Consider the following 57,671-nt stretch of genomic DNA (forward strand, 5'->3'; position numbering starts at 1 on the left):
CGCAGGATGTTCAGGTGGCCGATGTGGAACATGTCGTACACCCCGGGCGCGTAGCCGACGATCGTCATGCCCGCACCCCCAGGACGGCCATCTCGCGGTACCACTTCCCGACCGCGGCGGCCAGGAACAGCAGGTTCAGGACGAGCAGCGCGCCGTACAGGACGACGAACACCGATGGCGCGCCGAACGCGAGGAAGACCAGGCAGAGTACGCCGTAGTCGGTCGGTGCGATGAGCAACGACTTGACCACGGAATCCCCACGCTCGTTGGGTTTCGTGGCCGCGCCGTGCCGCCGGCGCAGCTGGTCGATCAGGATCAGCCCGAAGAACAGCACCGACGACATACACACGTACGCCAGCGGCACCAGCAGCACGAGATGATTGCTGAAGGCATCGAAGCGGTAGAACGAGATCAGTACGGCGCTGTGCAGCAGCACGATCTTCACCGCGTCGATCATGTGGTCGAGCCACTCCCCCAGCGGCGAGCCGCCGCCACGCAACCTGGCCAGCTGCCCGTCGGCGGAGTCGAGGCCGTACCCGAGCACGAGCAGCGCGGTCACCAGCAGGGCCAGCCACCAGGAGGGCCGGACGGTTGCCACCAGCACGATCCCGATCAGCGAGCAGAACCCGGACGCCAGGCTGACCTGGTTCGGCGTCCGCCCCGCGAGGAAGGCCGCGGCCGCGAACACCCGGCCGATCCGGCGGTTCACGAACCGCGAGTACGCCGGAGTACCTGCGGACGGCTTCTGCGCCTGGGAAAGTCGCGCGACAGTGTCCCGCAGCCCGCTCATGCGACCGAGCTGCGTGACTGCCGCTGGTCGATCGCGGCGCGCAGGATCGGGCTGCGGGAGCTCCGGCCGGCCGGCAGGACCGTGACCAGCCCGGCCGGGACCCCGGCCAGCTCGTCCACGCCCAGCACGCCGTCCGTGCCGCCGGCAGCGAACACGGTCTGTACCCCCAGTACGCCGGTCAGCCAGCCGGACCGTACGTCGTCGACGGCTACGACCTCGTCGACACAGCGCAGGTGCTCGACGATCTGCGCCCGCTCGAGCAACGGTACGAACGGGCGCCCGCCCCACGCCTCGAGCGCCCACTCGTCGGACAGCACCGCCACCACCAGCCGGTCACAGAACTGGCGGGCCCGCTCGAGCACGTCGAGGTGCCCGACGTGGAACAGGTCGAAGACCCCGGCGACGCATCCGCTGCGTAGCAAACTGCTCTCCCCCAACACGAACTCCTGCACTTCCTCTTGCCGGACGCTGCCCCCCGCGTCCAGCGCGACTCTATCCGCGGCGGGCACGACCCGCCCAACGTCCCGTGAGCGACCGGCCGCGGGCGGCGTGCCGGGCGATCGCATCGGTGTAGATCCTTTCCGTGGCCACCACGTCACGCTCCGGAGTGAAGCGTTCCAGGTAGACCTCACGGGCTCGTTCGCCGCAGGCTATCGAAGTCACGGGATCAGCCACCAACCCGATCGCCTTCCGCAGCGATTCCGGATCGCCCGGCTCGGTCAGTGCCCCGGTCTCCCCGTCGTCGACGAGCTCCGCCAGCGCGCCGAGCCGGGATGCGACCACCGGTACGCCGTGCGCGAAAGCCTCTACCACCACGAGTCCGAAGGTCTCATACGAACGAGCCGGTACGACGGCGACGCGCGCGGATCTCAGCACATCCATACAGTCCGCCCACGGTAGTTGACCGAGCACCTGAATCGACAGGTCTTTGCGGGCCTGTTCCTCGGCCGCCGCGCGCAACGGACCGTCGCCGACGACAATCAGTCGCCCGAGCGAGGAATCCCATGCCTGCAGGAGATCCGCGAACCCCTTGTCCTCGCTCAGCCGCCCGAGGAACACCACCGCGTCGCCGGCACCTTCGCGAGTCGGGCCTTCGTGCGGTACGGCGTGCGGCTTCACCACGAACCGCTCCGCGTCGAAGCCGGCCGCCACATACCGGTCCCGGACGAACCCGGACGGTACGACGAACGTTTCGACGTACCGCTGCCAGGTGTGCAAGGTGTTGTGGACGCCGATGCTCGTCGCCAGCGGCAACGTCTGGACACGCGACTCCCGGTAGCAGCCGTGCCGTACCGCGGCCAGCGGCAGCTTGCCGATACAGGACTCGCACGGCCGGCCGTCGCGCTGCAGGACCGCGTTCGCACACAGCAGGCGGAAGTTGTGCAGTGTCGCCACGACCGGGAGATCCAGGCGGTACGCCGCGCGCAGCACGGACGCGCTGAACAGCGGGAACGTGTTGTGGACGTGCACCACATCGGGCCGCCGCGCTTGCAATAGCTGTGTTAAATCGCGTTCCGCCGAAAATGACCAGACGGAGCGAAACGGTAACAGCGCGCGATCTTTCCGGCCGAGATCGGCGATGTCGTCGCTGTTTCGGGCGTACAACTCGACTTCATGTCCTGAGTTATCCAATAAATCAACCGTTTGCGAGACAACGGTGTTCTCACCACTGGGTTGACCGGTCCGGTAACGGTTGTGCAGCATTGCGACCCGCATAGCACTACCTTAAGTCCCACAGTAACTACGCCTGGTCTCGCCCGCTCCCAGGAGAGTGCATTGAGGAAGTTGTGGTCGGCGGCGCTCGTTGCCGGAGCGCTGACCGTCGTCGCGGTCGCGGTGCCCGTGATCGCCAACGAGAACAAGGCAACGACGACGGCGAAGTTCCAGGAGTCGGAGCAGGCAGCGGGCCGGGTGCTGCCCTCCCACCGGCCGGGCAAGGCAGGTTCCACACCGGCTCCGCGCGGGTCCAAGCCGACCGCGAAGCCTAGTGGTACTTCGACCGGTAGCTCGTCGCCGAAGCCACATCCGACGGGCAAGCCCACCCCGACCTCCACCACCACGACACCCACGAAGCCGGTCGTGCCGCCGAAGCCGCCAGTTGTGACCTCGGGCGAGGCCGGTCCGGCCGTCGCGGGTCCCTGCAGCGGCGTGGTGATCAAGCCCGGCCAGGACGCGGCATCGATCGTCAGCTCCAAGCCGGCCGGTACAACGTTCTGCTTCGCCGCCGGGGTGCACCGGATCAGCTCGACGATCCGCCCGAAGGCGAACCAGGTCCTCGCGAGCGCGCAGCGCGCCGTGCTCACCGGGTCCGTTCCGTTGAGCGGCTGGGTCCGCTCGGGGTCGGCGTGGGTGATCCGCGGGGCGCTGCCGGCGGCGTACGGCAAGAGCGGCGAATGCGAGGACAACAAGGCGAACATCTGCTATCTGCGGGAGCAGTTGTTCCTCGACGGCACGCATCTGACGCGGGTCGCGAGCGCCGCGGCGGTGAAGGCAGGGACGTTCTTCGCCGACTACGCGGCGAACGCGATCTACCTCGGCAGCAACCCCACCGGGCGGGACGTCGAGATGTCGAAGACCGCGACCGCGATCGAGTCGAACGCCCGCGGCGTGGTTGTCCGCGGGTTGACGATCGAGCACTTCGCCAGCGCACCGCAGGCCGGGGCGCTCGTCTCCGGGCCCGGTTGGAAGGTGACCGCGAACGACGTGTCGTGGAACCACGCGGTCGGCGTCATGCTCGTCGACGCGGACAAGGCGACGGTCGACCGGAACCTGATCCACCACAACGGGCAGCTCGGCCTCGGGCAGTACAGCTCGGCGGCGGCCGCCGTCACCCGGAACGTGATCAGCGCGAACAACACCGACGGCTTCTGGATCGCCGACTGGGAGTCCGGCGGAATCAAGTCCACCCGCTCGTCGGGGACCGTGAGCGGCAATGTGATCAAGTCCAACAAGGGCATCGGGATGTGGGCCGACGTCGCCGACGACGGCCGGGTGATCGCCGGCAACCAGATCGTGAACAACGCCGCGGACGGGATCCGGTACGAGATCAGCCGGAACGGCACCATCGAGGGCAACACCGTCACCGGCAACGGCTTCGGTACCGGCCGCGGCTCGGGTACGTCGTTGTGGGACGGCGGCGGGATCAACGTCAACACCTCGACCGGCGTCACGATCAAGGGCAACCGGGTCTCCGGCAACGTCAACGGCGTCACGATCCAGTCGCGGACGCGCGGCACCGGGCCGTGGGGTACGTACCTGCTGCGCGACGTCCAGGTGAGCGGGAACGTCATCGAGATGACCTCCGGTACGCAGGCGACCGGCATGGTCCAGAACTCGGGCGCCGAGATACCAGCCGGCGAGGTCGTGTTCAGCGGCAACAAGTACGTGCTGGACAGCCTCGGCACCCAGCGGTTCGCGCGGTTCGGCACCAAACTGACCGCCGCCGGCTGGCGTCAGGCCGGGCTCGACAAGGTCGGCAGCTTCCTCGCGAACTGACCCGATCCCGGTGTCGTTCGGTTGCCTTTCGCAACACATTTGTGCGCTACGTATTGCCATGACTACGTGACGTAGGGGTAACCTGCGTAGCGAAGCCGCGCCATGGGGGGTGCGCTCAGGGCTACCTGTGCCACCGGAGGCTCCGCTATGAAAACAGCATTTCTGGCAGTCGTTGTCGTCGGCACCAGTCTGGTTGCCGTCGGCCCCCTGCCTGCGAACAGCGCACCGCCGCCACGGGACGGGACGTTCCGGACCGGCCCCGCGCTCGCGCCCGCCTGCACCGGCGTCCCGATCGGCACCACCGACGACGCGGCCGCGATCGTCGACGAAGCTCCGGCCGGTACGACGTTCTGCTTCAGCGCCGGACTGCACCGGATCAGCGCGCCGATCCACCCGAAGGCGAACCAGGTCCTGGCCAGCGACCGAGGCGCCGTACTCACCGGCTCGGTCCGCCTGACCCGCTGGTCCCCGTCGAACAGCACCGGGCTCAGCCGTGCCTGGGTGACCACTGGGGCGTTGCCGCCGGCGTACCCGCAGACCGGGCAGTGCGAGGACAACCAGGCGAACATCTGCTACCTCCGCGAGCAGGTCTTCCGCGACGGCGATCACCTGACCCGGGTGGCGTCCCGGGACAAGGTTGCCTCCGGCACCTTCTATGCGGACTACGCGGCGAACGCGGTCTACCTCGGCGATTCGCCGTACGGGCACACGATCGAGATGTCGAGTACGCCGACCGCGATCGAGCCCGGCGGCAACAACGTGATCGTCCGCGGGCTGACGATCGAGCACTTCGCCACTCCCCCGCAGGGCGGCGCGATCGTCCTCGGGCTCGGCTGGCACGTGTACGCGAACGACATCCGCTGGAACCACGCCGTCGGCGCGATGCTGATCAACGCCGACAACGCCGTCCTCGAGCAGAACCGGATCCACGACAACGGGCAGCTCGGCGTCGGGCAGTACAGCACGCTGAAGGGCACGATCAGCGCCAACGACGTGAGCGGCAACAACACCGACGGTTTCTGGATCGCCGACTGGGAGTCGGGCGGGATCAAGACCACCTGGTCGAGCGGCGGCTCGGTGAGCGGCAACCTGATCGCGGACAACCTCGGCATCGGGCTGTGGAGCGATGCGTACGACGACAGCCGGACGTTCGCCGACAACCAGATCGTGGACAACGCGGCGGACGGGATCCGCTACGAGATCGGCCGCAACGGCGTGATCGAGGACAACGTGGTCAGCGGCAACGGGTTCGGCACCGGCCGGGGTTCCGGTACGTCGCTGTGGGACGGCGGCGGGATCAACGTGAACACGTCGTCGAACGTGCAGGTCCGCGACAACGTCGTGGCGAACAACGTGAACGGGATCGCGATCCAGTCCCGGACCCGCGGCTCCGGCCCGTGGGGGCCGAACGTCCTCCGCGACATCGTTGTCTCCGGCAACCAGGTGACGATGCGCGGCGGCACCGCGGCGACCGGCATGGTGCAGAACTCGGGCGCCGCGATCCCGGCCGGCGAGGTCACCATGAACGACAACTCCTACATCCTCGACAGCCTCAGCGCCGAACGGTTCCAGAAGGCCGGCCAGTGGTACACCGCCAAGCAATGGCAGTCCACCGGCCAGGACACGTCCAGCCTCTTCACCCTCGGCAAAGCAGTCCTCGACCCCACCGGCATCCTCACCATCCTTCCGGAGAGCTAGCGGGTGAGGGCGGTTACGTGGTTGATGAGAAGCGCGCGGAAGGGCTCGGAGTTGCGGAGGTCTGGGGTGAAGACGGTCTCTACGGATAGCAGGGCGTCCACCAGTTTGGTCGGGTCGGTGATGTTGGCGACGGCGGTTTGGAGGCGGGCGGCTTGCGGGTCGTCCAGGTCGGGGGTGCGGAGGACGTAGACCATCCAGGCCGCGACGGCGAGCGAGATCAGGTTGGGTTCGGCGCCGGTGGCCAGGCGGTCGCGAACCGTGCCGAGCATGCGGACCGGGAGTTTGACGGAGCCGTCCATGGCCACCTGGCGGGTGCGGTGTTTGAGGGCCGGGTTCTCGAAGCGTTCGAGGACGGTGGCGCCGTACGCCGCCAGGTCGAGACCGTCGGGCGGGGTCAGGGTCGGGATGACGTCCTCGGTCATCAACTGTCGCGCGAGGCCGCCCAGTTCCTCGTCGCGGACCGCCTCCGCGATCGTCTCGTAGCCGCGCAGCGCGCCGAGGTAGGCGAGCATCGAGTGGGTGGCGTTGAGCATCCGCAGCTTCGCCTGTTCCCACGGCGCGACGTCGGACGTGAGCACCGCACCGCCGCGCTCCCACGCGGGCCGCGCGCCGGCGAACTCGTCCTCGATCACCCACTGCAGGAACGGTTCCGCGACCACCACGGCCTCGTCGCGTACGCCGAGCATCCGGGCGGCGTCGTCGCGGTCCGCGTCGGTCGTCGCGGGGACGATCCGGTCGACCATACTGGCCGGGAACCGAGTGCCCTCGAACGCGGGCGGGACCTTGCCGAGCGCCTCGAGGTAGTCGGTCACGAGTTTGCGCAGGAACGGGCCGTTGGCAACCAAGTTGTCGCAGGACAGGATCGTCAGCGGTTCGTCCCGGCGGGTGATCGCGGCCGCCAACTGGCCCACGACCGTACGCGGCGGCCGGCCGGCCAGGTCGGCCCGGATCTCGGGGTCGTCCAGGTCGAGCCCGTCGCCCGCGGCCCGGTACCCCTTCTCGGTCACGGTCAGCGTCACCACCGACACCGCCGGGTCCGCGATCCGCGCGACCACGGCCTCCGGGTCCTCGGGTGCGGTGAGTACGTCGCGAATGCTGCCGATCACCTGGATCGACGGATCGCCGAGACCGCGTTCGAGCACGGAGTACAGGCCGTCCTGGGGCGCGAGCTGGTCGCGGACCGTGGTGGAGCGCTGGCTCACCCCGGTGATCCCCCAGCGGGTCTCGCCGGTTTCGACCGCCGCGCGTTCGGTGACGACGGCCTGGTGGGCGCGGTGGAACGCACCGATCCCGAGGTGCACGATGCCGACCGACAGCGCCTTCGGGTCGACCGCGGGGGCGACGGGCAGGTTGGTGAAGCTCAGCCTGGTCAAGCGCGAACACCTTTCGCTGGTTGTGGTGCGGGTCCGGTCGAGTCCCGGACGATCAGTTCCCCGTGCAGGTCCCCGTGTGGTCGCAGTGCGGCCTCCGGGTCCTCGAGCATCGCCAGCAGCAGCTGGACGGCGAGCCGCCCGGCCTCCTGCTTCGGCAGCCGGACCGTGGTCAGCGCGGGCCGGGCCATCCGCGACATCGCGATGTCGTCGACCCCGACCACGCTCAGGTCAGCGGGCACCGAGAGGCCGCGGCTGTCCAGCCGGGCGAGCAGGCCGATCGCGACCAGGTCGTTGTACGCGACCACCGCGGTCGCGCCAGTCGCGACCACCTGGTCCGCGGCCGCCATACCGCCTTCGTACGTCGGGGCGAAGTTGCCGACCGGTGCCAGCTGGGCGCCGAGCGCCTCGGTCGCGTTCCGGAGCCCGGCGCCGCGGTGCTGGGTCGACCAGGAGGACGCGGGTCCGCCGACCCAGGCGATCCGTCGGTGGCCGAGGGCAACGAGATGGGCGACGGCCTGCCGCATGCCGTCCTCGTTGTCGTAGTTGATCCCGGGCAGGCCCTCGGCGGCGCGGTTGACCAGTACGACAGTCGTGTCCTGGGCGATCGCGGCGAGCTCGGCGTCGGTCGCGCGCGGCGAGCACAGTACGACGCCGTCGACTTGCTTGGACAGCGCCCGGACCAGGCCGGCCTCGGCGGCCGGGTCCTCGTCGGTGTCCGCGACGAAGACCGCGACGTCGTGGCGGCGGGCGCGGGCCTGCACGCCTTTGGCGAGGCCGGCGAAGAACGGGTTGGCCAGATCCGGCACGACCAGTCCGATGGTCCCGGTCCGGCCGGTGATCAGGCCGCGGGCGGCCCGGTTCGGCTCGTACCCGAGCTGCTCGACGGCGGCCGCGACCCGGGCGCGGGTACCGGCGTTCACCATCCCGGGCAACGACAACGCCCGCGACACGGTCGAGGCCGACACCCCGGCCAACCGAGCCACATCCCGAATCGTCGCCGCCACACACATCTCCTCTGCCGGTGGGCAGGATTCTGCAATCGGTTGCAGCCTGTGTCAAGAACCCGGCTATTGTGGCGCCAAGACATGACTGCAATCCTTTGCAGTGCCTGTTTCAGAGATCGCTCACTCGGAGGACAGATGCCGAAGGCCTTGCAGCCCCACCCGGACCGTGCCCTACCGGCCGGCCCGGCCCGCGACGTCGCGCGCCGGATCCACGCCTCGACGAAGGACCTGCCGCTGCTCTGCCTGCACGGGCACGTCGACATCGGGCTGTTCGCCACCGACGCGCCGTTCGGCAACCCGGCCGAGCTGCTGGTCGTCCCGGACCACTACGTGACCCGGATGCTGATCTCCCAGGGCGTCTCCCCCGGCAAGCTCGGCCTCCCCCGCCGCGACGGCAAGCACACAGCCCAAGAGATCGCACAGCCGCGTGACATCTGGCGCGAGTTCTGCGCCAACTGGCACCTCTTCCTCGGTACGCCGAGCAGGTACTGGCTGGAGCACGAGTTCGCCGAGGTCCTCGGCCTGGACGTCCACCCGTCCGCGGAAACGGCCGACCATCTGTACGACCAGATCATGGCCCGGATCGCCGAGCCGGAGTTCCGCCCGCGCGCGCTGCTCGACCGGTTCAACATCGAGCTGATCTCCACCACCGACGCGGCCACCGACGACCTCGCGCAGCACGTGAGCCTGGACAAGGACCTGCCCGGCCGGGTGATCCCGACGTTCCGCCCGGACGCCGTGGCGCACGTCGACCGCGACGGCTGGCCCGGCCTGATCGCGCAGCTCGGCAAGCTGGCCGACGTCGACACCACCACGTACGACGGTTTCCTGGCAGCGCTGCGCCAGCGCCGCCAGAGGTTCATCGAAGCGGGCGCGCGGGCCACCGATCACGGTCATCTGAGCGCGGCCGCCACACCGCTGACGGACGCCGAGGCGGCGCGGATCTACGCGGGCGCGTTGAAGGGTGACGTGACGGCGGAGGACGCCGCGGCGTTCGCGGGGCACATGCTGTACCAGTTCGCGGTGATGTCGGCCGAGGACGGGCTGGCGATGCAGCTGCACCCCGGCGTACTGCGGGACCACGATCCGGCGATCTTCGCGACGTACGGGCCGGACCAGGGTCACGACATCCCGGTCGCGACCGAGTTCACCCGCTCGCTGCGGCCGCTGCTCGAGCGGTTCGGGCACGTCGACGGGTTCCGGCTGGTGCTGTTCACCGTCGACGAGACGGTCTACTCCCGTGAGCTCGCGCCGCTCGCCGGTGTCTACCCGGCCGTACGGCTCGGAGCGCCGTGGTGGTTCCTGGACAGTCCGGACGGCATGAGGCGTTTCCGCGAGCTCGTCACCGAGACGGCCGGCTTCTACAACACCTCAGGCTTTGTCGACGACACCCGCGCGTACCTGTCGATCCCCGCCCGCCACGACCTGGCCCGCCGGATCGACGCCGGCTTCCTCGCGAACCTCGTCGTCCAACACCGCCTCGACGAGGACGACGCACTACAGGTCGCAAAAGCCCTCGCCTACGACCTGGCCAAGGACACGTACCTGTCCAGCAGGTAGTCTCACGCAATCTTGTGGAGAGGATTGCGATGAGGCGTGGGGCCGTCGCGGCTGCTGGAGCCGCGGTGTTGCTGGTGGCGGGCTGTTCGTCGAACTCGGGCAAAGGTCCCGCGCCCACACCCGTGGTAACCGTCACCGTCCCCACTGCTCCCCCGGCTGCGGCTGTCGCCGTGCTTGGGCCGACCGGGCCGAGTACGGCGAAACCGTGCACAGGTACGGCGATACCGGTTGGCACGGATCCGCAGCCGGTGATCGACGCTGCGGCCGAAGGTACGACGTTCTGTTTCGCCACGGGGGTGCATCGGCTGACGCGTGCGGTTCAGCCCAAAGCGGGCGACACGCTCGGTGGCGCACCGGGTGCGGTGTTGAGTGGGGCAGTCAGGCTCAGCGGCTGGAAGCATGCGGGTACGAGTTGGTCGGTGCGCGGCGTGCTGCCGGCGGCGTACAAGCTCAAAGGGCAGTGCGAGGACAGCAAGACTAACCCGTGCCAGCTCGGTGAGCAGCTGTTCCTCGACGGCAAGCACCTCACCCGGGTGATGAGCCTCGCCCAGGTCAAGGCCGGCACGTTCTACGGCGACTACACGACGAACACCGTCTACATCGGAGACGATCCGGCAGGCCATGTGACAGAGCTGTCGCGTACGCAGACCGCGATCGACAAGTCGGCCGACAACGTGACCGTGACCGGGTTGACGATCGAACACTTCGCCAGCCGCCCGCAGGCCGGCGCGCTGCAGGCCGGTCCTGGCTGGAAGGTCCTGTCGAACGAGGTCCGCTGGAACCACGCCGTCGGAATCATGGTGATCGAGGGCGATCACGCCGAGGTGTCCCGCAACACAGTCGCGGACAACGGTCAGCTCGGCATCGGCCAGTACCGGTCGGCGGACGTCCGGATCAGCGCGAACCTGGTCACCCGGAACAACACCGACGGGTTCTGGATCGCGGACTGGGAGTCCGGCGGGATCAAGTCGACCCGGTCGTCCGGCGAGGTGAGCGGCAACGACATCGTCGCGAACCGCGGCATCGGGATGTGGAGCGACATCGCCGAGTACGACCGGCGGATCACCGGGAACCGGATCCGGGACAACGCCGCCGACGGCATCCGGTACGAGATCAGCTACGCCGGCGTGATCGACCAGAACGTTGTCGAGCACAACGGCTTCGGTACCGGCCGCGGCTCCGGCGGCACGCTCTGGGACGGCGGCGGCATCAACGTCAACACGTCGTCCGACGTCCAGGTCCGGGGCAACCTGATCAAGGACAACCGGAACGCGTTGTCGATCCAGTCGCGGACCCGGGGCGAGGGCCCGCGCGGTACGTACGTCCTCAGCAACGTGCTGGTCGAGGGCAACCTGTTCGTGATGACGGACCCGGCGGCGTCGCTGGGCGTGGTGGAGAACAAGAAGTCGCCGACGCAGCCTGGTGCGATCACCTTCCGCCGGAACAGCTACCAGGGCGCCGACAAGTTCGCGTACCGGGGCAGGACGCTGACGTGGTCGCAGTGGCAGCAGTCCGGGTTCGACCAGGACTCAGTGAGCAGCTAACGCGCGTCTTCGATGCCGCAGCCGGTCGGCGTCGCAGATCGCGGCGGCGACCAGCAGGTGCACGGTCATCGAGGACAGGTCGGACAAGCCGCTCTCGTTCAGCGAGGCGGCCGTCACGTACCCGAGCAGCAGCGCGCCACAGGCCCGGACGTACGGCGTGGGCGCGCGGAGCACGGACACCCACGCCAGGATCAGCGCGAGCCCGACGATCGCGACCGCGAGCAGCCCGGTCTCCCAATAGAGACTGAGCCAGCTGTTGTCGATCGCCATCACGTCGACGTCGCCCTCGCCGCGGGTGAGCAGGATCCGCTTGTTGCCGAGGCCGTGGCCGATGATCGCGGTCTGCGTCGACACCTTCTCGTCAACGACCGCGTGCCAGCTCGTCGTCCGGCCGCTCAGCGAGGTGATCTGGCGCGTGCCCTGGCCGCGCAGCAGCCAGGTGTGCAGCGAACCGATGGTCAGGAACGCGAGCCCGAGGAGCCCCGGTACGGCGAGGCAGGCGAAGCGGCCGAGCCAGGTCTTGCGGGTGATGATCAGCGCGATCACCAGCCCGAACGCGACCGCGGCGGCCGACGTCCGGGTCCGGCTGGCCGCGATCAGTACGCCGCCGAGGCCGATCAGCGCGAACGCGGGCAGCGCGGACAGCTTGCGGCAGAGCAGCCCGATCAGCGCGAGCCCGAGCATGATCGCGCCGACCTCGCCGACCCGCGGCGGCAGCATCGGGATGATGACACCCTGCAGCCGGGACCCGGTGCCGAGCGAGCTGAGCGGCCGCCACGCCTGCGACGGCGCGTACGCCAGACTCAGCACGACGGTTGCCCCGAGCAACAGGTGGGCCCACAGGTGGGCCCGGACCAGCCGCTCCGGTACCTGGATCAACGGCCGCCAGAGCAGGAAGACGAAGACCAGCCCGATCATGAACCGCGCCAGCCGGGTCAGCGGCCCCATCGGCTCGGCCAGCAGGAACGCCGTCGCGCACGCGAACAGCACGTACATGACGTAGAGCATGCTGGCCGGGCTCACCCGGGTGCGGAAACCGGGTTTGGTCGCGGCGAATGCAACCAGGAAGACCGCGCCGAGCAGGAGGCCCTTGGCCATGCTGTTCGTGGACCCGGTCGTGCCCTGCGGCGCGGCGACCCGCGACGACCACGGCTGTACGCCGAGGACGAACAGGCACCACAGCAGCAACCAGAACCAGGCCGGTCGCTCGTCGGTGTTCTCGACCGTGCCCGGAACAGGTGCTGCCAATGTCCCGAGTGACACAGACATCAGTCCAGCGGTTTGTAGTTCAGCGGGATGCCGAGTGTCTCGTCCTGCGACGCCGTACCGATCAGCACGACACCGAGCACCGGGGCGCCGGCGAACTGCAGTGCGCCGGTCAGCCGGGCGACGTCCATCTCCTTGTCGAGGCCGACCTGGACGACCAGCACCGACGCGTCGACGGCGGCAGCGAGCGGGCTGATCCCGTGCCGTCCGACCGAGGCCGGGCCGTGGACGACAACCGAGTACCCCGGGGGGAGGTCCGCGACGATCCCTGGGACCAGCGACGGGCCGACGGCTTCGGCCGTCTCCTCGTGGTTCAGGCCGGGCGGCAGTACGTACAGATCGGCGACCGTGCCCGGACGGAACAGCTTGCGGGCGCGGATCGCGCGGGTCGCGGCCGGCTCGTTGACCAGGTCGGTGAGCCCCTCGTGGCCGGTGAGGTGCGGGAGGACCGGCGTCCCTTCGATGTCGGCCAGTACCAGCAGGGTCTCGCGGCCGTCGCGGGCGTTCGCCTCGGCCATCGCCAGCGCGATACCGGCGGAGTTCGGGGTCGGGGACGCGGACACGACCAGCAGCGCGCCGGGGCTGCCGCCCGCGATCGCGCGCGGGTTCAGCTCGCGCCGGGCCAGCGCGCCGCTCGCCTCGGCGCCGAGGGCGGTGATCTCGTACTGCGGGAGCTCCGGGGCGGACCGCTGCCAGAACCGGCGGCGATGCCCCTCGGAGGCGGCCATCACCGGGGCGCTGGCGGCCCGCGCCGCTTGGTCCCGGGTCAGGATGTACGGCGTCAGGTGCGACCGGAGCAGCGCGAGACCGAAGCCGAGCACCAGGCCGAGGATGCCGCCGACCAGGATGTCGCGGGCAACGATCGGCGACGAGGTGGCGGTGTCGGTGGTGGCCGGCGTCACCAGCTCGCTGCCGGCGCCGACCGTGGACAGCGCCTTCAGCATCGCGGCGGCGTCGTCCGCGGCCTGCCGAGCCTCGGTCGCGAGCGTGACCCGCTGGTCCCGCAGCGCGGCCGCGGTCTGGTTGTCGCCCCGGCCGACGGCCTCGTCGATCTGGCTGGCCAGACCGCGCGACTGCTGGGTCGCGGTCTTCGACCGGCCCTGGGCCTGCTCGGCCAGGTTCGTCAGGAGCGCCTTGGCCTCGCTGTTGCGCTGGGCGAGGTAGATCGTGGCGATCGCGTTCGCCCGGTCGACCGCCTTCTGCGCGGTCGGGCCGTCGGTGGTGACCAGGTACGCGTTGTCGGTGACCGCCTTCACCCGGGTGACCGCGGCCAGGTCCTGGATGGTCTGGTCGTTGTTCGGCATGCCGAGCGACTTCACCACAGCGGCCAGCAGGGTCGGGCTGGCCATCACCCGGGCCTGGGTCTCGGCCGGCAGGTCCATCCCGAGCGGGCCGGTCTTGTCCGCGCCGGTGGACAGCTTCCCGACCAGCGCGGGCGGTACGGCCGGGCCGATCACCAGCTGGCTGGACGCGGTCCAGCGGATCGTCTGGGAGAGCGCGAACACCGACGCGCCGAGCAGTCCGAGCAGGACACAGCCCAGGATGAGCCATTTCTGCCGCAACAGTGACTGAGCGGTCTCCCGCCAGACCACAGTGCCCGGTTCCATTCGTACCTCGATCCGATCGACGCCAGCGACCCAGGATATCCACAGGTCCGGGCGCCCTGCGCACACGATCTCGCTCTCGTGCCCTACTCTCTGTTCCAGGGGAGCTTCAACTGAAGAACTGGGGTACGGCGCCGCGCGGCGGCGCCGGATTGTGTCCTAGGGGGGACATTGACGAAACGACGGCTGTTCACGCGGCTGGGGATCGCCGGGACCGTACTGGCAATCGCAGGAACGCTGCTCATCGCACCACCCGCGCAGAGCGTGGAGACAGGGCTCTCGGCGGTCAACAGCTCGACCTGGCAGACCAACGCCAGCGTGCAGGGGCTGGCGGTTGCAGGAGGCAAGGCGTACGCCGGCGGCCGCTTCACCAGCGTCCGCCCGCCGGGCGCCGCGGCCGGCACCGGCGAGGTCGGCCAGGCATACCTGGCGGCCTTCGACCAGACGACCGGCGAACTGGTCAGCACGTTCAACCCGGTGCTGAACGGCCAGGTCTACGCGGTCGCCGCCTCGCCGGACGGGTCCCGGATCTTCGTCGGCGGTGACTTCACCACCGTCGACGGCCAGACCCGGAACCGGATCGCCGCCTTCGACACGGCCACCGGCGACCTGGTGGCGAACTGGAAGCCCTCGGTGTCGTACCGGGTGAAGACCATCGCGGTCTCCGGGACGACGGTGTACTTCGGCGGTTCGTTCGGCCTGGTGAACGGCCTGACCCGCAACCGGCTCGCCGCGGTCACCACCGACACCGGCACGCTGCTGCCGTGGGCACCCGACGTGAACGGCGACGTGTACGCGGTCGACGCGGCCGACGACGCGTCGAAGGTGTACGCCGGCGGCCAGTTCAGTACGGTCAACGGCACCAACCAGAACACGGTGACCAGCCTCGACCCGGTGACCGGCGCCGTGCTGCCCTTCCCGGGCGCCTCCGCCGTGCCGCCGCCGAACGGCTCCTGCACGACCCGCGTGAAGACGATCGACGCCAGCGGCGACACCGTGTACTTCGGCAACGGTGGCGACGGCGGCGGCTGCTTCGACGGCACCTGGGCGGTCGACATCGCCACCAACACGCTCAAGTGGAAGAACCAGTGCCTGGGCGCGACCGAAGCGGTCAAGGTCGTCAACGGCTGGCTGTACAAGGGCTCCCATGCGCACGACTGCGCCAACCAGGGCGCGGGCGGCTTCCCGCAGGGCTTCGGTTACCACTTCCTGCTGACCGAGAAGCTGACCGACGGCACGCTCGGGCCCTGGTTCCCGAACACCGACGCCGACCCGAACAGCGTCACCAACGTCGGTCCGCTGGCGTTCGCGACCGGCGGCAGCGACCTGTGGGCCGGCGGCGACTTCCTGCACGTCAACGGCGTCGCGCAACAGGGCCTGACCCACTTCACCAACGCCGGACCAGGTGCGGCACCGGCCAAGCCCGCCAAGCTGCTGCCGTACAGCGTGCAGCCCGGCGTCGTGCAGATCCACTTCCCCACCGTCGTCGACAACGACGACAGCACGCTGACGTACCGGCTGCTCAAGGGATTCAGCAACACGACGATCGCGACCTGGACCGCCAAGTCCACGCCGTGGAGCCAGCCGTGGCTCAGCTACACCGACACGTCCTCGGCGCCGGGCGACGTGACGAACTACCGCGTCGAGGTCACCGACGGCAGTACGACGGTCCGCGGCAACTACTCGGACCCGGTCACGGTCGCCTCGACCGCGTCCACGGCGTACGACCAGCTCGTCAAGGCGGACGGCCCACAGGCGTACTGGCGGCTCGGCGAGCCGGCCGGCACGACCACGTCGGTCGACTCCTCCGGACAGAGCAACAACGGCACCTTCACCGGTGTCACGCTCGGTGGTGCGGGTGCGATCGCGGGCGACACCGCGATGACCACCAGCACCACCACCGGCCGCATGGTCGGCGAGAAGGCGTACAGCATGCCGCAGCAGTTCACGGTCGAAGCCTGGGTCAAGCAGAGCGGATTCGGTCGCGGCGGCCGGATCATCGGCTTCGGCAACTCCAAGACCGCGAACAGCGGAAGTGGCGGCGACCGGATGCTGTACATGCGGACGAACGGCTCGATCGTGTTCGGCGTCGACGACGGCGCGCAGCAGACGCTGACCAGTCCGTCGGGCAACAACGACGGCAACTGGCACCACGTCGTCGGTACGTACGACTCCACGACCGGCACTGGCGCGATGAAGCTGTACGTCGACGGCGTGCTCAGCGGCAGTGCGCTGGTGGGTCCGGCGTCGGTCTACTACGGATGGTGGCGGGTCGGTTACGACCTGGGATACACGTGGCCGGGGGCCGGAGCGACCCAGACCGGTATGGGCATCGACGAGGCGGCGGTCTACCCGTACGCGCTCTCGCCGTTGCAGGTGCAGTCTCACTACGCGGCCAGGTGAAAAGGGCTCTCTGGCACAAAGTCATAACGCGTACAGGAGGTCCGCTTCCGGTGGGCCTCCTGCAGCGCTAGTGTCCGACGCTGGCGCGTGATGAGGCATGCGCTTGTGAGGCCCCGCCTGTGTTAGGACATAAATGAAGAAGTTAGTGCTGGCCCTTGTCACCGCAGCGGCCGTTCTCGCCGCGGCGCTGATCCCCTCGGGACCGCCTGTGCAGGCGGCCACCCCGGGATTCGCAACGGCGGTGTCAGCGATCAAGCAGCCGTCGTGGCAGACGAACAACAGCGTGAACGCGCTGGCGATCTCCGGGAACACCGTGTTCGCGGGCGGTCTGTTCACCAGACTCCGCCAGCCCGGCAAGGCGTCCGGACAGGCGCCGGAGACGCAGCGTTCGTACGTCGCCGCGTTCAACCGGACGACCGGCGCGCCGACCGCGTTCGCACCGGTACTGAACGGTCCGGTGTACGCGATCGCCACCAGCCCGGACGGCAAGTGGGTCGTGATCGGCGGCGACTTCACCATGGTCAACGGGGTCCGGCGAAGCAAGATCGCGATGTTCTCGGTCGCCACCGGCAAGCTCGTCGCCGCCTGGGACCCGGTCGTCGCGGCCCGGGTGAAGGCGCTGGCCATCTACGGCAACAGCGTGTTCATCGGCGGCGCGTTCGGCAAGATCGACGGCGTGGTCCGCAACCGGCTCGGCGCGGTCCGGCTGATCCAGGGCGACCTGCTGCCGTGGAACCCGAACGCCAACTCGGACGTGTACGCGGTCGACGTGTCCGACAACGGCACCCGCGTCTTCGTCGGCGGACCGTTCAGCACGATCGGCGGCAAGGACCACTACTCGCTGGCGATGCTGAACAACACCACCGGCGCGGCCTTCGACTTCCCGGCCGCCGCGGCGATCCCGAAGCCGACGGCGACCTGCACCACCCGGGTCAAGGACATCGACACCCTCGGCGACAACGTGTACGTGTCCAACGGCGGTGACGGTTCCGGCTGCTACGACGGCGTACTGGCCGCCTCGGTGTCGACCGGCAAACTGCTGTGGCAGAACAAGTGCCTGGGCGCGACCGAGGCGATCAAGGCGATCGGCAACTGGCTGTACAAGGGCTCGCACGCGCACGACTGCACCTCGACCCCGAACGGCTTCGGCAACGGCACCGGCACGCACTACCTGCTGGTCGAGAGCACGGTCAACGGCTACCTCGGGTCCTGGTTCCCGAACACCGACGCGAACCCGAAGAGCACCACGAAGGTCGGCCCGCTGGCGATGGCCGGCACCGACACCGACCTGTGGGTCGGCGGCGACTTCTTGCACGTGAACGGCCAGCTCCAGGTCGGCATCACCCGGTTCACGAACACGCCCGGCGGCGCGGCTCCGGCCGTACCGAAGGCTCCGACGCTGTCCGCCACGTCGGCCGGCCGGGTGTACGTGACGTACGGCGACTCGTACGACCTGGACAACCTGACGCTGACGTACAACGTTTTCCGGGGCTCGCTGAACGTCGGCTCGCAGAAGCTGACGACGTACTTCTGGCAGCCGCGCAAGACCTACCAGGTGGTGGATCGCGGCCTCAAGCGCGGTTCGACGTACTCGTACCACGTCGAGGTGCACGACGGGCGGAACATCATGAAGGGCGCTTCCGCCAGCATCAAGATCCCGTAACTGGCTCTTCCCGATCGGCACCCCCAGTCGTAGCTTGGTGACTGGGGGTGTCGATCATGGGGAAACGACTCTTTGTTGCGTTGGGCATCGGTGGTCTGGTACTGGGGGTGCTGGCAGTACTGCCGGCGCAGCCCGCGTCGAGCACCGGTGCCGGGCTGACCGCCGTCGCCGCCTCGAGCTGGCAGACCGATGCCAGCGTGCTCGGGCTGGCCGTTGCCAAGGGCAAGGTGTACGTCGGCGGCCGGTTCACCACGGTTCGTCCGCCGGGTGCGCCGGCCGGCACGCGCGAAGTGACCAGGACCTATCTGGCCGCGTTCAACGAGAGCACCGGTGCTCTCGACGCCGCGATGAACCATGTCCTGAACGGGTTCGTCTGGGCGATCGTTGCCTCACCCGACGGTTCCAGGGTGTACGTCGGCGGCGACTTCACCCGCGTCGACGGTCTGGTCCGGAATCGGATCGCCGCCTTCGACACAGCGACCGGCAGGCTGGTCGCGAACATCGCTCCGCAGGTTTCGTACCGGGTGAAGGCGCTCGCGATCGGCCGGTACAGCCTGTACTTCGGCGGCTCCTTCGGGCTGGTGAACGGCGTGACCCGGAACCGGGTGGCCGCGATCAGCACGGTCACCGGCGCACTGTTGCCGTGGGACCCGGACGCGGACGACGACGTCTACGCGATCGACGTTGCCGACGACAACTCGCGGGTCTACCTGGGTGGGACGTTCGGCACCGTCCGCGGCGCGAACCACTGGGCGGTTGCCAGCGTCAACACCTCGACCGGTGCGGTGCTGCCGTTCCCCGCAGCGTCCGCCGTACCGCTGCCGAACAGTTCATGCACCTCGCGGGTGAAGGACATCGAGACGTCCGGGAGCCGGGTGTTCTTCGCCGACGCCGGTGACGGCTGGGGCTGCTTCGACGGGACCTGGGCCGCGGACGTTGCCACCGGCAAGCTCCTCTGGAAGAGCAACTGCCTGGGCGCGACCGAGGCGCTGGCGATGGTGAATGGCTGGCTGTTCAAGGGCTCGCACGCACACAGCTGTCCCGGTACGTTCGCCGACGGCAGCGGCACACATTTCCTGCTGCTGCAGAATCCGGCGACCGGCACGCTGGGGCCGTGGTTCCCGGACACGAACGGCGGGCCGCCGACGCTGGTCGGCCCGCTCGTGGCGACCAGCGGCGGGAGCGACCTGTGGGTCGGCGGCGACTTCACCACGGTCAACGGCGCGGGGCAGCAGGGCCTGACCCGGTTCACCAACCTCGGGCCCGGCGCCGCACCGCTCCGTCCGGCGGCACCGACGTTGTCCAGTACGGCGGCGCACCGGGTCAACGCCACGGTCCGTACGTCGCTCGACAAGGACGACGTACGGCTCACCTACTTCCTGCTCCGCGGTACGGCGAACACGGTCGTCGCCAGCACCAGAGCCAGCTCCGCGTTCTGGTACCGCCCGACCATCGTCCTCACGGACGCGGCCGCGCCGTCGGGCACCACCCAGGCCTACCGGATCGAGGTCTACGACGGGCATCACGTCGTACGCGGCAGCTACGCCACCATCAAGGTGCGCTGAGCCGGCGGTGCGCGGCGATGGCTCGGTGGGCTTCGTTCCACCAGAGGAGCAGTGTGGTGAACGACGCTCCGGCCAGCCCCCACGCCGCGCCCTTCGGGCCCCACAGGTACGCGCCGGTGATCCCGCAGGTGATCAGTACGACCGACGAGATCAGCCGGACGCGCAGGCCGCGGGTGGCGGCGGTCAGGGCCCGGAGGATCGCGAACGCGCCCGCGTTCGAAGCGCCGAGGGCCTGCAGCAGGATCACCGGGATCAGGACGGTGTGCGCCTGGTTCCAGACGCCCGGACCGAGCAGTTCGCGGCCGACGACGGCCGGCAGCAGCAGGAAGACCGCGCCCCACGCGAGCGCGCCGGCGCCGACGCCGAACGAGATCGCCAGCCCGACCAGCCAGAGGCGGCGGTACGAGTGCCGCAAGGCCCGCGCCGCCTCGGGGACCGAGATCATCCGGATCCCCTGGTTCAGTACGTTGACCGGGCCGAGCAGGACCTGTGCTCCGCGGATACCCGCGGTGGCGACCAGGCCGGCCGCGGCGGTGATACCGAGCATGTAGACCTGGATGGTGCCGGAGACGGCGAGCATCTCCCCCACGTACTTGGGGCTCAGGTCCCAGTTCCGGCGCACCCATTCGCGGATCAGTTGGCGGCGAGGGGCGACGCCTGCTTGGAAACGGCCGGCGATCGCGGCGATGACCGCGCCGAGACCCCACGCGAACGTCAGCGTGAACGCGGACTGCGTACCGGTGAGATAGAGGCCGCCGAAGATCGCGAGCATCGCCAGGAGCCAGATCAGGTCGTTGACGAAGGCTTTCTGTCCTTCGCCTACTACGAAGAACGCCCAGCGCCAGGCGTCTTGTAGCAGGAGGCCGGGCATGGTGAGGGCGAACGCGATGAGGACGCCCTTCGATGGGACGGGCGGAACGGCTACTACCGCCAGACCGACCAGTAGGCCCAGGAATCCGGTGAGGAGAGCGGTTGCCGTGCTGGCCCGGACGGCTCGTTGCCAGGCGGGGGTGCGACTGCCTGAGTGGCGGACTGCGAGGGGTTCTGTGGAGACTGCTCGGGAGACGTTCAGGGCGATGGTGTAGCCGCCGAAGGCGAGGGCGTAGACGCCGAAGTCGGCGACGGTGCTGGAGCGGGCGACGACGACCCCGACGGCGAGGTTGCTCAGGCTGGAGAGGGCCTGGTCGGCCAGACCCCAGGTGGCGCGGCCGGCCGGACCGGCCAGCCGACGTAACTTCGGCCGCCGGAACTTCACCGCCCCACCCTAGACGGGACGCGGCGGATGCCGCAGGACGCCCAGCAGGAAGCGCGGGATGCCCAGCACGTACCGCTTCCAGAGCCGCCGTGGCTCCTTGTACAGCCGGTAGCTCCACTCCAGCCCGGCGCGCTGCATCCAGCGCGGCGCGCGGTCCAACCGGCCGGTGTGGAAGTCGAACGCCGCGCCGACGCCGATCAGGACGGTCGCGTTCAGCCGGTCGCGGTGGTCGGCCATCCAGCGTTCCTGCTTCGGCGCGCCGAGCCCGACCCAGACGATGTCCGGCCGCGCCTCGTTCAGCCGCGCGACTGTCTCCGCGTCCTCGGCCTCGGTCAGCGCCCGGTACGGCGGGCACTCGACGCCGACGACCTTCAACGCCGGGTGCCGCTCCTGGAACCGCTCGCGCAGCTCCTCGGCCACGCCGTCGGCACCGCCGTAGAAGTACTGCGTCCAGCCGCGCTCCGCCGCCTCGGCGAGCACCCGCTCGAGCAGGTCCGGTCCGGCGACGCGGTCCATCTGCTCGAAGCCGGCCTTCTTACCGGCCCAGACCAGCGGCATGCCGTCCGGAACGGTCAGGCCGGACGTGTTGTACACCTCGGTCAACCGCTCGTCGGCGCGCGCGTGCAGCAGCGCGTTCATGTCGGTGACGCAGACCAGGTGCCGCTCGCCGCGCTCGATCCAGCCCGCGAAGGTGCCGACCGTGTGGTCGAGGTTCGTCACGCTGACATGGATGCCGAGTACGTCGACGCGCTCGGTGGCGGTGCTGCCTGGGGTGGTGGGCTCGGCCTGGAGGTCGGTCATCGGTCCTCTCCTTGCAGCGCGGCGAGGTCGGCGTCGACCATGATGCGGACCAGTTCGGGGACGTGGACCTGGGCCTTCCAGCCGAGTTCCACGGCGGCCTTCGACGCGTCCCCGATCAGCGAGTCGACCTCGGTCGGACGCTCGTAGCGCTGGTCGTGGTCGACGTACTGCTCCCAGTCCAGCCCGACGTGTTCGAACGCCAGCGAGACGAAGTCGCGGACCGAGTACGACGTACCGGTCGCGATCACGTAGTCGGCGGGGGTGTTGTGCTGCAGCATCCGCCACATGCCCTCGACGTACTCCGGCGCGTAGCCCCAGTCGCGGCACGCGTCCAGGTTGCCCAGGTACAACCGGTCCTGGCGACCCGTCTTGATCGCCGCGACCGCGCGGGTGATCTTCCGGGTCACGAACGTCTCGCCGCGGCGCGGAGACTCGTGGTTGAACAGGATCCCATTCACCGCGAACATGTCGTACGCCTCGCGGTAGTTGCGGGTCATCCAGTACCCGTAGAGCTTCGCGGCACCGTACGGCGACCGCGGGTAGAACGGGGTGTCCTCGTTCTGCGGCGGAGGCGTCGCGCCGAACATCTCCGACGAGCTCGCCTGGTAGAACCGGCAGTCCAGCCCGATCATCCGGATCGCCTCGAGCAGCCGCGTCGTACCCATCCCGGTGGTGTCGCCGGTGTACTCCGGCTCGTCGAAGCTCACCCGCACATGCGACTGCGCGGCCAGGTGATAGACCTCGGCCGGCTGGATCGACGCGAGCAGCGTGACGAGGCGCGAGCCGTCGGTCAGGTCGCCGTAGTGCAGGAACAACCGCTTGTCCTGGGCGTGCGGATCCTCGTACAGGTGATCGATCCGCTTGGTGTTGAAGGTGCTGGCCCGACGGATCAGGCCGTGCACCTCGTAGCCCTTGGACAGCAGCAGCTCGGCCAGGTACGAACCGTCCTGGCCGGTGATGCCTGTCACGAATGCTTTCTTCATCTGGCGTTCTCCACGTACCAGCGGTAGGTGGCGGCCACACCGTCTTCCAATGAAATCGAGGGTTTCCAGCCCAGCGCGAGCAGCCGGCTCACGTCCAGCAGCTTGCGCGGGGTGCCGTCCGGCTTCGACAGATCGTTGCTCAGGGCACCGGTATAGCCGACGGTCCGGGCGACCAGCTCGGCCAGCTCGCGGATCGTCACGTCGGCGCCGACACCGACGTTGATCGGTTCCGGCGCGTCGTAGTGCTCCAGCAAGTGCAAACAGGCATCCGCCAGGTCGTCGACATGCAGGAACTCCCGCCGCGGCGTACCGCTCCCCCACAGCACGACTTCCTCGGCACCGTTGACTTTCGCCTCGTGGAAGCGGCGGATCAACGCCGGCAGCACATGCGAGCTGGCCGGGTCGAAGTTGTCGTTCGGCCCGTACAGGTTCGTCGGCATCGCGGAGATCCAGCGCAGGCCGTACTGACGGCGGACCGCCTGCACCTGCATGATGCCGGCGATCTTCGCGATCGCGTACGCGTCGTTGGTCGGCTCCAGCTCGCCGGTCAGCAGACTCGACTCGTGGATCGGCTGCGCGGCGTACTTGGGGTAGATGCAGGACGACCCGAGGAACAGCAGCCGCGGCGTCCGCACCTCGAGCGCCGCGTCCATCAGGTTCACCTGGATCCGCAGGTTGTCGCTGAGGAACTCCGTCGGGTGGTCCCGGTTCGCCAGGATCCCGCCGACCCGCGCGGCCGCGTCGATGACCACCGCCGGGCGGTGCTCGCGCAGAAATGCGAAGGTGGCCTCCCGGTCACGCAGGTCCAGCTCCGCGGAGGACGCGCCGATCAGGTTCGTCCGACCGGCAGCCTCGAGGCGTCGCCAGATCGCCGAACCGACGAGTCCGCGATGGCCTGCAACATAAACTGGTCCATGTAGATCCATCAGTACGCTCCAGCGCCGTAGATCACCGCGCGCACGGTCTTCCAGAGAATCAGCAGGTCCAGCGTCATCGACCAGTTGTCGACGTACCGCAGGTCGAGGCGCACGGACTCGTCCCAGGACAGGTCGCTGCGGCCGCTGACCTGCCACAGACCGGTCATGCCCGGCTTGACGAGCATCCGTCGCGAGTCGTCGGCGGCGTACAGCGCGACCTCCTCGGCCAGCGGCGGCCGCGGCCCGACCAGCGACATGTCGCCGCGCAGCACGTTGAACAGCTGCGGCAGCTCGTCCAGCGAGCACCGGCGGATCCACCGGCCGAGCGGCGTCATCCGCGGGTCGTTGCGCATCTTGAAGATCACGCCGTTGCCGTCGCTCAACGCGTACAGGTCGCTGAGCCGCTGCTCGGCGTCGACGTACATGCTGCGGAACTTCAGCATCGTGAACTCGACGCCCGCGCGGCCGACCCGCTGCTGCCGGAACAGCATCGGCCCGGCACTGGTCAGCTTGACCGCGAGCGCCAGCCCGATCAGTACCGGCGACAGCAGCAGAATGATGCCGAGAGCAACCACACGGTCGAAGACCGCCTTCATCAGGTGCGGACCGCCGCTGACCGACGGCCGCTCCAGGTGCAGCAGCGACAGACCCGCGACCGGGCGGACCGAGATCCGTGGGCCGGCGACCTCGATGATGCCCGGCGAGACGATCAGCTCGACGCCGCGCTGTTCGAGCGCCCAGGACAACCGGCGCAGCGACTGGCCGGCCAGCTCCGGGTCGGTCGCGACCGCGACCACCTCGACCGCGTGCCGGTCCGCGGCGGCCAGGATGTCGGGCTCGTCCAGGGCCTCGAGGTCACCGGACTCGCCGCGCGGCCGGCAGGTCGCCACCACCCGGAACCCGTCGGTCGGGCGGCTCTCGAGGTGCTCACACAGCGTCGCGGCCGGGCCACTGCGCCCGACCACGAGAACCCTGTGCATACAGCGACCCCGGACCCGGTGCCGGTGCAGGTCCTTCCGCAGCGCGTACCGCAGCAGCAGCGCGGCGATCACCATCACCGGAATCGCGAGCACCACGAACCCGCGGGCGATCTCGGCCTTGGTCACGTACGACGTCATCGCGACCGCCGCGGTCAGCCCGACACCGGCACGCAGCAGCGAGCGGAACTCGTCCGGCCCGGCACCGAAGAACCGCGGGTCGTACCCCTTCGAGAGCGCGACCACCGCGACCCAAGCCACCGGCAACAGACTGCTGACCACGAGATAGCTGGAGCCGACGTGGTACCCGAAGCGGGTCAGCAGCGCGACCGAGACCCCGAGCATCGCGGCGAGCAGGTCGCCACCGACCGCGGCCCACCGGTAGACCCCGACCCAGCGCGGCTCGGTCGACCGCGAGGGCAACGGAACGATCGCCGGCACCTCGTGCGGGACGACCCAGAGCGGCCGACGGCTGTCCACAGCGTCCGGCGCTTCTGCTCCGCTCACAGCGGCCCTCGTTCCCTCCTGCAACGGCCCCGTCACTATCAGTGTCCGGCCCGGCCTGCAGTGTGTCCTTGTTAACCCGCGCGTCGTCGCCGAGTCACCGAAGATTACTACGCGGACAGGTCGCGGGCGACCACCGACCCGGGTCCCTGTGGACGACCGTCCGGCCGGAGCCGGCGGGTCGGCGAGAGGGCAGCAAAAGCAGGCGGTCCGGCCGGCTCCCCAGGAGCCGGCCGGACCGATCCGCCGCTGTGCGGGCGGGGCTCAGACCCCGACCTTCGGAGTGTCGAACGACTCGACGATCGCGGCCGGGACGTGCTCGAGGTCGCTGACCCGTAGGTAGTCGCCCATCGTCGTGCCGGTGCATTCGGAGTCGATGTTCGGCGCCGCCCGGCCGGCCACCGCGTCGCCGAGGTGCACCGTACGCAGGTCGAGGCTGAACCGGGTCCGCCCCGACGTGTTCGGCACGCTCGAGTGCAGCTGCGCCCCGGAGAACAGGATGATGCCGCCGGCCTGGCAGATCGGCCGGATCTGCGGCACCAGCTCCACCTCTTCCTCCGGCACCGGCTGCACCCGGGTGTCGGTGCCGATCTGGGTGGCAGCGATCTTCCGGCTGGTCGCGTTCCACTCGGCGTAGTTGTAGACCCGGGAGCTGTTCCGGACCGGCGTCTGCCAGTACTTCGGGTGGAAGGCCAGCCCGTTGTCGTCGCTGATCGCGAAGATCGGCAGCCACCAGTTGAGCTGCACGTACGGCGCGGAGTACCAGGTGTCGCGGTGCGGGTGGAACGCGAACGCGATCCCGGTGGTCAGGTAGTCGTTCGACGTCGAGCTCCGCATCCGCGGTACGTCGAAGTACGTCTGCTCCTGATCGCAGCCGAAGTCGGCCAGCATCTCCTGGATCAGCCGCTTCGACTCCGGGTGATGGATGAACCGCGGCTTGAGCTCGGCCAGCAGCGCGGCGTAGTCCTCGACCGCCATGTCGAACTGCGCGGTCTCCGGGTCCAGCGGCGCGAACGCCTGCCGGGCCATTTCGCCCGCGAACTCGGTGAGTGCCAAGGTCGACGGGCGCGGCGAATAGACGAACAGGTCGCCGTCGTACAGTTTTTCCCTGCGCTCGTCATCGCTGACGTCCGCATCGAAGTACACAGAATGCATCGATCCAACCCCGCCCTCAAGTATGAACAGAACTGCCGCTTCCCCTTATTTGTTAATCCCTTGCGTGCGCGGCAGCGTTACATCACGAATTGCACCGCCGCGGAACCAGTCGACGGTTCTGGTCAGCCCGTCCACCAGTCCCACTCGCGGCCGCCAGCCGAGCAACGGGACGGACTCGCTCAGGTCCGCGATACAGGCGCCGTCGAACTTGCGGTCCGCCAGCCCGCCGAAGCGGGCCGGGACCTCGGTGCCGATGATCTGCTGCAACGTCGTGACGGTCTGCCGGATGTCGACCGGCGCACCGGAGCCGATGTCGAGACTGCGGCCCTCGACGGACGGGGCGCAGGCCGCGGCCAGGAACGCGTTCACGACGTCGTCGACGTACACCCAGTCGATCAGGCGGGATCCGCTCGACAGTTCCGGCACCTGGCCGGCGAGCAAGGACTTGACCACGTACGGCACCAGTTTGGACTCGTTCTGCGGACCCGGGCCGTAGACCATCGCGATGCGCAACACGACGGTGGGCAGCGACCACAGGTCGTGGAACGCGTGGGCGTACGCAGCGGACGCCCACTTGCTCACCGTGTACGGCGACAACGCCCTCGGCTGAGCGTCGCCGGCGTGCGGTTCCTCGATCGAGCCGGCCAGGACGATCCTGGGCCGGCCGGCCTCGGTCGCGGCGGTCAGCAGGTTGACCGTACTGGCCAGGTTGCCGGCGAAGGTCCGCGGTACGGCTGCGACCTCGCGCGATCCGGACGCCTCGCCGGCGAGGTGGAACACCACGTCCGGCCGCACCGTCCGGACGAGTTCGTCCGTCGCAGCGGCATCGGCGAGGTCGACCTGCCACGACGTCGCCGATGCCGGTGCGAGGCCGGGTTTCGCCGGGCCCCTGCGCGACACGGCGTGGACGTCCGCCCCGAGCTCGGCAAGCCGTTCGACCAGGTGCGACCCGATGAACCCGTGCGCTCCCGTCACCAGAACCGTGCTGCCGGACAGTCGCCGGCCGCCGGCCGGCGCGAGTTGCCGGGCCTCGACAGGCTGGGCCGAGGCACGTGTGCTGATCGCAGCAGGCCCGGCCGACGTCGAGTCGCTGTGGAGCGATGCTCGGGACCGACCCGTCGACGCCCTGGTGGAGGCCGGCGCCCTGGTGGACGACGGCGCCCTGGTGGTCGACGTGGAGATCCTCGTCGACCGGGACGCGGTCGACGTCAGGGCGGCGCCGGCGATCGCGATCAGCAGAAGCAGGATCGCGAATGCGCCGAGCCGCCTTTCCCGGGTCATCGCGAATCGGGTCCCGGCGGGCCGGAATCCGGCGTACCGGCATTCGGCTCGTCAATCTTGCGCAACCACGCCTCGCGCCAATAGGTGTGAATCGCCCGCGGGCAGAAACGGTGATACCTGCCGACACAGGTGACCTGGTCGAGAATGACGCAGTCGCGCAGGTGAATCATTCGGCCGGTGTGTTCCTCGATGATCTTGTCGACCGTTTTCAGGACCCGGGCCCGGCGCCCGCAGAACGGCAGCATCTCGCCGTCGAAGATGAGCCCGCGATTCTTGCTGTTCGGGCCCAGCGCGGCCATGATCTCTTCCTTGCTCTTCACCTCGACGAGGTCGCCGGGCTGCAGTCCCAGCGGTTCGGCCTTCGGCCCCGGACCAGTGCCCTTGTAGAACGGGTACGGGAGACCGTCGGCGATCCGCAGCCGGCGCGGGAGCTTGCGGCTCAGCGCCTGGAACTTGTTGAAGAACAGGACCAGCAGGCCGCGGAGCACGAACAGCAGCTTGAAGTTGCCCGATCGCACGTCGTCGACGTACTGCCCCATCTCCAGGGCAGGCAGCGGGGTGGACGCACGCATGACCTCGGTCGCCGCGCAGCGGTACAGGGTCGCACCGTCATCGGCGATGCCGGCGACAGTGTCGTCCGCCAGGGTCTGCTCGGTAGCGGCCGGGCCCGGTCCGGCCGGCTTGGCCAGCAGCGGGGCACCGTCGGTCGTCTCCAGCCATTCCTCGCGCCAGAACAGCAGGCAACCAGCTTGGCAACCGCCATGGGCGCTTCCGTCACAGCGGGCACCGGTGAGGTGCAGGGTGTTCTCGAGCCGCCGCAGCCCGGTCGAGGGCCGGTTGATCGTGTCGCAGGTCTTGTGGGCGATCGCCGAGACCGGCAGCTCGCGCCCCGCGAACTGCAGCATCTCGGGCATGAACGGCTGCCCGTCGATCCTTCCGTTCGCGTCCAGGGTCGCCAGGATCTCTTCCTTGCTGCGCACCCGGACGACGTCGCCCGGTCGCACGGTGCCGGGCGTCGAACGAACCGGCTGTGTCGTGGTCATGATGTGGTAGCTCCTCGTGCGGCATTGATCGTCGCGTCGCCCGGTGTCTTCGGCCCGCCCGCCACGAACAGCGGATCGGTGTTTCGCTTGATGACCCGGTGGAATCCGCTTCTCGCCAAGTGGGACACGAGAATCCGGTAGCAGGCCAGCCGATCACCCCGGGACAGCGGTGCCCGGGCAATGGCCTCGAGATAGCGGTACCCGTACTCGGCGAGCAGCCGGGCAGTGCTCTGACCGGCCCGGCGTGGGTCGAGATTGGTACACAGCGCGGGGATGGTCGCCCTTCGGTCACCGCGCTCGGGGTGGTCCCGGCGGAAGTACAGCAACTCGGGAACCTGGTGGAAGCGGCCGCGGAACGCGAGTTCGGCGATCCACGGCCGGGCGCCGTGGTGGTAGCTGTCCTTGCGCCGGATGCTGCGCACGACCTGCGTCCTGATCACCCCGTACTCGTCGTCCGCGCCGTCGGTGACGACCAGGCCCCGGAACCTTTCCTTGGGGTCCGCCGAACCGGTGGCCAGGGTGTAGTCGTAGTTCCGGACGATCGTCCCAGTCTCGTCGATGATGGCCATGTCCGCGTGGCTGAGCACGACGTCCGGGTGGGCGTCGAGGGCCTCGACACAACGGGCGAGCAGGTCGCGGCCGTACAGGTCGTCGTGGGCGGCGAACTTGAAGTACTCCCCCCGGGCCTCGTCGACGACGAAGTTGTGGTTCGGGGTGGCGCCGATGTTGCGCGGCTGGCGGATGTACCGGATCCGCGGGTCCTGGTCGGCGTACCGGCGGCAGATCTCCTCCGTCCCGTCCGTCGAGGCGTTGTCGGAGATGATCAGCTCGAAGTCGGTGAAACTCTGAGCGAGCAACGAATCGAGCGCCTCGCCGAGATAGCGCTGCCCGTTGTACACGGGGAGGCCCACGGTGAGCCTTGGTATGCCGGTCACGATGGTCTCGCTTTCATGGTCGTGATGGAACCGGTACGGAAGCGTCGGGCGGGATGGGCGGGACAGTCGGACCGGCCGGGGCGGTGTCGGTGGACGCGGCCGCCTCCTGAGTTCGGCGGCGGTCGCGGATGCCGGCCCGGAACATCCGCCACCAGACGGCGGTACCGACGAAGGTCGCCGCGGCCACTCCCCAGGCGGATCCGAGCGCGCCGCCCGCGAAGCTGCCCCCGGCACCGCCGGCCAGGTAGAGGCAGGCGCAGATCAACGTGGCCCGCATGCTCCGCGGGGCCGCGGCCAGTCCGCGGAGACCGGCGGCCGCGCCGTTCCAGAAGCCGATGCCTGCGAAGGCCAAGGTGGTGGGGAGCATCAGCGCGACGGCCGGCGCCCACACGGAGCCGAGTACGTGGACACCGAGCGCATCGGGCACCAGGAACATGACGGTCAGCCCCCAGAGTGTGACGCCCACCGCCTGGACGATCGCGAGCGCCGCACAGAAGACGACGAAGGAGCGGAGCGAGCGGCGCAGCATCCGTGCGGCTTCGGGAACGGCGACCATGCTGAGGCCCTGCACGACCGCGAGCCACGGCCCGAGCAGGACCTCGGCGGCCTTCAGATCGCCGACGGCCGACAAGCCCGCGATCGCTCCCACGCTGAAGAAGCGCAGCTGGGTCACCGTGCTCATGCTCAGGTTCTCGACCAGGTAGCGAGCCCCGAGCTCGCGCTGCTGGGTGAGCCAGATCCGGATCCCGGCCGGGTGCGGAAGGACCCGGGCCTGGAACATGCCGAGGAGTGCCGCGACGCAACCGGCGCCGCCCCATGCCAGCACGAACCAGGACACGCCGCCCTCGCGGTTGGCGAGGGCGATCAACGGGATCAGCGCCAGCCCCCAGGTAAGGTCGTTGAGGAACGAGTTGCGTCCCTGTCCGGAGGCGAAGAACGCGTACCGCCAACTGTCCTGCAGCATCAACCCGGGCAGCAGTACGCCGAGGACGATGAAGGCCGTGCCGAGGGAACCTCCGAGGATCAGGCCCACCGTCGCGCAACCGGCACCGATCACGCACCCCACGGCGAGCGCAGCACCGGAGGCGTTGCGTACGGCCTGCCGCCAGGACTCGGTCGAGACGCCGCTGTAGCGCACCACCAGCGGATCGGTGGCCAGACCACGCGAGACGTTGAGAGCGAAGCCGTAGGTCACGTAGGCCAGGCTGAAGATGCCGAACCCGCTCGGGCCGAGCGCCCGGGCCACCAGGACGACGACCAGGAAGTTGGTGAGGCTGGACGCCGCCTGGTCGGCGAGCCCCCACCCCAGCCGGTGCGTGGTGCCGTGCCGTCGCAACAGCCCCAGCTTCAGGCGGATCTGTGCGTTCAACGCTGCCCCCTCAGGCCCAGATGTCTCGGTGCACGTTGAAGATCACGCGCGACCCGTGGGGGTCGATGTTGATCGGCAGTTCCTTCAGCCCGGGTACCGCGCGCCGCACGGCCGCCTGGTGCTCCAGCGGGCAGCAGACCAGGACGAACCCGCCGCCGCCGGCCCCTGCGATCTTGGCGCCGGTCGCTCCCGCATCCAGCACGGCGTCGACCGCCTGGTCCAGTGCGGAGCTGCTCACGCCACTGGCCAGCTGACGCTTGGCTTCCCAGCTCTTCCCCAGGGCCAGTCCGACAGCGCCGGTCTCTCCCGCGCGCAGACCGTCGGCGGCTTCGCCGGCCAGCATCTTCAACAGGTCCAGTTGCGCGAGCTTGTCGCTCACGTTGGCCGACTGCTCCTTGAGGATCTTGTCCGCGCTGCGCGTGATGCCGGTGTAGAAGAGCATCAGCTCGGACTGGAGTTCGCGGTGCAGCTCCGGACGCAGCCGGATCTGGTCCACCGCGACCCGGTCGCCCGGGCCGAACCGCAGGTCGCAGATGCCGCCGTACGCCGCGGCGTACTGGTCCTGCTTGCCGATCGGCTTTCCGCAGCGTTCGATCTCGATCGTGCAGGCACGGTCGGCCAGTTCCTCGGCGGAGACCTGTACGCCCTGGTAGGCGAACAGTGCGTGCAGCAGGCCCACGGTCACCGACGAGGAGGATCCGAGGCCGGAGCCGCTCGACGGGATGTCGGCCAGGGTGGTGATCTCGACACCACCGCGGATGCCGGCCATGTGCAGGGCCTCGCGGACGAGGTCGTGTTGCACGTCGGCGACCCGGCTGACGATCTCCTTGCTGGAGTAGTTGATGTAGATGTCGTCGTCGAAGCGCTGCTTCACCACCACGTACACGTACTTGTCGATCGCGGCGTTGAGCACCCGGCCGCCGTGCTCGCGGTAGTAGCCCGGCAGGTCGGTACCGCCACCGACCAGGCCGATGCGCAGCGGGGTCTGGGTGATGATCATCGCTCTGCTCCTCGTGGCCAGTGCCGGCGCGCCCGCTCGAGCGCTTCCGGTGTTCCGATGTCGAGGAAGAATGCGTCTCCCACGTCCACGACCCGCGTACGGCCGATCAGCTGCGGCAGCAGGTGCCGGCCGACGTCTACCGGCGGCTCGCCCTCGATCAGGTCGAGCACCGCGGTGCCGAAGACGTACAGGCCGGCATTGGCCAGGTCGCTGCGCGGGTGCTCGGGCTTCTCGTCGAACCGGACGACTAGTCCGTCCTGAACCTCGACGATCCCGCACTGCTCGGGGCGCGGTGCGTGGAAGACGGCCATCGTCGCGAGCGACGGAGTGGCTCGGTGCGCTGCCACCAGTTGCCCGATGTCGAACGTCGTCAGGTTGTCCGCGTAGACCGCGAGGAAGTGCGATTCGCCGTCGACGAAGTCCCGGTTGGCGCGCAGCGTCCCGGCACTGCCGAGCAGCTCCGGTTCGTGCACCACCCGTACGAACGGCGGCTTGCCTGCGCGGTCCGCGATGTGCTCCTCGACCTTGTCGTGCAGGTGGTGCACGTTGACCAGTACTTCGTCGACGCCCGCGGACGCGAGCGCGTCGAGCCAGTGGTCCAGCATCGGCCGTCCGCCGACCTCGACCAGGCACTTCGGCACCCGGTCGGTGAGTGGGCGCAGGCGCGTACCGAGGCCGGCTGCCAGCACGAAGGCCTTCACGACTCGACCTTCCGTACGACGCCGAGCGACCGCATCTTCGCGTTCGCGTCCGCGAGGATCTCGTCGAGCCCCGGTAGTCCTTCGAGCCATGCCGCGTACTCGGCGACCGAGTCGACGGGCGTACGCCGCGGCTTCCAGCCGAGCTCCTCGAGGGCGGCGAGATCGGAGACGATGTGACGGGTGTCGCCGAAGCGGAACTCCCCGCTGACCAAAGGCGGCTTGTCCGAGCCGTACTGGCGCCGGACGACCTCCGCGAACTCCATCGTCGTGTACGGCGTGCCGCCACCGACGTTGAACGCCCTGCCCGCGGCCCGTGGATCTTCCAGCGCGAGGAGGTTGGCATCCACGACGTCGTGGATGTTGACGTAGTCGCGGATCGCGTTGCCGTCCTCGTACAGCACGGGCGCGCTACCGAGCAGGTAGTGCAGGTTGAAGATCCGGCACGCCCCGGAGTACGCGTTGTAGACGGACTGACGGGCCCCCTGCACGATGCTGTAGCGCAGCGCGACCGTCGGAATGTCGTACCGGCGCCCCAGGTTCAGCGCGACCATCTCCTCGCCGAACTTTGACATGCCGTAAGCGTTCTGCGGATTGGACACGGTCTCGGGTGTCCGCCGCAGCTCGAGCTCACCGCCGCACTGCGGGCACGGGACCTCCCACTGCCCTCGGCGCAGCGCCGACTCGGGCCGCATGCCCGGCGTCTGGTCGCCGTCCTTCGGGCAGTGGTACAGGCCCTCACCCATCGCGGACTGCGAGGACGCCACCACCACGCGCTGGAGATCCAGGCCCTCGGTCACGGCGATCTCGAAGATCAGCGCGGTCGAGGTGACGTTGACTTCGGTGAACCTGGAGAAGTCGGTCAGGTAGTCCTGGTACGCGGCGAAGTGGAACACCGCGTCCGTACGCCGCAGCAGGTTCGCGAGCAGTTCGCGGTTGCGCACGTCACCGACGTACAGATCGGCTCCGGGAGTCAGGTACGACGGACGCCCGTCGCGGTGCACCGGTGCCGTGAGTGCGTCGAGGACCGTCACGTCGTGGCCCTCGGCAACCAACCGGTCGCACGTGTGCGAGCCGATGAACCCGGCCCCACCGGTCACCAGGATCCTCATGCGCGCACCCGCTCTCCGGCGCGATGGACCTCGCGGTACACCTCGAGGGTCTGTTCCCCCGTACGCGCCCACGAGAACTCCGCCGCACGGGCCAGGCCGAGCGGCCGGAGCGTGGCGCCTTCCGGACCACAGGCGCGCACCAGCGCGTCCGCGATCGACTCCGGGTCGTCAGGATTGGCAAGCAGGGCCGCATCGCCGGCCGTCTCGGCCATCGCGCTGCGGTCCGAGGTCACCACCGGGCATCCGCACGCCATCGCCTCGAGGATCGGCAGACCGAACGTCTCGTTGAACGACGGGTACGCGAACGCCGCCGCAGCGCGGTAGAAGAGCACGGTCTCCTCGAGGCGTACGCCACCCACCCACACCACGTCGTCGGCGATGCCGAGCTCCTCGGCCAACGCGTGCAGGCGCGTCACGTACGGGACGTCGCGGCCGTGGCCCACGACCGCCAGCTGGTGACCGTCGAGGCGCGGCTTCGCGAGGGCGAACGCACGCAGCAGGCCGTCACAGTTCTTGTACGGCCACAACGACGAGACGAACAGTACGAACGGCCGCTCGACCCCGTGGCGCTTGACCTGGGCCCGCGCCTCGTCGACGTCGCCGGGCTTGAACGTGGTGTGGTCGACCGCCTCCGGGATGAGACGCAGCTTGGCCGGATCGACGTCCAGGTAGGTCTGCACCTCGGTGCGCAGGCTCTCGGAATTGATGATGATCGCGTCCGCCACCTTGGCCGTGTGCGGGTAACTGGTTCGCCGGTAGGCCCGTACCAACGGGTTGATCGCCTCGGGCGCGGTGAACGCGTGCATGGTCTTGAAGTGCGCCACGATCGACGGGGCCGGCCGCACCAGCGGCGCGATCAGCGTGTTGAACACGTTGATGCGCGCGGCCCGGAGACGCGGCGGCGCGTACAACTGTTCGCTGAGCACGCGCAGCCGCTGCCGCTCGTTCGACCACGGAAAGGTGAGGAAGTGGACGCCCGGACCGTAGTTCGCGTGGTCCTTGCGGGAACGGGGACTCACCATCAGGTGCAGTTCCTCGTCCTCGTGCAGCCGGGCGGCCATCTCGGGGATCACCCGCGTCCAGAACCAGTGCGCCCCCGAGGGGTTGTCCGGATCGTCGGTCAGCAGGTTGATCGCAACCCGCATCGGTTCAGAAGACATGCGCCGCTACCTCGGTCTCGGCCATCCGGGACTGCCGCACGTACTGCGCCAGCAGATGCATGCAGGCCTGGTGCGCGTCCTCGATGACGCCGTAGTTGCGGGTGTCGACGTGGATCGAGACCGTCGCGAGCGACCGCGACGGCTCCCCCTCGAAGCCTGTCAGCGCGATCGTCGACAGGCCGTTCGCGTTCGCCCACTCCAGGGCGCGGACGATGTTCGGCGACCGGCCGGACGACGAGATCGCGATCAGTACGTCGCCTTCGCGGGCCTGCGACTGCAGCTGGTACTCGAAGACGGCGTCGTAGCCGATGTCGTTGGCGATCGCGCTGAACAGCTCGACGTTGGTGCTCAGGCTGAACACCCGGGTGGTGAGGTCGGTGCCGACGCGGACACCCTTCACGTGGTCGCACTGCAGGTGGTTGGCGATCGATGCCGATCCGCCGTTCCCGCAGGCGAAGACGGCAGCGTCCCGCTCATGGGCGGCCAGCAGGATCTCGGCGGCCCGGTCGAGCTGGGCCAGATCGACGGTGGCGAACGCGCGGGAGAGCTCGGTGACGTACTCGCCGCCATACGCGTCGGCGCGATCGAACCGGTGCGCCGGGAACCGCGGCCGCCGGTTGCCGTTGCCGGCGTCGGCGGCGTGCTGCTCGAGGATGAAGCCGACCGCGGCCGTCAGGTCCGGGAACGACGTCACATCGGGCTGGGCCGTATCCGGCGTACCGATGTGCACCGGACAGGCGCCGACGGACCTCGCCAATCCGATGTCGGTACTGCTATCGCCCACCACCCACGACGCCGAGAGGTCCAGGTCGAGCGTCTCGGCCGCGGCCAGCGCCATCCCGGCGGCCGGCTTGCGATCGGCGCTGATGCGGGCGAACGACTCGACCGTGCCGTCGGGGTGGTACGGGCAGAACAGCCACAGGTCGATGTGCGCACCCTGCCGGGCCAGCTCGGCGATCATGTGCTTGTGCACCTGCTGCACGTCCTCGATCCCGTACAGGCCGCGGGCGACACCGGACTGGTTCGTCACCACCGCCACCGGGATGCCGGCCCGGTTGAGCTCGGCGATCGCCTCGATCGCACCCTCGATGAACTCGACCCGGTCGACGGTCCCCACGTAGCCGTGATCGACGATGATCGTGCCGTCCCGGTCGAGCAGAACTCCTGCCTGGCCCATCGTTACCGCCTCCCAGGGTGGTCGGGCGAGATTGTCACGGGGTGTGGCTCCGGCAGCGGGACGACGTACGTCGCGCCCCAGCCGCCGCCGTCCGCCTCGAGCTGGGAGACCACCTCGTCGACGATGTCCCAGGTCAGCACGAGCACCACGTCCGGCCGCGCGGCGCGCAGGTCGTCGACCGAGCGGATCGGTACGCCGCTGCCCGGGATCCGGCGGCCGTGCTTGGCCGGTGACGCGTCGACCGTGAACGGCAACAGGTCAGGCCCCACCTTCGCCAGGTCGAGCAGGACCGGCGCCTTCGACGGCGCACCGTACGCGGCGACGCTGCGGCCGTCCGCCTGGTAATCGGCGAGCAGGTCGTGCAGCGCGGTCGCGGCGGCGGCCGCGTGCTCGTGCAGGGTGGTCAGGCGCGGCTCTGCGTCGATGCCGGCGGCCGCCTCGCGGGCCAGCACGTCGCGGACCGAGTCGTCGGCGCCGATCCCCGCGGATTCGTGCCGCAGCATCACCTGCAGGCTGCCGCCGAACACGTCGACCTCGCGGACCGAGACCACTACCAGTTCGTGGATCGCGGCCAGGCGGACCACCGCGCCCAGCGAGAAGTACGACCAGTGGCCGTGGCGGATCGTGTCGAACTGGTTGCCCTCGACCAGCGGCAACAGGTGGTGGAACTCCAGCACCAGCAGGCCGGACGGGGCCAGCCGGTCCGCGCGCAGCGCGAGCATCTCACCGACCGCCGGCTCGTGCGCGATGCCGTGCACGTCGACGACCAGGTCGGCGCGCTCGTCGCCCTCCGCGGTCCGGCAGCCGGCCGCGCGCAGGTGGTCCAGCCAGGAACCGCCGTGGTGGCTGGCGAACTCGTGCACGACCCGGCCGGCGATCTCCGGGTGGTCGCGCAGGATCTCCTTCACCGAGGTCTCGGCGTGCGCCAGGCTGGTCGCCGACTCGATCGCCAGCGGCGCCTCCGGCAACTGCGGTTCCACCGGGCCCAGCTGGACCAGCGTGCAGGAGTGGCACAGCCACAGCTCCAGCGGCCAGCGCGGGTCCGCATCGGTGGTGTCCACCGGCGGAAAGTAGTCGGCGCACGGCTGCGCGCCGAGGTCGACCACGCGTACAGTGTCCGCCGACCCGCAGCCGCGACAGTTGAACGTCACCACGTCAGTACTCCTTCGGTGTTTCGCATGCTGGTGGTCACTGCGCATCAGCGCGACGGCGTCGGCGAGCGAGCCCGCTGCCGCGTCCCGGTCCGATCGCAGGCTGACCGGCAGCGGCCAGTCGATCGCCAGGTCCGGGTCGTCGTAGGCGATCGCGACGTCCTCGGCCGGGTCATGACGGCGGTCGATTCGGTACGACACGTCCGCCGGCTCGGTGAGCGCCTGGAACCCGTGCGCACAGCCCGCCGGAACGTAGAGCGAACGCTGGCTGTCACCGGTCAGGCTGAAGCTGGCTTTGTTCATGAAGGTCGGGGACTCCGGCCTCAGGTCGACGATCACGTCGAGCACAGCACCGTACGAACAGCGCACGAGTTTCGCCTCACCCTCGCCGGAGCGCAGGTGCATGCCGCGCAACACACCCTTCGCCGAGCGGGACAGGCTGTCCTGGACGAAGGCGTCCGGGTCGATCCCGACCGAGCGCACCACGTCGGCGTCGAACGTACGGGAGAAGAACCCGCGCTCGTCCACGTGCGGCTCCGGCTCGAACAGGTACGCGCCGGCGATCGCCTCGACCGGTGTCGCCTTCATCGCTGCCCCCCGTCGGTCACCACGTCAGAACCGCCTTCGCCGTCGTGAACGCCTCGGCGTACGGCGCCCGGCACTCCATCCCGCGCAACCGGGCCAGACCGGCGAAGACCTCTTCGTCGAACCAGTCGTGCGGGACCTGGGACGGGTACGCCTTGTGCAGCAGCGCGATCTTGTCCCGGAGCTGCTCCTCGGTGAGTTCGACGTACAGCCACGGCCGGCTGATGTCGCCGTCCCACTTGGGGATCTCGTAGTGCAGTACCAGCTGGTTGCGCCACACGGTCGGCGCCAGCTCAGCGATCAGCCGGTGGTCCTGGTGCGCGTCGGTCCGGCTCGGTGCCAGTACCAGGTCGGGACGCCTGCTCCCCCGGGCCGTTGCCTCCAGCAACTCCTTGGTCTGGTTCCAGTACGCCGGCAGCCGCCCGTCCGGGAGCTCCGCCGACGTCACCGTCACCTCGCACTCGGGCAGGAACAGCTCGGCCGCCCGGCGCGCCTCCTCCAGGCGCAGCGGCGTACCGGTCGCGATCACGAACTCGGCGGTCAACTCCGGTACCGACTCGGCCAGCTTGAGCAGCGTGCCGCCGCAGCCGATCTCGATGTCGTCCGGATGGGCGCCGAGGGCAACCAGATGGACCGGCCCGTCGATGAGGCCCAGCTGGAACGGCAGCATCAGGACGCCACCGGGTCCGAACGGTGCTGCTGCGGCGCCGAGTGGCTCCACAACGCCCACGGCTTCTTGCCGGTGCGGTAGAGGTCCTCGAGCATGCTGCGTTCCTTGAGCGTGTCCATCGGCGCCCAGAACCCGTGGTGCGGGATCGCCTCCAGCTTGCTCATCGCCGCCAGCCGCGGGAACGCGTCGCCGACCAGGTCCTCGCCCTCGTGCAGGACGTCGAAGATCTCCTTCTTCAGCACGAAGTACCCGCCGTTGATCCAGACGTTCAGGTCGGTCGCCGAGCGCAGCCCGGTGACCCGGGAGTCGGTGCCGAACTCGACCACGTGGAACGAGTCCTGCGGCGACACGGCGAGCAGGCTCGCGGTGATGTCGCTGGTCAGCACGTGGTCGACGATCTTGTCCATCGGCGCGTCGGTCAGTACGTCGCCGTAGTTGGCCAGGAACGCGTCGTCGTCCTCGAGGTACGGACGTACCCGGCGCAGCCGCTCACCGATGCTGGTGTCGATGCCGGTGTCGACGAACGTGATCTTCCACTCGCTGATGTCGGACTCGAGCAGTTCGATCTGCTGGCCGCCCTTGGTCATCACGAAGTCGTTGGAGACGGTCTCCTCGTAGCGCAGGAAGTACTCCTTCACCGCCGCCCCGCCGAACCCCAGCGGCAGGATGAACTCGGTGTGCCCGAAGTGCGCGTAGTACCGCATCACGTGCCACAGGACCGGCCGGTCGCCGATCGTCATCATCGGCTTCGGTGCGGAACCCTCGCCGCTGCGCATCCGCAGCCCGTGCCCCCCACAGAAGATCACGACCTTCATCGCGGTGTTTCCCTTCCCCCCGGAACGGTTCAGATGACTTCTAGTCGCGGGATGGGTACGACGAACTTCGCGCCCCACTCCCGTGCATAACTGAGCTGGTGGACGATCTCCGCGCGCAGGTTCCACGGCAGGATCACGATGTAGTCGGGGCGCGTCTCGGCCAGGCGCTCCGGGGCGTGGATCGGGATGTGCGTGCCCGGCAGGAACATGCCGTGCTTGTGCGGGCTGCGGTCGACCGTGTACGGCAACAGGTCCTCGCGGATGCCGCAGTGGTTCAGCAGCGTGTTCCCCTTGCCGGGGGCGCCGTACCCGGCGACGAACTTGCCGTCGCGCTGCGCCTGGATCAGGAACTCCAGCAGGTCGGACTTGATCTTGAAGACCTCGGCCGCGAAGCCAAGGTGCCCCTCGACGGTGTGCAGGCCGGCTTGTTCCTCGTCCTGCAGCACCTTGACGACCAGGTCCGACGGTTCGCCCGCGGTCTCGACCGGGGTGCTGAACACCCGCAGCGAGCCGCCGTGGCTGGCGAGTTCCTGGACGTCGACCACCTGCAGGCCCGCCTTGGCCAGCGCCTCGGACGCGGTCCGCAGCGTCAGGTACTGGTAGTGCTCGTGGTAGATCGTGTCGTACTGGCGGTTCTCGATCAGCCGGAGCAGGTGCGGGAACTCCAGCGACACGAGGCCGTCGTCCTTCACCAGCGCCCGCAGGCCCTTGGCGAAGTCGACGATGTCCGGTACGTGCGCGAACACGTTGTTGCCGACGACAAGGTCCGCCTGGCCGTGCCGGGCCGCCGCGTCGTTGCCGGTCTCCTCGCCGAGGAAGTAGCTCTCGGTGCGGATGCCCTTCTCGTTCGCGATCTTCGCGATGTTCGCGGCCGGCTCGATGCCAAGTACCGGGATCTTGAGTGCGACGGCGTGTTGCAGCAGGTACCCGTCGTTGCTGGCGGCCTCGACGATCAGGCTGTTCTCGTCGAGGTCGAGCCGCTCCTGCATGTCGACGACGAACCGGCGCGCGTGCTCGACCCAGCTGGTCGAGTACGACGAGAAGTACAGGTAGTCGCTGAACACGTCGTCGGCCGCGACGTACGCCGGCAGCTGGACGAGCAGGCAGTTGCCGCAGATCCGGACGTGCAACGGGTAGAACGTCTCGCCGCTGTCGAGCTGGTCGGCGCGCAGGTAGCTCTCGCACGGCGGCGACATGCCGAGGTCGACGAACGTCTGCGTCAACGGCTCGCCGCAGAGCCGGCAGGCTGGGTCCGTCATCACTGCAGCTCCTTCGGGCCGAGGAACTGGGTGCCGGTCTGGCGGCGCAGGTTGCCGTCGACGAGGTTCGCGTTCAGCAGCTGCTGGATGCGGCGCAGCCGGACGAACTGCGCGGAGTTGAAGTCGTCGAGGGTGAGTCCGTGCCGCTGGTAGGCGTCGTACAGCTCGTCGACGCCCTTGCGGACCGACCACTGCAGCCTCAGGTCCGGGAAGGTGTCGTTGAGCTTGCTGAAGTCGACCTTGTAGTTGCGCAGGTCCGGTCCGGCGCCGTCGGCGATCGACAGCGTCGAGCCCGGGACCGCGTCGCGGACCATCTCGGCGATGTCGCGGACCTGGACGACGTCCTCGGAGCGGCCGACGTTGAACGCCTGGTCGTGGATCGTCTCCCGCGGCGACTCCAGTACCTGCAGGAACGCGCGGCTGATGTCCTCGATGTGGACGAGCGGCCGCCACGGCGTGCCGTCGCTCTCCAGCCGGACCTGGCCGGTGGTCGCCGCGATCGCGGTCAGGTTGTTGACGACGATGTCCAGCCGCAGCCGGGTGGACGCTCCGTACGCGGTCGCGTTCCGTAGGTAGGTGGGGCTGAAGTTGTCGTCAGCGAGCTTCGACAGCTCCTGCTCGGCCAGCGCCTTCGTCTCGCCGTACGCGGTCACCGGGAACATCTCGGCGTCCTCACCGACCGCCTCCGACCCGGCCGCGCCGTACAGGCTGCACGAGGACGCGAACAGGAACCGGTCGATCCCCGCGTCCTTGGCGGCCCGGGCGAGGTTGAGCGTGCCGTCCAGGTTGACCGAGTACGTCGCCGCCTTGTCGAGGTTGCCGAGCGGATCGTTCGACAGCGCGGCCAGACAGACCACCGCGTCGTATCCGTTCAGTTCCCGAGCGGTCACGTCCCGCAGGTCCCGCGGCGCCCGGTCCCCGATCGCCTCCGGCCCACCCAGCAGGTCACACCCCTCGTACAACCCGGAGTCCAACCCGGCCACCTGATGCCCGGCAGCACGCAGGAACGGCACCATCACCGCCCCGATATAACCCCGATCCCCCGCCACCAGAACCTTCATCCCGATCCCCTCACCCCGGCCACATCCCGTCGCCCATAAAGATCACCGGACAAGCCCCCTGATACAGCCAATTTCTCCGCGGAGATTTCTGCGGAGAAATCGGCGCGAGATGTATCAGCGGGGTGGGGTGGTTGCTCTCATGGGCGCTGGGGTGTGGGGACGTCGGACTGAGCCTGTGGGGGGCGTTATGAAGGTTGCCGTATTCGGCTTGGGGTACGTGGGGTCGGTGACGGCGGCTTGTCTGGCTGCTGCCGGGCATGAGGTGTGGGGGGTGGACGTCGACACCGCCAAGGTCGACCCGATCGTCGAGGGGCACAGTCCGGTGGTCGAGCCGGGGCTGGACGAGCTGGTCGCGGCCGGTGCCACCTCGGGGCGGCTGCGGGCGACCACCGATCCCCGGCTGGCGCTCGAGCGGGCCGATGTCTCGCTGATCTGCGTCGGTACGCCGTCGACGCCGGCGGGCAGTACGGACCTCACCTACATCAAGCGCGCGGTACGGGACATCGCCGAGGCGGCCCAGCACGTCGTACGGCCGGCGTCGGGGTTCCACAGCATCGTCGTACGCAGTACCGTCCCGCCCGGCACCGTCGACGAGGTCGTCGCCAAGGTACTCGCCGAGGTACCGCCGCCGGAGGGGCTCACCTTCGGTACGGCGATGTGCCCGGAGTTCCTGCGCGAGGGATCGGGGCTCGCGGACTTCTACGAGCCGCCGTTCGTCGTGGTCGGCACGCGGCACCCGAAAGTCGGTACCGCTCTGACCGACTTGTTCTCGTTCCTCGGCAAGGACGTGCAGCTCGTCGACGTCCGGACGGCAGAGGCGCTGAAGTACGCCTGCAACGCGTTCCACGCGACGAAGGTGTCGTTCGCGAACGAGATGGGCCGGATCTTCCGGCACTTCGACGTGGACTCGCGCGAGGTGATGAAGATCTTCGTGCAGGACACCAGCCTGAACATCTCGCCGTACTACCTGAAGCCCGGCTTCGCGTTCGGCGGCTCCTGTCTGCCGAAGGACCTGCGCAGCGTCCTGCACCTGGCGCGGATCAACGACACCGAACTCCCGCTGCTGTCCGGCGCCCTGGCGACCAACGAACGCAGCGTCCGCGACGTGGTCGACCGCGTGATCGCCGGCCCCGGCCGCGAGATCGCGCTGCTCGGCCTGAGCTTCAAGCACGCCACCGACGACCTGCGCGAGAGCCCGAACGTCGAACTCGCCGAACGCCTGATCGGCAAGGGCTACAACCTGCGCATCTACGACGCCATCGTGAACCCGACCCGCCTCGTCGGAGCGAACCTGCGCCACGTGCAGTCCAAACTGCCGCATCTGCAACGGGTGCTGACCGACGACCCACACGCAGCGCTCCGCGGCGCCGACGTGGCCATCGTCTCGGCCACCGACAGGTCCGCGATCAGCGCGCTGCTGGAGACGCCTCCGCCGCGGACCATCGACCTGAGCGGCCGGCTCGGCGCCGACGTCGAGGAGCTGCCCGGCTACGAAGGAGTGGGCTGGTGAGCGGTCCCCGGGTACTGATCATCATCCAGAACCTCTGGGTGCCGTTCGACCGCCGCGTCTGGCTGGAGTGCCAGGCGCTGGTCGCGGCCGGGTACGACGTCACCGTCGTCTGCCCGAAGGGTCCGGGCGACTCGGCGTACCAGGTGATCGACGGCGTCACCGTGCACAAGTACAAGGCGTACGCGCCCGGTGGCAGCAAGGTCAGCTTCGTCTGGGAGTACGCGTACTCGTTCCTGATGACGCTGCGGCTGGTGTTCCGGGCCCGCAGGGCCGGCCGGTTCCGCGTGCTGCAGGCGTGCAACCCGCCGGACATCTTCTGGCCGATCGCGATGCTGTTGCGCCGGCTCGACGGGACCCGGTTCGTGTTCGACCACCACGACCTGTGCCCGGAACTGTTCCAGTCCCGCTTCGGCGGTACGACAAGCCTGCCGTACAAGGGGCTGCGGTTCCTGGAGCGCACCACGCACCGCCAGGCCGACCACGTGATCTCGACGAACGACTCGTACCGCCGGATCGCGATCACCCGCAGCGGCAAGGCGAACCACGACGTGACCGTGGTCCGCACCGGGCCGGACCCGGACAAGTTGCTCCGCGGCGCAGCGGACGAGTCGCTGCGCCGCGGTCACCGCTACCTGGTCACGTACATCGGTGTGATGGGCCCGCAGGACGGCGTCGACATCGTCGTCCGGGCAGCCGACCACATCGTCAACAGACTGCACCGGACCGACATCGCGTTCACGCTGATGGGTGGCGGTGACTCGTTCGACGAGGTGGTCGCGCTGCGCGACGAGCTCGGGCTCGGCGAGTACGTCGAGTTCACCGGCCGGGTACCGGACGAGACCGTCCGCGCGGTGATGTCGACCGCGGACGCCGGCCTGTCCCCCGACCCGAAGAACCCGCTGAACGACGTGTCGACGATGAACAAGACCATGGAGTACATGGCGTTCGAGCTGCCGGTCGTCGCCTTCGACCTGGTCGAGACCAAGGTGTCGGCCGCCGACGCCGCGGTGTACGTCGAGCCGAACGACGTGGCCAAGTACGGCGAGGCGATCGTCGAACTGCTCGACGACGAGGTGCGCCGGCGCCGGATGGCGAAGCTCGGCCGCGAACGCGTCGAGAAGGTCCTCGCGTGGAAGCACCAGCAGAAGGCGTACCTCCAGGTGTACGACCAGCTCACCGGCCGGGTCAGCCACCTCGGCCCGGTGACCGGCATCAAGACGGGATCCTGACATGTGCGGCATCGCCGGCTGCTACCAGCAGCGTGACGGCTACGCGCTCGCGGAACTGATGAGCGACCGGATCGCGCACCGTGGCCCGGACGCGGACCGGGTGTACGCGTTCGACGAGGGTGACGTCCGCGCGTTCCTGGCGCATCGCCGGCTGTCGATCATCGACCTGTCGTCCGCGGCCGACCAGCCGTTCAGCAAGCAGGGTCTGACGATCTGCTACAACGGCGAGCTCTACAACTACAAGGAGCTGCGGGCCGAGCTGTCGAAGTACGGCGTGCACTTCCGCACCGCGGGCGACACCGAGGTCGTACTGGAGGCCTGGCGGCGTTGGGGTCCGGACGCACTGAAGCGGTTCCGCGGCATGTTCGCGTTCGCGATGCTGGACGAGGAGAGCGGCAGCCTGTACCTGGCCCGCGACCCGCTCGGCATCAAGCCGCTGTACTTCCTGCGCCGGCAGGGCGGCGTGATCTTCGCGTCCGAACTGAAGGCGCTCGTCGCCGCGGTCGGCTCCGAGCTGCGCACCGAGCCCGGCGCGCTGATCGCGTCGATGCTCTACTACTGGCTGCCCGAACAGCGCTGCGCGATCGACGGGGTCGAGAAGCTCGCGCCGGGTTCGTGGGCGGAGTTCCGGCCGGACGGCGGCAACCGGCACGAGACGTACTGGCGGGTGACCGACGTCGCGACCGAGGCCGCGGCCGGTCCGCCCGCCGATCTGCGCCAGGTGATCGAGGAGTCGGTGGCCGCGCACCTGGTCGCCGACGTCGGCGTGTCGACGTTCCTCAGCGGCGGCCTCGACTCGAGTCTCGTCACGGTCCTGGCCAAGCAGCTGGATCCGGGGATCGACTCGTACACGATCACGTTCCGCGCGCAGGACCAGAAGCTCGAGGCGATGCCGGACGACGCGGTGTACGCGCGCAAGCTCGCGCAGCAGTTCGGCATCGACCTGCACGAGATCGAGATCGCGCCGGACGTGGTCGAGCTGCTGCCGCGGATCGTCGACATCCTGGACGAGCCGATCGGCGACCCGGCCGCGATCAACACGTTACTGATGTGCGACACCGCCCGCGACGCCGGCGTGAAGGTGCTGCTGTCCGGGATGGGCGCCGACGAACTGTTCGGTGGTTACCGCAAACACCTCGCGTGTGTGATGGGAGCGCAGTACCAACGGCTCCCCGGCGTACTGCGGAACGGCCTGATCGGACCTGCCGTACGACGGCTCCCGGTGACCGCGAACGGGCGCGGGCTGCGGTACGCGCGCTGGGCGAAACGGTTCGCGACGTTCGCGAACCTGCCCGAGGAGGAGGCGTTCCGGCGCAGCTACACGATGTACGACGGGGACCAGCTGGCCGCACTGATCAGCCCGGACCTCGAGCCGTACGTCGGGAAGCTGCTCGCCGAACACAGCGACATCTACCACGACACGACGCTCGACGACCACGTCAACCGGATGTGTCTGGCGGACTCGCGGATGTTCCTCCCGGGGCTCAACCTCACCTACACCGACCGCGCCAGCATGGCCGCATCGACCGAGGTACGGACCCCGTTCGTCGACCCGATCGTGGCGCGCGCGGCGTTCTCGATCCCCGGCAGCGCCAAGATCCACCGCCGGGTCAGCAAGCTCGCGCTGAAGCAGGCGGCCGAGGCGTGGTTGCCCAAGGAGATCATCTACCGGCCGAAGGCTTCGTTCAGCGCGCCGTTGCGGGCATGGGTACGCAACGACCTGCGCGAACTGGTGGACGACGTACTGCTGCGCGGCGAGCTCGTCGGGAGCGGGTTCCTGCGGCAGAGCGCCGTCCAGAAGCTCGTCGACGACGAACGGGCCGGGCGCGAGGACTACTCCAAGCAGATCTGGCAGTTGCTCACCCTCGAGACCTGGACCCGGCACATGCGGGACCTCGGTGTCACCATCACCTCTCTCTGAAGACTCTGAAGACTCTGAAGGACGGCTATGAAGCAGGTTGCCCAGAACTACAAGTCCGGCGAGCTGGCGGTGCTCGACGTACCGCCGCCGGCCTGCGCGCCGGGTGGGGTGCTGGTGCGTTCGCTGTACTCGCTGATCTCCACCGGCACCGAGCTGATGAAGGTCGGCGAGGCGAAGCTGTCACTGGTCGGCAAGGCGAAGGCGCGGCCGGACCAGGTCCGCAAGGTACTCGACACCGTCGCGCAGCAGGGGGTGATGAGTACCTACAAGAAGGTGATGAACAAGCTCGACTCGTACACGCCGCTCGGGTACTCGCTGTGCGGGGTCGTGGTCGAGGTCGGGGCTGGTGCCGAGGAGTTCAGCGTCGGGCAGCTGGTTGCCGCGGCGGGGAACGAGTTCGCGCTGCACGCGGAGTACAACTGGGTGCCGTTGAACCTCTGTGTGCCGGTGCCGGACGGGGTCCCGGCTGAGCAGGCCGCGTTCTCCACCGTCGGTGCGATCGCGATGCAGGGTGTGCGGCAGGCCGAGGTACAGCTGGGTGACACCGCGGTCGTGATCGGGCTCGGGCTGGTCGGGCAACTGGTCGTACGGCTGCTGGTCGCGGCCGGGGTGCGTGTCTGGGGGATCGACACGGTCGCCGACCGCTGCCGGATGGCGGAGAAGGCCGGCGCTTTGCACTGCTCGTCGCCGGACGAGGCGGGAGTGGCCGCGCTCGAGCGGTCGTTGCTGCAGGCATCTAATGGGCTGGGCGCGGATCACATTCTGCTGGCTGCGGGTGGGCATTCCAACGGTCCGGTGGAGACGGCGGCGCGGTTGGCGCGGGATCGCGCGCGGGTTGTCGACATCGGCAAGACGAAGCTCGACCTGCCGTGGAACGCGTACTACGACAAGGAGCTGGACGTCCGGTTCTCGCGGTCGTACGGTCCTGGGCGGTACGACGACCGGTACGAGCTGCAGGGCATCGACTACCCGGCCGGCTACGTACGCTGGACCGAACGCCGCAACCTGGAGTGCTTCGTCGACCTGATCGCCCGCGAACAGATCGACATCGGCTCCCTGATCGCCAACACCTTCCCCATCACCGAAGCCACCGACGTCTACCAAAAACTCAGCACCAACACCTACCCCGGCGTCGGCTTCCTCTTCGAATACCCGAAAGAAGAAGCTGCCGAGCTCGACCATCGCCCCGTCGTGGGAGTCAGCCGTCGACAGGAAGCTGTTCCTACAGATGTTGTGCGGGTGGGGTTTGTGGGGGCGGGGAACTATGCGTCCAGCATGCTGCTGCCGCATCTGCAGAAGGATGAGCGGGCAGTGTTGGCGCGGGTTGCTACCAACAAGAGTCTGTCGGCCGCGAACGCTCAGCGGCGGTTCGGGTTCGAGGGGGTGTCGACCGACGCGAACGAGGTGCTGGCGGACGACAGCCTGGACGCGGTGTTCGTGGTGACCCGGCACAGCTCCCACGCGGAGTTGGCCTGCCGGGCGTTGGAGACCGGGAAGGCGGTGTTCGTCGAGAAGCCGCTGGCGCTGACCGACGACGAGCTGGACCGGATCGTTGCCACAGTGGATGCCACCGGCAACGACCGGCTGATGGTCGGGTTCAACCGCCGGTTCGCGCCGCTGCTGACCGACCTGAAGGACCGCTTCGGCACCCCGGGCGGCAACAGCTCGGTCCGCTATCTCGTGAACGCCGGCAAGCTCGACTCCACCAGCTGGTACCTCGACGCCGGCAAGGAAGGTACGAGGTTCGCCGGCGAAGGCGGCCACTTCATCGACACGCTCACCTGGTGGCTGAACAGCCTGCCGACCGAGGTGTACGCGGTACCCGGCCCGGACACCGGCGACGTCCTCGTCACGCTCCGGTTCGCGAACGGCTCCGTCGGCACGATCGCGTACGTCGGCGGCGGCAACGCGCGCTTCCCGAAGGAGACGATCGACATCACCGGCGGCGGCCGCAACGCCCGGTTCGACAACTTCCAGGCCGCGTCGGTGTGGACCGGGCGCAAACCCGCCACCCGCAAGTCCCGCAGTACCGACAAGGGCCAGCGCACCGAACTCGAGCGCTTCGTCGCCGCCGTCAAGTCCGGCGGACCGATGCCGATCCCGTTCGAGCAACTGGTCGCCACCACCCGCGCCACCATCGCAGTCGACCGCAGCCTGGCCTCCGGCAAACCGGAGACCGTGTGACCCGCCAGCCCTTGGGCTGGTACGTCCGCCGCCTGCGCCGGATGTCCCCCACCGAACTCATCCAGCGCACCAGCGATGCCGGACGGCGGACTGCCTGGGCCTACCAGCAGGTCAGGCCCGGGCAGGACGCAAACCTGCATCTCCCGATCCGCAACGACCGGACGTTCGGTACGACGCTCGCGGCGAACACCGCCCGCGACGTCCCCGAGGAAGCCCGCAAGGCGGTCATCGAACAGGCCGACGCCATCATGGCGGGCAACCTCGAAGTACTAGGTGTCGACCGTACGGATCTGAAGGCCCCGGACTGGTTCCGCGACCCGGTCACGGGCCGCCGTTCGGACCCGGCGCAGTACGTGTTCAAGCTGAACCACCGCAACGAACAGGCCGTCGGCAACATCAAGCAGGTCTGGGAGCTGTCGCGTCACCACCACCTGACCCAGCTGGCCGCCGCCTGGTTCCTGACCCACGACGACCGGTACGCCGAACGTGTCGCCGACCACCTCAACGACTGGTGGCGCGCGAACCCGTTCCTGTCCGGTGTGCACTGGGCGAGCGGCATCGAGGTCGGTCTGCGGCTGATCAGCTGGACCTGGATCCGCCGCCTGCTCAATGACTGGCCTGAGATCACCAGTCTGTTCGAACACAACGAGCTGGCGCTGCAGCAGCTCTACTGGCACCAGCGCTACCTGGCGGCGTTCCAGAGCCACGGCTCGTCTGCGAACAACCACGTCATAGCGGAAGCAGCCGGTCAGCTCGTAGGCGCCTGTGCTTTCCCCTGGTTCAGCAAGAGCGACCGCTGGCGTACGAACGCCGCAGCCCTGCTGGAGAAGGAGCTGGACGCCAACACGTTCCCTTCCGGTGTGAATCGCGAGCTGGCCACCGACTACCACCGCTTCGTCTCAGAGCTCGGCCTCTACGCCGCACTGGAAGCAGACAACGCCGGACACCCACTCAGCCAAGACACGTGGTCCCTGCTGACCCGCACGGTCGACGTAGCCGCAGCAATCGTCGACAACCGGCTACGCCCACCACGGCAAGGAGACGACGACGAGGGCATGGTCTTGGTACTGGACCCGCCGGACGCGAGCACGTGGTCGGCGTACCTGTCTCTTGGCGCTGCTGTGGTCGGTAAAACGCCTTGGTGGCCGGACAGCCCGAGTACGGCGACCTCGGTCATCGTCGGCTCGCTGATCAACGGCCGGCAGCCAGACCGCCCCGCTGAACGCCCAGGCCACTTCAGGGACGCCGGTCTGACCATCCTTCGCAGCGACGACGTGTGGTGCCGAGCGGACGCCGGCCCGCACGGCTTCCTGTCCATCGCCGCGCACGCGCACTCCGACGCGCTGTCCCTGGAGGTGCGCGTCGACGGCGTGGACGTCCTGGCAGACCCCGGGACGTACTGCTACCACGGCGAAGAGGAGTGGCGGAACTATTTCCGCTCGACGATCGCCCACAACACCGTCGAGGTGGCCCGTGCCGAACAGTCGACGTGGGGCGGCCCGTTCCTCTGGCTGCGCGGGGCAACCGGCAAGGTCGTACGGCACTCCCCCACCACGTGGGAAGCCGAACACGACGGCTACGCCCCCGTGACACACCGGCGTACGGCGACCCTCGAGAACGGCGTACTCCGCGTGGAAGACCGCCTCGACGCCACCGCGGACGTACGGATCGCGTGGCAGCTGGGGCCGGACGTGGTGGCGGACCTGGCAACCGGTCAGCTGCACTGGACGGGCGGAGACGCCGTGGTCGAGCTGCCGGCCGGGCTGACGTGGACGGCGTACCGCGGTAGCGACGACCCGCTCCTCGGCTGGTACTCGCCGCGCTTCGGTCACAAGGTGCCGGCCACGACCCTGGTCGGCGAAGGCACGCTCGGAGCCGGCTCGGTCGCGGTCAGTACCTTTCGTTTCCGTTTCTGACCACGGAAGTTGTATCACCTCCCGCCGGTCGCCCTCTAATAACAGGACATGACCGTGACGTTCGACTGGAGGGGACTGTGAGCGCACAGCAGCTCGACGTCAAGAAGTCCTGGCGGGCACTGCGCAGACACCGCCTGATCGTGGCCGCCGCGGCAGCGGTCGGCCTGCTCGGCGGGATCGCGTACGGGCTGTTGGTACCGGCCATGCACACCGCCACCTCGCTCGTCGTCCTGCCGCCGACGCCGGCCACGAACACCAACACGGCCACCACGGCGGATTCGCAGAGCATCGACACGCAGGTCTACATCGCCGAAAGCGAACCGGTGCTCAGCAGCGCCGGCCAGAACATGACGCCGCTGTTGTCGGCCGAGAAGGTCCGCGCGCGGGTGAAAGTCACCGCCGTCACCGACTACGTCATCAAGATCGAGGCGAAGGGAACGACGGCACAGCAGTCGATGAGACTGGCGAACGCGGTCGCCGAGGTCTACCTGGTCTTCGTCACCACGGACCAGAAGCTGCCCGGCGACCTGGGGAGGAAAACGGGGGCACGGGTGCTGGAACGAGCGACCACCGCACAAGGCGGCAATCTGGCCGTCCATCTCGGCATCTTCGGTCTGCTCGGCGCGCTGGCGGGCGCCGCGGCCGGCTCGATCGGGGTGCTGGCCAGGGTCCGCGGCGATCGCCGGCTGCGGCTGCGGGACGAGATCGCCGACGCGGTCGCGCTGCCCGTACTGGCCTCGGTCTCGTCGTACCGGGCCACCGACGTGTCCGACTGGACGTACCTGCTGGACCACTACTCGCCGACGTCGGTCGAGGCGTGGAACCTGCGCAAGACGCTGCACCACCTCGGGCTCGACGTCCGCGGCGGTACCCCGGTCTCGCTGACCGTGCTCTCGTTCACAGGCGACGAGCGCGCGCTGCCGTTCGGCGCGCAACTGGCGGCGCTGGCGACCTCGATCGGCATCTCCACCTCGATCGTGATCGACACGCTCCAGGAGCCGCCCGGCGCGACCGCCCTGACCATTCATCTGGTCGTGGTCGACCGGGACCAGCCCCACCTGGCCGGCACCGAGCGCACCACGAACACGATCATCGCCTTGTCGGCCGGTGTCGTCACGGCCGAGGAACTGGCCCGGCTGGCGGTCGCCGCGGCGGCCGACGACCGCGAGATCGACGGCCTCGTGGTCACCGATCCCGACCCGACGGACCGCACCATCGGCCGGGTCTCGCCGTCCACCCGCCGCTCCAGTTCGCGACTGCCCACCCTCCTCACCGGCACGGCGAGGAGGACCAAATGAGCAACCAGCCCTACACCGAGCCTGCCTCCGGCGACCCGGTCTGGACCGACGACGACGGCCTGTTCGACGCCGAGCGATCGGCGGCGTTCCCGCCGGACACCCTTGTCACCTTCCGGTTCCTCCGCGACGCGCTCCGCCGGCATCTGCGGATCTGGGTGACGCTGGGGATCATCGGACTGGCCGGCGGACTGGCGTCGACCGTCGTGCTGCCCGCGCCGAGCTCGTCGCTGACCCGGCTGCTGATCACCCACCGCGACGGCGAGGACCCGGTCACCCAGATGGCGACGGACGTGAGCCTGGCGACCACGCACACCGTCGCCCAGCGGGTGATCGACCTGCTCGCGCTCCCCGAGACCCCGGACGAGCTGCTCAAGCAGTACGACGTCGTCGCCCCGACCGACCGGGTGATGGAGATCACCGCCAAGGCCAAGACCACCGACGAGTCCACCAAGCTGGCGACGGTGATCGCGCAGGTCTTCCTCGTCTACCGCAAGGAGCAGATCGACCTGCAGGCCGCTCCGCTCAGCCGTGACCTGGTCGCGTCGCAGAACGCCCTGGCGCTGGCCGAGCAGGCGGTCAGCGCGACCGGCGACGACCCGCTGGCCGACCCGCTGAAGAATCCGAACACCCCGCAGGGCGTCCGGCTCGTCGCCGCGCGCGAGCGGGTCGCGTTCGTCCGCCAGCAGCTGATGGACCAGCAGGTCCAGGACGCGAAGATGAACAGCAGCCGGATCCTCGACGTGGCCGCACCGGTGCACGTCTCGGCGAAGAAGACGATCGCGATCAGTGCTGCCACCGGCATCATCGCGGGACTCTTCCTCGGCCTCGGGTTCGTCATCGTCAGGGCCCTGATCTCCGACAAGCTGTGGAAGCGGCAGGACATCGCCCACGCGCTGGGCGCCCGCGTCCGGCTGAGCACGGCGCGGCCGCCCCGGTGGCAGCTGCTCCCGTTCCCGCGGATGCTGCGCGAGTCGCAGCGCCGCAACCCGGAGAACAAGCTCATCGTCCAGCACCTCGACCAGCGCATCTTCTGGGCCGAACGACCCACACCGGCGATCACCGTGGTCAGTGTCGACGACGTCCGGACGTGTGCCCTCGCGGTCGCGTCGCTGGCGGTCTCGCTGGCCGAGGACGGCAAGTACGTACTGGTCGGCGACCTGAGCGAAGGCGGCGACCTGGCGCACCTGCTGGGCGTCAAGGAGTCCGGTACGCACGAGTCGACGTTCAGTGCGGCCGGACGGCGGATCGACGTACATCTGGCCGACCCGCACGGCGGCCCGTCCGTGGGGGCGTACCTGCGGATCGGCGACACCGGCCGCCCGGCCGGCACCCAGGACATCGCGCTCGACGCAGCCTGGGAGGCCGCCGACATCGTGCTCAGCCTGGCCACGCTGACGCCGGCCCTCGGCGCGGACCACCTGGCCACCTGGTCGTCTCACGCCGCCGTCCTTGTGACCGCGGGAGAGACGACCACGACCAAGATCCACGCGACCGGTGAGATGCTCAGGCTGGCCGGACTCGAGATCGACACCACCGTGGTGCTCCGTCCGGACCGCACCGACGAGAGCGTCGGCGTCGCCGAGGCCGAGGCCGGCCACGCCCGGTCCGTCGACGTCGAGATGTTCGGCCGATGACCACGGTCAGTACCCAGCCCGGCAGCCAGCTGACCACGAGGCTCCGACCCCGTCCGACCAGGCGGGTGGTCGCACCCGAGGTCAGACGGCGCCGCCGGGTCCAGCTGGCCTGGGTCCTGCTGGTGGTGAACGTGATGACGTTCTTCCCGGGCGCCCCGCACATCCTCCCGATCCCGGGGGCCGTCGGGAAGCTCATCACCCAAGGCTCCCTGCTCGGCGCGCTGACGGTCGTGCTGACGGTGAACCGGCCGGTCCGGATCCGCCGCAGTGTCTACGTCGCCCTGCTGCTGACGTTGGCCGTGGAGGGTCTCCTGGCGAGCGTCCGGGCCGAGTTCCTACTGGGCGCCCTGTTCCGAGCGAGCCGGCTCTGCGGATTCGCTCTGGTGCTCTGGCTGCTCACTCCGTGGTGGACACGCCGTGACCTGCTGCTGGTCCGTACGCACCTGATGGCGCTGTGGGGAATCATCGCCACCGTCGTCGTCGGGTTCCTCGTCGCACCCGGCCTGGCGATGACCGAGAACCGGCTCGGCGGCGCTCTCTGGCCGATCCCACCGACCCAGGTCGCGCACTACTCCGCGGTGGCCATCGGCCTCACGGTCGTGCTCTGGATGTCCGGCCTGCTCAAGCGAACGGTGGCGTTCACCAGTGTCGTGGTGTCCGTCCCGGTCCTCCTGCTCACCCACACCCGGACCGCCCTGGTCGCGATGGTGGCCGGTGTGACGATCGCGGGACTCAGCCTGTTCACTGCCCGCTCGCGGGTACGGAAGGCGTTCGCGGTCGGCGTCGTCGTCTTCACCCTCGGCGCGCTGACGCTCGGCTCGGTGGTGGCGACCTGGCTGGCTCGTGGCCAGGACACCGAGCAGCTGGGTGCGCTGACCGGTCGCAAGGCGGTGTGGGACGCGATCCTGGCGCAGCCACGCTCGACCTTCGAGACCCTGTTCGGGTTCGGCCTGTCCAACAAGTCGTTCCACGGGCTGCCGATCGACAGCAACTGGCTCGGCACCTACTACGACGTCGGGCTGGTCGGTGTCGCGCTGACGATCGTGATGGTGCTGTTCGTCCTGACCGCCGCCTGGTTCGTACCGCAAGGACCGCACCGGGCGCTCGCCCTGTTCCTCGTCGCCTACTGCGTGGTCGCCTCGTTCACCGAGAGCGGACTCAGTGAGGCGACGCCGTACCTGCTCGAGCTCACGCTGGGGGCGTCGCTCGTCTATCAAGCATCCACCCGTGAGGGTCAGATGCCGCTCGTGCACAGCTGATCGACCCCCCATCGCCCCCCGGATGAGGAAGACAAATGGAGCATCGCGTGTGGTACCGACGTAGACCTGTCGTGGTGGTCGGCGCGCTCGTCCTCGCCGCCGCCGCCACGGTCACGATCGTGCGCCTCGGCGACCAGGACGACCACGCCCGGACACCTCGCGCGGGCTCGTCGGCCGCAACTTCCGCGGTGCCGGGGCAGGCTCCGCAGACACCACCCGCCAAGGTGTGCGGCAACGCCGCGTTGCTCGCCGGTCCGGCCGCGGCGCCGGCCGGTGCGGTCACGGTCAGCCCCAGGCAGAACCTCGCCGACCTGACCAGGGCAAACCCCAGGCGTACGACGTTCTGGTTGGCTCCAGGCGTCCACCTGCTGGGCGCCGGCGAGTACAGCCAGGTGATCCCGAAGGCCGGCAACACCTACATCGGCGCGCCCGGGGCGGTCCTGGACGGCGCCAAGGAGAACCGCTACGCGTTCACGGGCCTCGCGAGCAACGTCACGGTGAAGAACCTGACCATCCAGAACTTCGGCGGCCGCGGCACCAACAACGACGAGGGCGTGGTCAACCACGACTCGGCCGCCGGCTGGGTGATCGAGCACAACACGATCCAGGACAACGCCGGTGCCGGCCTGATGATCGGCACCAAGAACGTTGTGCGAGGCAACTGCCTGACCGCGAACGGCCAGTACGGCTTCAACGCGTACAACCCGCACAACGTGGCGGGTGTCGTCCTCGACGGCAACGAGATCTCCGCCAACAACACCGACGACTGGGAGGTCCGCCGGCCGGGTTGCGGCTGTACCGGCGGCGGCAAGTTCTGGATGACCAGCAAGGGCGTCGTACGGAACAACTGGGTCCACGACAACAAGGGCGTCGGCCTCTGGGTGGACACGAACAGCGTCGGGTTCCTGTTCGAGAACAACTACCTGTCCGACAACAGTGCCCAGGGCATCATCTACGAAGCCAGCTACAACGCACTGATCCGCGGCAACACGTTCGTCCACAACGGCTGGGAGGCGGGTCCGCGGATCCAGGGCTTCCCGACCGGTGCGCTGTACGTGTCCGAGTCAGGCAGCGACAGCCGGGTGCCCGGACCGTACAACAAGAAGTTCGAGATCACCGGCAACGTGTTCACCGACAACTGGTCCGGCGTGATCCTGTGGGAGAACGCGGACCGGTTCGCCGGTTCGCCGGCCAACACCAGTACGCACTCGAGCACCCTGGTGAACCCCGCGGTCACGGCCAGAACCTGCACGGAGGCGAACCTCCCGAAGGAGCCGTACAAGGACGACTGCCGGTGGAAGACCCAGAACGTCCTCGTCCACGACAACCTGTTCTCGCTCGACCCGGACAAGATGGCCGACAACTGCGGGGCCCGAACCGGCTGCGGCTACAACGGCCTGTTCTCGAACTGGGGGACGTACCCGGCCTGGAAGGACTCGCCGTACCACGACGACGCGATCCAGGACTGGATCACGTTCAAGCAGGGCAACTCGTTCTACGACAACACCTACGCGGGCCCGTGGCACTTCCTGATCCACGACCAGGGCAACTCCGTGAACTGGGCGATGTGGCAGGGCGCTCCGTACGGCCAGGACCAGGACAGCGTGGTCAAGATCATCACCCCGGGAGGTCGCTGATGGTGCGTGCAACAGGCGAGCGCGGCGACGCCGACAGGGTGGCGGAGGTCGCGGCCGCGGGCCGCGCGGCGTACCTCGACCACGACTGGGACCTCGCGGTGCTCGACCTGGTGTTCGACAGCCTGGTCGACACCCCGGACGGGGCCCGGCTCCCGGTCCGCCGGCTCCGGTTCGCTGGGCACAACTGCACCGTCGAGGTCACGACCAGCGGCGACAGGCTGCTGACCGTGAACCTCGCGGTCAGTCCTGACGGACCGGTCGTGGTGGAGTCACACATGCCCGGCGTACGTGGCCCGCTGGCGATCCTGTGGTCGCGCGGCCGGACGATGACCTGGATGCGGCCACAGCTCACGAGCTTCGTCGTACGCTGGCCGTCGACAGGTCATCTGCCGGTCCGCACCGCCTGGGTTCCGCTCTAGGAGATTGGTTCCGCGCTAGGAAACGCGGCGCTGGCTGTCCTGGTTGTCGAGCAGCACCCGGAGCTTGTCCAGGCACCGGCCGCGCATCGGCCCGATGCTGCCGACCGGCAGCCCGAGCGTCTCGGAGATCACCGCGTACGGCAGCGGCGGGTCCGCCATCAGCATGCCGAGCAGCTGCTGCCACCGCTCCGGGAGGCTCCGCAGCGCCCGGCGTACGTCGTCGGCGCGCTCCCCCGCGATCAGGTCCGCGTCGAGCGCCGGCTGATCCGCCGGCACCCCCTCCAGTACGGACGACTCGTACGTGAGCAGCACGCGCTTGCGGAAGGCCAGCACCCGCAGGCATTCCCGGCGGGTGGTGACCACCAGCCAGGCACCGACCCGCTCGGGGTCGACGCGGTTGACGTGCTCGAGCAACCGCAACCAGACCACCTGCGAGACGTCGGCGGCGTCGCTGTCACTGAGCTGGAAGCTCCGGGTCACGGCCCAGACGAGCCGCGCATAGTGGTCGACCAACCGGCTCCAGGCATCCTGGTCCCCGGCCGCGGCCTGGATCACCAGGGCCGCGGCTTCGGATCGGGTGTCGGCCGACCTCTCCATTACTACGGTCACGAATTCCCCCCTCGGGAATGCACAGCAAAAATGCACAGCAATCAGTACTGCAACCGCCTAGTACGCGCCGTCGCTCCCCAGCACGGCGCGCGCGGTCTTCCACAGAATCAGCAGGTCCAGCGCGATCGACCAGTTGTCGGCGTACCGCAGGTCGAGCCGCATCGACTCCTCCCAGGTCAGGT

47 protein-coding genes (2 of these 47 cut by a window edge) are annotated in these 57,671 nt (G+C 69.0%); 17 read left to right on the plus strand and 30 right to left on the minus strand.

Translation table 11 applies throughout. The features are described from left to right. The 4 genes in view from ACFYRU_RS37015 to ACFYRU_RS37030 are tightly spaced (at most 40 nt apart) and all read right to left on the minus strand, a layout consistent with a single transcriptional unit that may run on beyond the window. Nucleotides 1-68, minus strand: partial view of an adenylyltransferase/cytidyltransferase family protein gene (locus tag ACFYRU_RS37015; RefSeq protein WP_387667946.1) — the 5' portion only. 349 nt of this gene lie to the left of the window's left edge; only the first 68 of its 417 coding nucleotides appear in the window; it begins with the start codon at nucleotides 66-68; the stop codon falls past the left edge of the window. Continuing rightward, nucleotides 65-790: a CDP-alcohol phosphatidyltransferase family protein gene (locus ACFYRU_RS37020; protein WP_387667949.1), complete on the minus strand. Its 726-nt coding sequence runs from the start codon at nucleotides 788-790 to the stop codon at nucleotides 65-67. The genes ACFYRU_RS37015 and ACFYRU_RS37020 overlap by 4 nt, the downstream gene beginning before the upstream one ends. Further along, entirely contained in the window at nucleotides 787-1,242 is a 456-nt protein-coding gene (locus ACFYRU_RS37025; RefSeq protein WP_387667951.1) for an adenylyltransferase/cytidyltransferase family protein, read from the minus strand. Before ACFYRU_RS37025 ends, ACFYRU_RS37020 begins: the two co-directional genes overlap by 4 nt. A gap of 40 nt (nucleotides 1,243-1,282) precedes the next feature. Next, complete coding sequence (locus ACFYRU_RS37030; RefSeq protein ID WP_387667953.1) at nucleotides 1,283-2,506, minus strand: glycosyltransferase; 1,224 nt, start codon at nucleotides 2,504-2,506, stop codon at nucleotides 1,283-1,285. Between the two features lie 60 nt (nucleotides 2,507-2,566). Here ACFYRU_RS37030 and ACFYRU_RS37035 point away from each other — a divergent pair, with 60 nt between their 5' ends. Together ACFYRU_RS37035 and ACFYRU_RS37040 are read left to right on the plus strand one after the other, a co-directional pair. Beyond that, nucleotides 2,567-4,285, plus strand: coding sequence for a right-handed parallel beta-helix repeat-containing protein (locus ACFYRU_RS37035; protein ID WP_387667954.1), 1,719 nt, complete (start codon nucleotides 2,567-2,569; stop codon nucleotides 4,283-4,285). A 147-nt stretch (nucleotides 4,286-4,432) separates the two neighbouring features. Beyond that, entirely contained in the window at nucleotides 4,433-5,983 is a 1,551-nt protein-coding gene (locus tag ACFYRU_RS37040) for a right-handed parallel beta-helix repeat-containing protein (protein ID WP_387667956.1), read from the plus strand. On the opposite strand, the gene ACFYRU_RS37045 is transcribed toward ACFYRU_RS37040, so the two are convergent. Continuing rightward, entirely contained in the window at nucleotides 5,980-7,356 is a 1,377-nt protein-coding gene (locus ACFYRU_RS37045) for a mannitol dehydrogenase family protein (RefSeq protein WP_387667958.1), read from the minus strand. The genes ACFYRU_RS37040 and ACFYRU_RS37045 overlap by 4 nt on opposite strands. Further along, nucleotides 7,353-8,360 carry a LacI family DNA-binding transcriptional regulator gene (locus ACFYRU_RS37050; RefSeq protein WP_387667960.1) on the minus strand — a complete coding sequence of 336 codons (1,008 nt, stop codon included), beginning with the start codon at nucleotides 8,358-8,360 and terminating at the stop codon, nucleotides 7,353-7,355. Before ACFYRU_RS37050 ends, ACFYRU_RS37045 begins: the two co-directional genes overlap by 4 nt. A gap of 135 nt (nucleotides 8,361-8,495) precedes the next feature. On the opposite strand from ACFYRU_RS37050, the gene uxaC reads away from it, so the two are divergent. Further along, a complete protein-coding gene (uxaC, locus tag ACFYRU_RS37055; RefSeq protein WP_387667962.1) occupies nucleotides 8,496-9,920 on the plus strand; it encodes a glucuronate isomerase in 1,425 nt (474 codons plus the stop codon). 29 nt (nucleotides 9,921-9,949) lie between these two features. Further along, nucleotides 9,950-11,464 (plus strand): right-handed parallel beta-helix repeat-containing protein, encoded by a 1,515-nt coding sequence (locus tag ACFYRU_RS37060; protein WP_387667964.1) that lies wholly within the window; start codon nucleotides 9,950-9,952, stop codon nucleotides 11,462-11,464. On the opposite strand, the gene ACFYRU_RS37065 is transcribed toward ACFYRU_RS37060, so the two are convergent. Beyond that, nucleotides 11,450-12,712 (minus strand): O-antigen ligase family protein, encoded by a 1,263-nt coding sequence (locus ACFYRU_RS37065; protein WP_387667967.1) that lies wholly within the window; start codon nucleotides 12,710-12,712, stop codon nucleotides 11,450-11,452. The genes ACFYRU_RS37060 and ACFYRU_RS37065 overlap by 15 nt on opposite strands. Before the next feature lie 20 nt (nucleotides 12,713-12,732). Further along, the gene (locus ACFYRU_RS37070) at nucleotides 12,733-14,337 is read right to left on the minus strand and encodes a Wzz/FepE/Etk N-terminal domain-containing protein (protein WP_387667970.1); all 1,605 of its coding nucleotides are present in this window, start codon (nucleotides 14,335-14,337) and stop codon (nucleotides 12,733-12,735) included. Nucleotides 14,338-14,505: 168 nt separating this feature from the next. Between ACFYRU_RS37070 and ACFYRU_RS37075 the strand changes: the two genes are divergently transcribed. The 3 genes from ACFYRU_RS37075 (at nucleotide 14,506) to ACFYRU_RS37085 (ending at nucleotide 19,965) form a co-directional block, all read left to right on the plus strand. Next, on the plus strand, nucleotides 14,506-16,737 hold the full coding sequence (locus ACFYRU_RS37075; protein ID WP_387667973.1) for a LamG-like jellyroll fold domain-containing protein: 2,232 nt from the start codon (nucleotides 14,506-14,508) through the stop codon (nucleotides 16,735-16,737). Nucleotides 16,738-16,870: 133 nt separating this feature from the next. Beyond that, a complete protein-coding gene (locus tag ACFYRU_RS37080; RefSeq protein WP_387667975.1) occupies nucleotides 16,871-18,400 on the plus strand; it encodes a fibronectin type III domain-containing protein in 1,530 nt (509 codons plus the stop codon). Between the two features lie 56 nt (nucleotides 18,401-18,456). After that, on the plus strand, nucleotides 18,457-19,965 hold the full coding sequence (locus ACFYRU_RS37085; protein ID WP_387667977.1) for a fibronectin type III domain-containing protein: 1,509 nt from the start codon (nucleotides 18,457-18,459) through the stop codon (nucleotides 19,963-19,965). Here the strand turns inward: ACFYRU_RS37085 and ACFYRU_RS37090 are convergent. The 20 genes from ACFYRU_RS37090 to ACFYRU_RS37185 all read right to left on the minus strand — a co-directional run bounded on the left by ACFYRU_RS37090 (nucleotide 19,952) and on the right by ACFYRU_RS37185 (nucleotide 41,873). After that, nucleotides 19,952-21,220 carry a hypothetical protein gene (locus tag ACFYRU_RS37090; protein WP_387667980.1) on the minus strand — a complete coding sequence of 423 codons (1,269 nt, stop codon included), beginning with the start codon at nucleotides 21,218-21,220 and terminating at the stop codon, nucleotides 19,952-19,954. The genes ACFYRU_RS37085 and ACFYRU_RS37090 overlap by 14 nt on opposite strands. 9 nt (nucleotides 21,221-21,229) lie before the next feature. Then, on the minus strand, nucleotides 21,230-22,021 hold the full coding sequence (locus ACFYRU_RS37095; RefSeq protein ID WP_387667982.1) for a WecB/TagA/CpsF family glycosyltransferase: 792 nt from the start codon (nucleotides 22,019-22,021) through the stop codon (nucleotides 21,230-21,232). Further along, complete coding sequence (gene gmd / locus ACFYRU_RS37100; RefSeq protein WP_387667985.1) at nucleotides 22,018-23,004, minus strand: GDP-mannose 4,6-dehydratase; 987 nt, start codon at nucleotides 23,002-23,004, stop codon at nucleotides 22,018-22,020. Before gmd ends, ACFYRU_RS37095 begins: the two co-directional genes overlap by 4 nt. Then, nucleotides 23,001-23,930, minus strand: coding sequence for a GDP-L-fucose synthase family protein (locus tag ACFYRU_RS37105; protein WP_387667988.1), 930 nt, complete (start codon nucleotides 23,928-23,930; stop codon nucleotides 23,001-23,003). Before ACFYRU_RS37105 ends, gmd begins: the two co-directional genes overlap by 4 nt. Next, the gene (locus ACFYRU_RS37110; protein ID WP_387667991.1) at nucleotides 23,930-25,405 is read right to left on the minus strand and encodes a sugar transferase; all 1,476 of its coding nucleotides are present in this window, start codon (nucleotides 25,403-25,405) and stop codon (nucleotides 23,930-23,932) included. The genes ACFYRU_RS37105 and ACFYRU_RS37110 overlap by 1 nt, the downstream gene beginning before the upstream one ends. 261 nt (nucleotides 25,406-25,666) lie before the next feature. After that, nucleotides 25,667-26,557: a hypothetical protein gene (locus ACFYRU_RS37115; protein WP_387667994.1), complete on the minus strand. Its 891-nt coding sequence runs from the start codon at nucleotides 26,555-26,557 to the stop codon at nucleotides 25,667-25,669. Between the two features lie 45 nt (nucleotides 26,558-26,602). Beyond that, complete coding sequence (locus tag ACFYRU_RS37120; RefSeq protein ID WP_387667997.1) at nucleotides 26,603-27,838, minus strand: NAD-dependent epimerase/dehydratase family protein; 1,236 nt, start codon at nucleotides 27,836-27,838, stop codon at nucleotides 26,603-26,605. Beyond that, nucleotides 27,835-28,881, minus strand: coding sequence for a hypothetical protein (locus ACFYRU_RS37125; RefSeq protein ID WP_387667998.1), 1,047 nt, complete (start codon nucleotides 28,879-28,881; stop codon nucleotides 27,835-27,837). The genes ACFYRU_RS37120 and ACFYRU_RS37125 overlap by 4 nt, the downstream gene beginning before the upstream one ends. Then, nucleotides 28,878-29,792, minus strand: a complete 915-nt coding sequence (locus tag ACFYRU_RS37130; protein WP_387668001.1) for a glycosyltransferase — start codon at nucleotides 29,790-29,792, stop codon at nucleotides 28,878-28,880. The genes ACFYRU_RS37125 and ACFYRU_RS37130 overlap by 4 nt, the downstream gene beginning before the upstream one ends. Before the next feature lie 37 nt (nucleotides 29,793-29,829). Next, entirely contained in the window at nucleotides 29,830-31,185 is a 1,356-nt protein-coding gene (locus ACFYRU_RS37135) for a hypothetical protein (protein ID WP_387668003.1), read from the minus strand. Nucleotides 31,186-31,195: 10 nt separating this feature from the next. After that, a complete protein-coding gene (locus ACFYRU_RS37140; RefSeq protein ID WP_387668005.1) occupies nucleotides 31,196-32,185 on the minus strand; it encodes a hypothetical protein in 990 nt (329 codons plus the stop codon). Next, a complete protein-coding gene (locus tag ACFYRU_RS37145) occupies nucleotides 32,182-32,886 on the minus strand; it encodes an NDP-sugar synthase (protein ID WP_387668006.1) in 705 nt (234 codons plus the stop codon). The genes ACFYRU_RS37140 and ACFYRU_RS37145 overlap by 4 nt, the downstream gene beginning before the upstream one ends. Continuing rightward, nucleotides 32,883-33,995, minus strand: a complete 1,113-nt coding sequence (locus ACFYRU_RS37150) for an NAD-dependent epimerase/dehydratase family protein (RefSeq protein WP_387668009.1) — start codon at nucleotides 33,993-33,995, stop codon at nucleotides 32,883-32,885. Before ACFYRU_RS37150 ends, ACFYRU_RS37145 begins: the two co-directional genes overlap by 4 nt. Further along, nucleotides 33,992-35,155: a glycosyltransferase family 4 protein gene (locus tag ACFYRU_RS37155; protein WP_387668010.1), complete on the minus strand. Its 1,164-nt coding sequence runs from the start codon at nucleotides 35,153-35,155 to the stop codon at nucleotides 33,992-33,994. The genes ACFYRU_RS37150 and ACFYRU_RS37155 overlap by 4 nt, the downstream gene beginning before the upstream one ends. Beyond that, nucleotides 35,145-36,332, minus strand: coding sequence for an HAD-IIIA family hydrolase (locus ACFYRU_RS37160; RefSeq protein ID WP_387668013.1), 1,188 nt, complete (start codon nucleotides 36,330-36,332; stop codon nucleotides 35,145-35,147). The genes ACFYRU_RS37155 and ACFYRU_RS37160 overlap by 11 nt, the downstream gene beginning before the upstream one ends. A gap of 2 nt (nucleotides 36,333-36,334) precedes the next feature. Next, nucleotides 36,335-38,071 (minus strand): dTDP-4-dehydrorhamnose 3,5-epimerase family protein, encoded by a 1,737-nt coding sequence (locus ACFYRU_RS37165; protein WP_387668015.1) that lies wholly within the window; start codon nucleotides 38,069-38,071, stop codon nucleotides 36,335-36,337. A gap of 16 nt (nucleotides 38,072-38,087) precedes the next feature. Then, nucleotides 38,088-38,738, minus strand: a complete 651-nt coding sequence (locus ACFYRU_RS37170) for a PIG-L deacetylase family protein (RefSeq protein WP_387668514.1) — start codon at nucleotides 38,736-38,738, stop codon at nucleotides 38,088-38,090. Then, entirely contained in the window at nucleotides 38,738-39,553 is an 816-nt protein-coding gene (locus ACFYRU_RS37175) for a glucose-1-phosphate cytidylyltransferase (protein ID WP_387668018.1), read from the minus strand. The genes ACFYRU_RS37170 and ACFYRU_RS37175 overlap by 1 nt, the downstream gene beginning before the upstream one ends. 29 nt (nucleotides 39,554-39,582) lie before the next feature. Then, nucleotides 39,583-40,812, minus strand: a complete 1,230-nt coding sequence (locus ACFYRU_RS37180) for a class I SAM-dependent methyltransferase (protein ID WP_387668020.1) — start codon at nucleotides 40,810-40,812, stop codon at nucleotides 39,583-39,585. Further along, a complete protein-coding gene (locus ACFYRU_RS37185) occupies nucleotides 40,812-41,873 on the minus strand; it encodes an NAD-dependent epimerase/dehydratase family protein (RefSeq protein ID WP_387668023.1) in 1,062 nt (353 codons plus the stop codon). The genes ACFYRU_RS37180 and ACFYRU_RS37185 overlap by 1 nt, the downstream gene beginning before the upstream one ends. 187 nt (nucleotides 41,874-42,060) lie before the next feature. Between ACFYRU_RS37185 and ACFYRU_RS37190 the strand changes: the two genes are divergently transcribed. From ACFYRU_RS37190 to ACFYRU_RS37235, 10 genes are all read left to right on the plus strand, one after another. Then, on the plus strand, nucleotides 42,061-43,383 hold the full coding sequence (locus tag ACFYRU_RS37190; protein ID WP_387668025.1) for a UDP-glucose dehydrogenase family protein: 1,323 nt from the start codon (nucleotides 42,061-42,063) through the stop codon (nucleotides 43,381-43,383). Next, nucleotides 43,380-44,612: a glycosyltransferase family 4 protein gene (locus ACFYRU_RS37195; protein ID WP_387668028.1), complete on the plus strand. Its 1,233-nt coding sequence runs from the start codon at nucleotides 43,380-43,382 to the stop codon at nucleotides 44,610-44,612. Before ACFYRU_RS37190 ends, ACFYRU_RS37195 begins: the two co-directional genes overlap by 4 nt. Nucleotide 44,613: 1 nt before the next feature. Next, nucleotides 44,614-46,533, plus strand: coding sequence for an asparagine synthase (glutamine-hydrolyzing) (asnB, locus tag ACFYRU_RS37200; protein ID WP_387668031.1), 1,920 nt, complete (start codon nucleotides 44,614-44,616; stop codon nucleotides 46,531-46,533). Nucleotides 46,534-46,560: 27 nt separating this feature from the next. Continuing rightward, nucleotides 46,561-48,717, plus strand: coding sequence for a bi-domain-containing oxidoreductase (locus ACFYRU_RS37205; protein WP_387668032.1), 2,157 nt, complete (start codon nucleotides 46,561-46,563; stop codon nucleotides 48,715-48,717). After that, the gene (locus ACFYRU_RS37210; protein WP_387668034.1) at nucleotides 48,714-50,633 is read left to right on the plus strand and encodes an alginate lyase family protein; all 1,920 of its coding nucleotides are present in this window, start codon (nucleotides 48,714-48,716) and stop codon (nucleotides 50,631-50,633) included. Before ACFYRU_RS37205 ends, ACFYRU_RS37210 begins: the two co-directional genes overlap by 4 nt. 77 nt (nucleotides 50,634-50,710) lie before the next feature. Beyond that, nucleotides 50,711-51,931, plus strand: coding sequence for a Wzz/FepE/Etk N-terminal domain-containing protein (locus ACFYRU_RS37215; protein WP_387668037.1), 1,221 nt, complete (start codon nucleotides 50,711-50,713; stop codon nucleotides 51,929-51,931). Then, entirely contained in the window at nucleotides 51,928-53,565 is a 1,638-nt protein-coding gene (locus ACFYRU_RS37220) for a hypothetical protein (RefSeq protein WP_387668039.1), read from the plus strand. The genes ACFYRU_RS37215 and ACFYRU_RS37220 overlap by 4 nt, the downstream gene beginning before the upstream one ends. After that, nucleotides 53,562-54,824, plus strand: a complete 1,263-nt coding sequence (locus ACFYRU_RS37225; RefSeq protein ID WP_387668042.1) for a hypothetical protein — start codon at nucleotides 53,562-53,564, stop codon at nucleotides 54,822-54,824. Before ACFYRU_RS37220 ends, ACFYRU_RS37225 begins: the two co-directional genes overlap by 4 nt. Before the next feature lie 35 nt (nucleotides 54,825-54,859). Next, nucleotides 54,860-56,461 (plus strand): right-handed parallel beta-helix repeat-containing protein, encoded by a 1,602-nt coding sequence (locus ACFYRU_RS37230; RefSeq protein WP_387668044.1) that lies wholly within the window; start codon nucleotides 54,860-54,862, stop codon nucleotides 56,459-56,461. Beyond that, a complete protein-coding gene (locus ACFYRU_RS37235; protein WP_387668047.1) occupies nucleotides 56,461-56,880 on the plus strand; it encodes a hypothetical protein in 420 nt (139 codons plus the stop codon). Before ACFYRU_RS37230 ends, ACFYRU_RS37235 begins: the two co-directional genes overlap by 1 nt. A gap of 15 nt (nucleotides 56,881-56,895) precedes the next feature. Here the strand turns inward: ACFYRU_RS37235 and ACFYRU_RS37240 are convergent, their stop codons facing one another. Together ACFYRU_RS37240 and ACFYRU_RS37245 are read right to left on the minus strand one after the other, a co-directional pair. Then, nucleotides 56,896-57,489 carry an RNA polymerase sigma factor gene (locus ACFYRU_RS37240; protein WP_387668049.1) on the minus strand — a complete coding sequence of 198 codons (594 nt, stop codon included), beginning with the start codon at nucleotides 57,487-57,489 and terminating at the stop codon, nucleotides 56,896-56,898. Between the two features lie 57 nt (nucleotides 57,490-57,546). Next, nucleotides 57,547-57,671 carry the 3' end of a sugar transferase gene (locus ACFYRU_RS37245; protein ID WP_387668052.1) on the minus strand. Its footprint extends 1,402 nt past the window's final position, so the window shows 125 of its 1,527 coding nt (coding positions 1,403-1,527); its start codon lies beyond the right edge, outside the window; its stop codon occupies nucleotides 57,547-57,549.

Origin of the sequence: Kribbella sp. NPDC004536, from assembly GCF_042873835.1 — a bacterium.
Classification (GTDB): Bacteria; Actinomycetota; Actinomycetes; order Propionibacteriales; family Kribbellaceae; genus Kribbella.

Bases quoted from the DNA above. Each gene is read 5' to 3' on its own strand.
- ACFYRU_RS37220 (WP_387668039.1), top strand. From the start codon at position 51,928: ATGAGCAACCAGCCCTACACCGAGCCTGCCTCCGGCGACCCGGTCTGG.
- ACFYRU_RS37105 (WP_387667988.1), bottom strand. From the start codon at position 23,930: ATGGATCTACATGGACCAGTTTATGTTGCAGGCCATCGCGGACTCGTC.
- ACFYRU_RS37185 (WP_387668023.1), bottom strand. From the start codon at position 41,873: ATGAAGGTTCTGGTGGCGGGGGATCGGGGTTATATCGGGGCGGTGATG.
- ACFYRU_RS37030 (WP_387667953.1), bottom strand. From the start codon at position 2,506: ATGCGGGTCGCAATGCTGCACAACCGTTACCGGACCGGTCAACCCAGT.
- ACFYRU_RS37115 (WP_387667994.1), bottom strand. From the start codon at position 26,557: ATGCATTCTGTGTACTTCGATGCGGACGTCAGCGATGACGAGCGCAGG.
- ACFYRU_RS37125 (WP_387667998.1), bottom strand. From the start codon at position 28,881: ATGACCACGACACAGCCGGTTCGTTCGACGCCCGGCACCGTGCGACCG.
- ACFYRU_RS37180 (WP_387668020.1), bottom strand. From the start codon at position 40,812: ATGACGGACCCAGCCTGCCGGCTCTGCGGCGAGCCGTTGACGCAGACG.
- ACFYRU_RS37140 (WP_387668005.1), bottom strand. From the start codon at position 32,185: ATGATCATCACCCAGACCCCGCTGCGCATCGGCCTGGTCGGTGGCGGT.
- ACFYRU_RS37225 (WP_387668042.1), top strand. From the start codon at position 53,562: ATGACCACGGTCAGTACCCAGCCCGGCAGCCAGCTGACCACGAGGCTC.
- gmd (WP_387667985.1), bottom strand. From the start codon at position 23,004: ATGAAGAAAGCATTCGTGACAGGCATCACCGGCCAGGACGGTTCGTAC.
- ACFYRU_RS37170 (WP_387668514.1), bottom strand. From the start codon at position 38,738: ATGCTGCCGTTCCAGCTGGGCCTCATCGACGGGCCGGTCCATCTGGTT.
- ACFYRU_RS37235 (WP_387668047.1), top strand. From the start codon at position 56,461: ATGGTGCGTGCAACAGGCGAGCGCGGCGACGCCGACAGGGTGGCGGAG.
- ACFYRU_RS37085 (WP_387667977.1), top strand. From the start codon at position 18,457: ATGGGGAAACGACTCTTTGTTGCGTTGGGCATCGGTGGTCTGGTACTG.
- ACFYRU_RS37205 (WP_387668032.1), top strand. From the start codon at position 46,561: ATGAAGCAGGTTGCCCAGAACTACAAGTCCGGCGAGCTGGCGGTGCTC.
- ACFYRU_RS37040 (WP_387667956.1), top strand. From the start codon at position 4,433: ATGAAAACAGCATTTCTGGCAGTCGTTGTCGTCGGCACCAGTCTGGTT.
- ACFYRU_RS37230 (WP_387668044.1), top strand. From the start codon at position 54,860: ATGGAGCATCGCGTGTGGTACCGACGTAGACCTGTCGTGGTGGTCGGC.
- ACFYRU_RS37165 (WP_387668015.1), bottom strand. From the start codon at position 38,071: ATGAAGGCGACACCGGTCGAGGCGATCGCCGGCGCGTACCTGTTCGAG.
- ACFYRU_RS37150 (WP_387668009.1), bottom strand. From the start codon at position 33,995: ATGAGGATCCTGGTGACCGGTGGGGCCGGGTTCATCGGCTCGCACACG.
- uxaC (WP_387667962.1), top strand. From the start codon at position 8,496: ATGCCGAAGGCCTTGCAGCCCCACCCGGACCGTGCCCTACCGGCCGGC.
- ACFYRU_RS37070 (WP_387667970.1), bottom strand. From the start codon at position 14,337: ATGGAACCGGGCACTGTGGTCTGGCGGGAGACCGCTCAGTCACTGTTG.
- ACFYRU_RS37155 (WP_387668010.1), bottom strand. From the start codon at position 35,155: ATGTCTTCTGAACCGATGCGGGTTGCGATCAACCTGCTGACCGACGAT.
- ACFYRU_RS37175 (WP_387668018.1), bottom strand. From the start codon at position 39,553: ATGAAGGTCGTGATCTTCTGTGGGGGGCACGGGCTGCGGATGCGCAGC.
- asnB (WP_387668031.1), top strand. From the start codon at position 44,614: ATGTGCGGCATCGCCGGCTGCTACCAGCAGCGTGACGGCTACGCGCTC.
- ACFYRU_RS37020 (WP_387667949.1), bottom strand. From the start codon at position 790: ATGAGCGGGCTGCGGGACACTGTCGCGCGACTTTCCCAGGCGCAGAAG.
- ACFYRU_RS37160 (WP_387668013.1), bottom strand. From the start codon at position 36,332: ATGGGCCAGGCAGGAGTTCTGCTCGACCGGGACGGCACGATCATCGTC.
- ACFYRU_RS37060 (WP_387667964.1), top strand. From the start codon at position 9,950: ATGAGGCGTGGGGCCGTCGCGGCTGCTGGAGCCGCGGTGTTGCTGGTG.
- ACFYRU_RS37190 (WP_387668025.1), top strand. From the start codon at position 42,061: ATGAAGGTTGCCGTATTCGGCTTGGGGTACGTGGGGTCGGTGACGGCG.
- ACFYRU_RS37120 (WP_387667997.1), bottom strand. From the start codon at position 27,838: ATGACCCGGGAAAGGCGGCTCGGCGCATTCGCGATCCTGCTTCTGCTG.
- ACFYRU_RS37080 (WP_387667975.1), top strand. From the start codon at position 16,871: ATGAAGAAGTTAGTGCTGGCCCTTGTCACCGCAGCGGCCGTTCTCGCC.
- ACFYRU_RS37095 (WP_387667982.1), bottom strand. From the start codon at position 22,021: ATGACCGACCTCCAGGCCGAGCCCACCACCCCAGGCAGCACCGCCACC.